The following is a 56667-nucleotide window of genomic DNA, read 5'->3' on the forward strand; positions in this document are numbered from 1 at the left end:
TGTTCCCCCCCGAATGGGTCCCCACCGCCCCCTACCTGGCCCTCCCCAGCCTGACCGCGGTCCTGCGTCAGCAGGGTCACGAGGTCGTTCAAAAGGACGTCAACATCGAGATGTACGACCTCTTCTTCAGCGACTCGTTTCTCGTGTGGGTGAAAGCCCGCATGGGCATGCAGCTTCGGGATCTGGAGGCCAAGGAGAAGTGCGGCTGGCTGACGGAGCAGGAAGCGGGGCAGAAGGCCCTCCTGACGGCCAAGCTCGCGGAGGACCTGTTCGACCTGATCGAACGGGCCGAGTCCGCCAAGCGCATCGTGCGCAGCGAGGACTTCTACGACGCCGACAAGCTGGACTGGGCGCTGAACACCTTCCGGCTGGTCATGCAGTATATCTCGGCCGCCTACTATCCGGCCTCGCTGGTCTTCTACCCGATGGAGAGCAACCTCGGCTACCGGCCCGGCGTCTCGCGCGAAGTCCTCGCCTGTCTGGACGACGACCAGGTCAACGTCTACCGGGACGTGTGCCGCCAGCTCGTGCTCCCCTCGGTCGGCAAGGAAAGGCCCGACGTGGTCGGGGTGTCCATCGGCACCCAGATGCAGCTCCTGGCCGGCCTGACCTTCTGCAAGATGATCAAGGAAGCCTTCCCCGACGTCCACGTCACGGTGGGCGGGAACGTCATCACGCGGCTGCAGGAGGAGCTGCCCAGGCACGGACGCTTCTTCACGGAGGTCTTCGACTCCGCGATCATGTACGAGGGAGAGCACGCCCTGCTCTGGCTCCTGGAAGCCCTGGCCGGGGAGCGGGCGATCGAGACGGTCCCCAACCTGATGTACCGGGACGGGGCCAGGGTCCACGTCAACAAGGAGATTTACACGGAGAAGATGACGGCGCTGCCGCTGCCGGACTTCGAGGGCATGCCGCTGGACCGCTACTTCGTGCCGGTGCGGATCCTCCCGTACCTGGCGACCAGGGGGTGCTACTGGGGCCGGTGCACCTTCTGCGACCACGGACAGGGCTACTTCGACCAGTACCGTGGCCTGCCGGCCCACGAGGTGGTCAAACAGGTCAAGGCCCTGAAGGAGCAGTACGGGGCGACGCACTTTCTCTTCGCGGACGAGTCCTACCCGCCGGCCCTCTTCAAGAAGGTGACGCAACTGCTGGTCGAGCAGGAGGTCGGCGTCAAGTGGACGACGCTGATCCGGTTCGAGGAGTCGCTGCACGAGCAGGACCTCGTTCTGGCCGCCAAGGCCGGCTGCTGCACGCTCTACTACGGGATGGAGTCGGCCAACGAGCGGGTGTTGGAATTGATGGACAAGCACGTGAAGAAGTCCGTCATCGCGCGCAACCTGCAGGACGCCGCGAAGGCCGGCATCTGGAACCACGTGATGGCTTTCTACGGATTTCCGGGCGAGACGCGGGCGGAGGCTGAGGAGACCAGGCAGTTCGTCCTGGACAACCGGCCGCACATCCATTCGGTCGAGCTGTTCTACTTCGTGGCCTACCGGCATACGCCGATGGTGCGGAACCCGGAGAAGTTCGGGATCACGATCCACAAGCAGGAGGAGTACGACCTGCCGCTGGACTACTACTACACGCTCAACGAGCCGGTGGGGCTGACCTGTCTGGAGGCGATGCAGCTCTGCGAGGAGTTTTACCAGCGCGACTTCGAGCCCTGGGCCGTCCGCGTGAACGCGCGCGAGCACGTGTTTCTCTACATCTCCAAGTTCGGCACGAACCAGTTGCCGCAGATCTATGCCAAGCGGAAGGCCGCTGCGGAGGGCGTCTCCGGCCTGGTAACCTGGCCGGTGCGGGAAGGGGAGGCGGGGAAGGAGGGGGAGCCGTCGCTGGCTCGCGTGGTCAGCCACGCGGTCTCTTGAAGAGCGGCAAGAGCTTATAGCGGGAGACAATCAGTTCCTACATGGTCATATGCCATACGCTATAAGCGATTAGCTCTTGGTTTTTTTTCAAGCCAGGCGGCCAGCAGGTCATGGGCGGCGCGGATCTCCCTGGTCATGGCTTCGCCCTTCTTGTACATCTCCATGTACTTCCGCGGGTTGTTGGTGAGGTTGGCATAGCGGGGCGGATGCCAGGTCGCCAGCAGTTCCCGGCACGTCCGCTCCAACTGCTCGCGGGTCAAGGGCTCCGTCAGCCCCAACGTCTTGAGGGCCCGTTCGATGTCTTCCGGCTCGGGGGTCGTCATCTTGCGGTCAATCCAGTCTGACAAACGGCTTCAACCCCTGTCAATGCGCCTTCCATGACCAGGACGTTGCCCATCCTCCAGCCTGCCAAGATCTTCACGGAGCGGGACTACCGGCAGGTGCTGATCCGGGAGATGGACGCGGGCAAGATTCCGCTCAGCCTGGGGAAGAGCTGTCCGGTCCAGTGCGAGTTCTGCTACGAGACCGACCATTCCTACCGGGAGACCCTGGAGCCGCCCAAGACGACCGACGAGGACTGGGCCTTCATCCTCGACTACATCAACAAGAAGCCGACGGATCCGCTGCAGTTCTGGTGTCTGGGCGGGAACGAGTACATGGAGTGGACCGACCTGTTCCTCCACCCCAAGGCGATGGAGTGGGTCGAGGATTTCCTCACGTACACGGACAAGAGCATCCAGTTCTTCACGGTCGGGTTCGTCCACGTGCCCAAGATCCACCAGTTGGCGGCCCGGTATCCGGGCCGGATCAACTTCGAGCTGTCGGTCATCACGCTGAGCGACTATCGCCAGCGGCTGATGCCGCACGCGCCCTCCGTCAAGCACCTGCTGAAGGTGCTGGACGGTCCCGCGGTCTCTTCGGCCAACTTCTACAGCTTCGATGCCCACACGATGTCCAAGGACGCGGTCACGATCTCCGGGGTCAACCGCAAGTGCGTGCTCTGGATGGGCTGCCTGACGCCGGTCCGCGGCATCAAGCCGGACACGGCCGATCTGATGCGGCAGGGGCGGAAGCACCTGCCGGACGAGGCGCGGCGGGCCTACGACGCCGGGCTCCCGAACATGACCACGATCCACACGGAGGCGCCCATCACGGCCTTCCTGAACCGCAAGCGGATCGTGAGCCTCTTCGACTCGCTGGAGCTGGAGAAGAAGGACACGGTCGTCACGGCCGGGAGCGTCCACAAGATCCTGACCCTCTACCGGAAGAACCGGGCGCGGTTCCTCTACGTGCCGAACGCCACGCTCGGCGGGGATTCCGACTGCACCGTGCTCCTGACCTTCGACGACATCGCCCGGCGGCTGTCCGGCCAGAAGGTCGTGCACGTGCCCAAGTGCGTCATGCAGTCGGGCCGGGGGCCGCTCACCGACATCGCAGGCGTGACGGTCGAGGAGTTCATCCGCAAGACCGGCGTCACGGTGAAGGTCCTCCACAAGATCAATACCAACTTCGCGAACCGCCAGCTTTACCGGAACGGTTTCCTCAAGAATTACGTCGAGGACTACCTGACGCACCCGCTGACCCAATCCTACGAAGCCCTCCCGCTGCCGGCCTGATCGTCGCGTTGACAAAGGGCCGTGCCTGACCTAGAGTAGCCCACCGCCTATGGGCTCCGAACGACGCACCCTCCGCTTCTACCAAGCCGACGTCTTCACCGACCTGCCCTTCAGCGGCAATCCGGTCGCGGTCGTGCCGGACGCGAGCGGCCTCGCTGACCTGGAGCTCCAGCGCATCGCGCGCGAGATGAACCTGTCCGAGACGGTCTTCGTGCTGGCCCCGACCGATCCGGCCGCGGCGGCCAAGATCCGGATCTTCACGCCGACCCGCGAGATCCCCTTCGCCGGCCATCCGGTGCTCGGCACCTTTTTCGTGCTCGGCAAGATCGGGCGTCTGACGTGCCGGGAGCCGGTGACCCGGCTCATGTACGAGTGCAACATCGGGGTGTTCCCGGTCGAGCTGCACGCGGGGGACGGGGAGATCCTGCGGGTCGTTATGACCCAGCCCAAGCCGCAGTTCCTGGGCTCGGTCGAGCCAGTGAAGGACCTGTTCGAGGTCGCCAACGCGCTGGGCCTGTCCAAGAAAGTCATCACCGGCACCAAGCTGCCGGTGGAGGTGGTCTCCACGGGCCTGCCGGTGATGATCGTGCCGATCCGGACCCTCACCGCGGTCCGGTCCATCGAGCCGGACTTCGCCGCGATCAACGAGATCTGCGCCCGCTACGGGGCCAACGGCATCATGGTCTTCACGACGGTGACGGTGGAGGAGCCGTCCACGGTGCACACCAGGATGTTCGCCTCACCGATCGGGGTCACGGAAGATCCGGCCACCGGCAGCGCCAGCGGGGCCCTGGGCGCCTACCTGGTTCACAACGGGGTGGTGGAAGTGGGACCGACGACCGAGATCATCGCCGAGCAGGGGTACGAGCTGGAGCGGCCTTCGCGTATCCTGATCCAGGTCCGGTCGGACGACGACGCGATCCAGGAAGTGAAGGTCGGTGGCCAGGCGGTGATGGTCATCGAAGGGGCGGTGACGTTCTAACACAGCGCAGGCGCGAGGTTCGGGGCGCGAGGCGAGAGGCGGTGTCGTCGACGAAGCGACGCGAGGAGCGATGAAAGCGGTCGTCTTCCACGAGCACGGGGGGCCGGAGCAGCTCCGGTACGAGGAAGTGGCCGATCCCCGGATCGCCCCGCGGGAGGTCCTGGTGCGGGTCAAAGCCTGCGCCCTGAACCACCTGGACATCTGGATCAGGCAGGGGATTCCGGCCTATCAGATTCCGCTCCCGCACATCTCCGGCTGCGACGTGGCCGGCGTCGTGGCGCAGGTCGGCGCGGAGGTGCCGGGGCTCTCGGTCGGCGACCGGGTGTTCGTCTCGCCGGGGCTGAGCTGCTGGCGCTGCGAATGGTGTCTGGCCGGCCGCGACAACCAGTGCCCGTCGTTCACGGTGCTGGGGGCGCAGGTGGACGGGGGCTATGCCGAGCTCGTCAAGGTCCCTGGCGTGAACGTGCTCCCGATCCCGGGAGATCTGCCCTTCGAGCAGGCCGCCGCCTTTCCGCTCGTCTCGGTGACGGCCTGGCACATGCTCTTCACCCTGGCCGGGCTGCGGCCCGGCGAGACCGTCCTGGTCATGGGCGCGGGCAGCGGGGTCGGCAGCATCGCGGTCCAGATGGCCCGGCTGGCCGGGGCCCGCGTGATCACCACGGTCGGCAAGGAGGAGAAAATCGCCAAGGCGAGGGCAATCGGGGCGGACGAGGTCATCGTCCACTCGCGGGAGAACGTGGCCAAGCGGGTCAAGGCCGTCACGGATGGCCGGGGCGTCGAGGTAGTGCTCGAGCACATCGGGCCGGCAGTCTGGGACCAGTGCCTCGCCTCCCTCGCCAGGGGAGGGCGGCTGGTCACCTGCGGGGCCACCACCGGAGGCGAGGTCAAGCTGGACTTGCGCCACGTCTTCTCCCGACAGCTGACGATCGAGGGCTCCTACATGGGGACCAGGGCGGAGCTGTTGAAGGCGGCGGCGCTGGTCGGGCGAGGGCAGCTCAAGCCGGTCGTGGACCGGACGTTTCCCTTGCGCGAGGCCCGGGCCGCGCAGGAGCATCTGTTGAGCCGGAACTTTTTCGGGAAGGTCGTCCTGACCGCACCGTAGCATAAGGACGAAGGATCAATCCAAGGGAGGAAGCAGTGTCTACGATCAATCAGATGATGCAGAGGAAGCTGAAGCAGATCGCCCATACCGCCTCCATTCGCGAGGCCGCCATGCGCATGTCGAGCGAGCGGGTCGGCTCGCTGATGGTCGAACGGAAGGGGCAGCTCGTCGGCATCGTGACGGACACCGACATCGTGCGGAAAGCCGCCGCGGCCGGGAAGAGCCTCGACAAGGAGACGGTCGAGAGCATCATGAGCAGCCCGATCGCGACGATCGAAGGGAATCGCTCCGTTCAGGACGCCCACGACATGATGGGGGATCTGGGGATCCGGCATCTGGGGGTGACCGAGAAGGGGAACCTGGTCGGGCTCGTGTCCGTCCGGGATCTGCTGGTCTACTTCAAGCGGGTATCAGAACCGAAGATCGCCCAAGATTGAGTTGAGGACGGCTCGGGGCTAGAGGCAAGGGGCTAGGGGTTGCAGAAACCTGCAACGGAGTACGGGCCTCTCGCCACTTGCCTCGTGCCGCTTGCCCGGTTATTTCGTGATCTCCCGGACGATGTGGCCGAGCTCGGGCAGGATCAGCTTTTCCATGGCCAGTCGGACGGCCCCTTCGGAGCCGGGGGTGGAGAAGACGATCCGGCCCCGGTACAGGCCGGCGGTCGCGCGGGTCATGATCGCCGGGGAGCCGATGTCCTCGTAGGTCAGGTGGCGGAAGACCTCGCCGAATCCGTCCAGCCGCTTCTCCAGCAGGGCGTCCACCGCTTCGAACGTGGAGTCCCGGCGGGAGATGCCGGTCCCCCCGTTGATGATGATCGCCTGCACCGCGTCGTTCCTGACGCCCGCCTCGATCGTGGCCCGGATCTGCACCGGCTCGTCCTTCACGAGGTGGTAAGCCGCCACCGAGTGGCCGTGTTTCTCCAGCAGCGTGCGGATCAGCTTGCCGCTCGTGTCCGTGTCCGGCGTGCGGGTGTCGCTGCAGGTGATGACCATGCAGCCGATCCGGAGGGGCGCCTGGGCCTTGTGTTCCTGGTGCGAATGGAGGGACCGGGCCGCGCGCCTCGCGGGCCCGGTCCCGTGCTTGGGTTTTCTGGCTGCTTGTGCGCGGGCCATACCGGTTCGTGGAAGGGCGTCAGCCCCAGACGGAGTTGGGCTTCAGCCGCTCGACCGGCTTGCCCTTGCCGATGTGTTCGTCCAGGATTGCGGCGACGTCCGCCTCCTTGACCTGGGAATACCAGGTGGCGTCCGGATACACGACCACGGTGGGTCCCTGCTCGCAGGGCCCCAGGCAGCCGGAGGGGGTCACGAGGACTTCGCCCGGCTGATAGCCGCGTTCCATGATACCCATGTTGAAGGCCATAAGGACGCCGGGCGACCCGGCCGCGCCGCAGGAGGGCTTGGGGTGGCCGGGCGGACGGGAGTTGGTGCAGACGATGATGTGATATTTCGGCTTGGGCATCGAAGCTCCTTTCAATTCCGGTTCGGGGCTAGAGGCGAAGGGCTAGGGGGCAAGGGAAACGGAGATTCCTCTCGCCTCGCGCCTCGCACCTGTGCGAAGCGTTCACTTCGGCAGATACGACCGCCACTTCTCGATCCACTCGTCCGGCAATTTCCAATGTCTGGCGCCCTTGATGACCCAGTCCAGGTAATGTTCCTTGGGTTTGAACTTTCCGATCGGGATCGCCGCGTGGGTCGTGACCAGCAGCTTCTCTCCTTCGTCCGTCACCACCGTCACCGGCACGTGGCGGAAGGCCCCTTCCGGCACCTCCCCTTCGAACTCGTCCAGGAGCTTCAGGTCCTCCTCCGTGATCTCGAGGACGATGCCCCAGACCTGTTCGCCGGGCGTCGGGGTGATGCTGGCCAGGCCGCCCCGCCACTGGGACGACCAGCGGCAAAAATGGATCGCGTGGTCGGGCAGGTAGGCCTTGCAGACGAACTGATGCTCCGGGGCCCGCCGCTTCAACTGGGTCGGGTTCAAATTGTCGGCGTACACGAAAAACTTCATGGGATGTCCTGTTCAGAACCCTGCGGGATTGCGAAGGGCGGGCTAGTTGTACCACAGCGGCTTCCGGTATTGTCAAGGTTGGTCCGGGCGTTCCGTTGACTTTCATTTCGGGCAGAGATTAAGCTTTCACCATGAGCGGGCGCGGGCCTGGCGTCGGCATGACCGCCTGGTTGGGGCTGGCTCTCTGGGGCTGGTATGGGGGGTTTTTGACGCCGGCGCTTGCCGCGGATTATTACAGTTGGATTGATACATCCGGCACGATCGTGCTGACCGACGACCTGACTCACCTCCCGCCGGCGACGAAGCGCAGCCAGGTCTCCGTCCATCGTTTCCCCGACCGGCCTCCTGCTCCCGCCGAGTCCGAGGAAACTGCGGCGCAGCCGCCGGCTCCTCCTGGGGGCAAGCAGGAGACGGAGGCCCGGTCGGCTCCGGACGGTCGGGAAGCGGGGCAGGATCTGCCGAACGTGACGTTGGACCAGCCAGAGGAAGGGGCGCGGACCCAGTATGTCTGGGTTCCGCTGGCATCGCCGGTCTACCTCACGGGACGGCCGGTCCAGGGATTCTGGTCCCGCCGCTCCGTCCAGTCTCCCGAGGAGGCGTTGCGCGCCCATCTGGTCCAGCAGCGTCAATGGAGCTTGCTGGAGATGCTGACGAAGGCCGGGCTTTTGCCGCAAGGACGCCAGGGCCGCCGTCCGCACGCGCCAATGGTCGCCGAGGCCGGCGGGGGCCAGAAACATCCTCACGTGATACCTCAGCAATCGGCTTTAACCAACTCTCGGATCGTGGCTGCCTCGCGCAGCTCGACGGGCCGTTCGATCGGGCGGCAGAGATAGCCGTGCCGGAAGGGACTCCTCCGACCCAGGCCGTTCCGGCCGGAGCCGCTCGTCAAACCCAATCCTTCTCCTGGGCCAAGCTCATCCATTTTGGCGGGGCCGGGCTGTTGATCGCCGCAGGCCTGGCCTACTGGCTCTGGAAGCCTCCCTCGCTGAACCCGATGGCGGACCCCCAGGCAGCCGAGGCCATGGCCCTGGTGCAAACCCACCGGGCTCGGCAGGCTCCCACCCTGCGGCAGGCGGTCACGGATCGGGTCCGGGCCATGGAGCAGCGCGGGCAGGGAGTGCGGGTGGGGGAATGGCGGGTCGAGAAGCAGCAGGGCCCGAGGGGCGAGTTCTACCTGGTCACGATCAACATCCGGGAGGAGGGGGCCAAACAGTGGTTTGAGCGGGAGTACGTCTGGCAGGTGGATCTCGCCAACCGTTCGATTGTGCCCCTCTCCATGCCGGCCGAAGATCTGATGCCTCTGGGCGAGGGAGGGCCGATGTCGCGCGGGGGCACTCTCTTCGGCCCGTGACTCAGGCCGGGCCGGTTCCCCACTCGGGCGGCAGCCAGATCCGGATGTCGTCCCCCTGCACCTCCACCCGGTGCCGCTCCACCGTGAACGCCGCGTTCTCCGGCCTCCGGCCGGTCCGCACGTTGAACTTCCACCCGTGCCAGGGGCATTTCACGACCTCTCCGTACAACTGGCCCTCGCCCAAGGGGCCGCCCGCGTGCGGGCAGCAGTTGTCCAGCGCGTAGATCGTCCCATCCACGTTGAAGAGCGCGATCATGAACCCTTCGGCTTCGACCGAGCGGCACTGGCCCGGCTTCAACTCGCTCACGCGCGCGACGGTCACGAATTTTCCCATCCGGAACGCTCCACTGGGCGGGTCAAGGGGCGGTAGTCTACTTGGATCGCCGGCTGGCTTCAAGGGCGAGCGGCGGGCCCGCCCGTCCGGCCGTCGGTGGCGAACGGCTTGATTTCACGGGAAAACTGTGGCATAGGGTAACGGCATCGGTTGTGCGAGTCTGTGGCTGATCCCATGTAGGGCCTTGATTCAGAGGAGCTTATGGAACTGACGCTCTTGTTGAATGCGACCTACGAGCCGCTCCGAGTCGTCCATTGGAAGAAGGCCATCACGCTCCTGTGGCAGGGGAAGGTGGAGGTCCTCGAGGTGTACGACCGGGAGATCCAGGGCATCTCGATCTCGATCAAGCTGCCGGCGGTCATGCGGCTGCTCAAGCTGGTCAAGCTGAAGGACAGCCACCGGGCGGTGAAGTTCTCGCGGATCAACATCTTCACGCGGGACGGCTACACCTGCCAGTACTGCAACCACCGGTTCCGGACCGAGGAGCTGACCTTCGACCACGTGACGCCGATCGCCAAGGGTGGCCGGAAGACCTGGGAGAACATCGTGACCGCCTGCTGGCGCTGCAACAACCGGAAGAGCGGGCGCACCCCGGAGGAGGCCGGCATGAGGCTGGTCCGCAGGCCCGTGAAGCCCCGATGGAACCCGGTCATCACGATCACGATCGGCATCCGGAACGCGCCGGAGAGCTGGCGGGACTACCTGTACTGGAACATGGAGCTGGAAACGGACCTGCCGGAGAGTTGAGCCGGTCGGCGGTCAGTAGGCCTTGTCGATCACGATCTCCACTTCCCGCGACCCCACCAGCATCGGGTTCTTGGGCGACTGACCCTCCAGATCGCCGGGCTGGGGAGGGCCGGCCTTTCCGTCCCGGTCGATCCGGGCCAGCACGTCCACCATCCCCCGCAATTCCGAGCCCTCGACCATCACGTCCTGATCGGTGATCTCGAACGGGACCGGAAACTGCGGACCCTCCACGCGCTTCACCGCCAGCGGTCGCGGCACGCCCTGCGGGCGGCGTACGATGATGAACAGCACGTCCGACGGGCCGACCTTCCCGGCCAGGTCCGGAGCGATCTTCACGACCCCCGCGACCACGCCCTTGCCCGCCGACTGCTCGCACCCGTGCGCGAGACCCATCCAGGCGGCAATCCCCGCCAGGAGGATGATGCCTCCCGCCATGCCGATGACTCTGAGCGTCTCCTGCTTCACCGTGACTCCTTCGTCTTCGTGTTCGCCCGATCAGGGCCGATGCGCGGGGGATTATACACCACTTTTTCCTGCGACGACGCTGGTGTATCATACGCGCCGTTTAGGAACGGTCACGAGCGGCACACTGACTGTCCGCCCGCCTATCCGAAGCGGGCGGCTGAAGCAAGCCTGGTAGGGAGGAGCCATGCCTGCGAATCCCGGGTTTCAACTGTCACTCGACGTCAAGGGCCGGAGTTGCGTGGTGGTGGGCGGGGACGACGAGGCGGCCGAGAAGGTCCAGCGGCTGCTGGACGCAGGGGCCAAGGTCACGGTGGTCAGCCCGACGCTGAACGAGACGCTCAAGAAGCTCACGGCCTCGGCCAAGATTCTCCACCGCGTGCGCCGCTTCCGCGAGACGGACGCTCAGGGGGCGGTCCTGGTCGTCAACACGCTGCGGGACGATCCGGACTTCTCCCGCTCGCTCCTGGAGCTGGCCCGGAAGGAGCGGTTCCTGCTCTGCTCGGTGGACCAGCCGGAGGCCTCGAACGCCTTCCTGCCGGCCGTGGCGCAACGCGGGCACCTGCGGATGGCGGTGAGCACGAGCGGCGTCTCGCCGGCCCTGGCCAGCCGCCTGCGGCAGAATCTGGAGCTGCTGTTCGACGAGGAGTTCCAGTCGTTCCTTGACTGGCTGGCGGCGATCCGCGACGAGACGAAGGAGGCGGAGCCGGACGCGGAGCTGCGGCGCGCGAAGCTGCGGGAGGCGGTCGAGGGGTTCAAGCTGACCGGCAAGCTCGACTATCCCCAGGCGTATTTGGAGGAGAAGCAGCGGAAGCCTTGACGGATTGACGATAGACCGATTGGGGGGGAGGAGAATGGTTCTGTTGGAATTCAGCATGTCCCCGTTGGGGAAGGGGGAGAGCGTCGGGCGGTACGTGGCCCGCTCGCTGGACATCATAGACAGAAGCGGCGTGGACTACCGGCTCAACCCGATGGGCACGGTCCTGGAAGGGGAGTGGGACGCCGTCTTCGGCGTGGTGCGGCAGTGCTTCGAGCGGATGAGGAAGGACTGCAACCGCATCTCCTGCACGATCAAGGTGGATTACCGCAAAGGCTACGAAGGGCGCCTCTCCGGCAAAGTCGCCAGCGTCGAGAAGAAGCTGAAGCGGAAACTCAGGACCTGAAAGACTGCAAGCCCGGCCTCGCTGACGAGGGGCGAAGGTCGGGGTGGCATGGCCGTTCGCTCCCGCACCTCCCGTCGCGACCTTTCCGGGCTTCAGCGAGCGGCAGCCTTCTGGAATTCCCGTCGCCGTGGTCAGCGACCACGGTGCGGTGGTCAGTTCCAGTTTTCCTACTCGCCGAAGCCTCGCCCTGTGCCTGCTACGCACAAAGACAGCTGACCTGACTTGCTCGGTTGACTTGGTGTACAGATGTGCATATAGTCAATGCCGTGGATGTGGAGTATGAATGGGATGACAGAAAGGCTAGGGCAAACCGTCGAAGACACGGCATTGATTTCGCGGATGCGGTGGCGGTATTCAGCGACGACCATGCTCTGACCATTCAGGATGAGCATGCGGGCGAAGAGCGATTCATCACGATCGGTGCGGATGCCCTTGGGTGCGTGCTCCTCGTGGTCTATACCTGGCGAGGAGATCGGATTCGGGTTATTTCAGCCCGAAAAGCGACGGGGTATGAACGGGCGCAGTATGAGGGGTAGAGGATGAGAAAACAATACGACTTCGGCCGGGGAAAGCGGGGAGCGGTGGTTCCGACCCCTCCGGGCAAGACGCGGATTACCATCAGGCTGGACGACGATGTGCTTGACTGGTTCCGCGGGCAGGTCCATGCGGCCGGCGGCGGAAATTACCAGACGCTGATCAACGTGGCGTTGCGCGAATACATCGCCCATCGGCACGAGCCGCTCGAAGACACGCTCCGGCGGGTCTTGCGGGAGGAACTGCCGAAAAAGAAGGCGGCCTCATAAATTAGGTGGGGCAGTACAGGACAGGCTTGCAAGCGCCTGTTCCCCGCTTCGCTTTCTCTCTTGCTCGGGTGGAAGGGATGGGCACGGAGGCGGGCGGCCTGGCGGGCGCGTGACGTCGGAAAGCCGAGAGGGTGCCGGGCGCCGCTCTGCCATTCCGATGAGGCGGCCGGCCAACAGTAAGGCGTGGAGTCGCTGAAAGAGATCAACGCATCAGGCCGGCGCCGGAGCTGCCCGCCCTTCGTCACCCGAGCAATCTTTCCGAGCGGAAAAAGAGCGGCTCAGAATACGGAGAACTTGAAGTACTTGGTGGGGTTCTTCTTGACGTCGGCCACGAATTCTTCGACTTCGGTCAGCAGCTTGTCCGCCCGCTGATACAGCTCGTCCTGCGTGACGAGCTTCCCCATCGTCCCTTGGCCGTTCTCCACCTTCGCCAGCAACTGCTCCCCCTTGGTCGTCAGGTGGTCCAGCCGCTGGTAGAGGGTCGGGTCGGCCAGCTTCATCAAGGTGCCGTTCTGATTGTTCAGCCGGTCGGCGAGCAGCGTCAGCTCCTGCACGGCCTCGTTGGCCCGCGCGTACAGCTCCTTGTCCGCCATGAGCCTCCCGATCGTGCCCTGGCCCTTCTCGACCTTCTCCAGCAGCGCGACGGTCTTCTCGGAGGCCACCTCCAGGTTGCTCAGGACCCGCTTGGACTGGTCGTAGAGGGCCGGGTCCGAGAGCAGCTTGCTGGCCGTGCCCTGTCCCTGGGTGAGGCTGGCCAGGAGCCGCTGGAGCTCGTGGATCGCGGCGTTCACGTTCTCCATCGTCGCGGTGGCGCCGGCCGTGACGTTCGTGAGGTCGCTCTCCGCCTCGCCGATCAACAGGCTGCCGGGGGGCAGGGACGGTTTCGACGCGGTGCCGGGCAGGATCTCCAGGAATTTGTCGCCCAGCAGGCCCATGGGCCGGATGACGACCGAGGCGTCCTGGCGGATGTGCGGGGCCACGTCCTTCTTGACCGTGAACAGGATCTCGACCGTGGGCGCGTCCTTGGAGATCCCGATCCGGTGCACGTTCCCGATGTCCACGCCGTTCATCCGGACCGGCCCGCCGACCTTCAGCCCCTGGGTGTGAGCCACGACCGCGCGGAACGTCGTCTGCCTGGCGAAGAGCCCCATGCCTTCTTCCAGGTTCAGGATCATGGCCATCAGGACGGCCAGGGCCAGGACGATCACCAGGCCCACCTTCACCTGAGACCAATGGAGCTGGCTCTGGCGAGTCACGGCGCATCCTCCAACGTCGGCTGCCTGTCCGCATTCGGGGCCGGCGTCCATTCCTGCGGCAGGCTGCTCGGGTCCAGGAACTCCCGGACGGCCCGCTCGTCGCTGCTCCGGAGTTGCTCGGACGTGCCGTCGAAGACCGAACGTCCCTTCTGGACCATGACGATCCGGTCCGCAACCTCGTAGGCGGTGGGGAGGTCGTGGGTGACCACCACCTGGGTCACGCCCTTCTCCTTGAGCCGGGCGATCAGGCGGTTGACCATGCAGGTGTTGACCGGATCCAGCCCCGCGGTCGGCTCGTCGTAGAGCAGGACCTTGGCGCCGCTGGCCAGGGCCCGGGCGATCCCGACCCGTTTGCGCATCCCGCCGCTGAGCTCGGCCGGCATCTTGTCGAGGGTGTCCTCCAGCCCCACGAACCGGAGGCTCTCCTGCACGATCTGCTCGATCTCCTCGTCCGACAGGAGGCGCCGCTCCCAGAGACGATAGCCGACGTTTTCCCGCACGGTCAAGGAGTCGAAGAGGGCGGCGCCCTGGAAGACCATCGCCATCTCCTGCCGGACCTCGAACAGGTCCAGCTCGCTCAGGCGGGTGATGTCCCGGCCGCCCACGAGGATGGAGCCTTTGTCCGGTCGGTAGAGGCCGAGGATCAGCCGGAGGATCGTGGTCTTGCCCGAGCCGCTGCCGCCCAGGATGACCCGGGTCTCGCCCGACTGGACGTCGAGCGAGATGTCCCGGAGAACCATCCGATCCCCCAACTGCAGCCAGACGTTTTCAAGAGCTATCATGTCAACCAACAAGTCAGAAGTAGGAAGTATGAAGGATGAAGTGGGAAAACTTCCGCGTTCATACTTCTGACTTCATCCTTCCTACTTCATCCTTGCCTTTAAGAGAACGCCATGAACAGCTTGGTGATGAAGAAGTCGCTGGCCAGGATCAGGATCGAGGCCGAGACCATGGACTGGGTCGTGGAGACGCCCACCCCGACCGTGCCGCCCCTCGTGTTGAACCCGACGTAACAGCCCACCATCGCGATGATGAAGGCGAAGAAGACGGGCTTCACCAGCCCCATCACGATGTCCCGCTGGTGCAGGGCTTCGAAGGCCCAGGTCCAGTAGAAGTAGGAATCGATGGCCAGGTAGAAGCGGGCGATCAACCAGCCGCCCAGGATCGCGATCGCGTTCGTGATGATCGTCAGGACCGGGATCATGACCAGGCAGGCCGCGAGCCTGGTCGCGGCCAGCTTCTGGATCGGGTCTGTCCCTTCGGCCCGCAGCGCGTCGATCTGTTCCGTGACCGTCATCGAAGCCAACTCGGAGGCGATGCCCGTGCCCACCCGGCCCGCGATCATCAGGGCGGCCAAGACCGGCCCCAGCTCGCGGACGACCGAGGTGCTGATCAACCGGGAGACGTACATCGTGGCCCCGTAGGGCTCGAGCTGGACCGCGCCCTGGAGCGCCAGCACCATGCCGGTGAAGAGGCCGGTGAGGACGACGATGAAGAGCGAGCCGGCTCCGATCCGGTCCAGTTGCAGGACGAGGTCGCGGACGTACCAGGGAGGGCGCAGGAGCCCGGAGACGGTCCTGGCGCAGAGGAAGGTGAACTCCTGGATGACCAGGACGTAGCCGAACGTCTTCGAGAGGAGATTCACGGAACCTGTCTGCACGGGAGCCTCGCCGCCGAGATCCGCCTCGGCCCGCCATTATACGTCCGGAGCGCTGGGCGGACAAATTGGCGGGCGAGTGCGTCTCACCGGTAAACCCGCGTGACGCGGGTGCCGATCGCGCAGAGCACTTCGTAGGGGATGGTGCCGCGCCAGGCGGCCACGTCGGCGGCCGAGACCTCCGCCGTCCCCTGCCGGCCGATCAGGACGGCTTCGTCACCGGGTCGGACCGAAGGGATCTGCGTCACGTCCACCGTGGTCATGTCCATGCAGATGCGGCCGGCGACGGGGGCGGGGGCGCCGTGGATCAGGACGTGCCCCTGCTCCGACAGGGCCCGGCTGTACCCGTCCGCGTAGCCGATCGGGAGGACGGCGATGCGCGTGGGCCGCCTGGCGACGTAAGCGCGGTTGTACCCGACGCTCTCGCCCTCGGCCAGGGAGCGGACCTGCACGACCCGAGTGACGAGCGAGAGGACCGGCTTGAGGCTCGGCGCCCGGCCGGTAATCGTACCGGTCAGGTAGCCGTAGAGCATGATGCCGGGCCGGACGAGGTTGAACCGGGCCTCCGGGTAGCTGATGAGTCCGGCGCTGTTCGCCGCGTGGACCAGCGGAACCGACAGGCCGGCCGCAAGGAGTTGACTGAGCAGGGACCGGAAGCGGTCAATCTGGCGCCTGGTGTAAGCCGGTTCCGGACCGTCCGCGTCGGCCAGGTGGGTCATGAGCCCCTCGACCCGCAACGGGCCCTTGAAGAAAGGGGACTGGAGCAGGGCCGGCACCTGCTCCGGCTGGATGCCCAGACGGCCCATGCCCGTGTCCACCTTCACGTGGACCGGATAGGGCTCGAGTCTGGACCGAGCTTCCTTCACCAGCGCGTCGGCGACGTCCGGACTGTACAGGACCGGCGTGAGCCGGTGGGGAAAGAGCTGCGGGAACTGATGCGGCAGCAGCGCGCCCATCACGAGGATCGTGCCCTCGATCCCGGCGTCCCGGAGCGCGGCCCCTTCCTGAACGGTCGCGACGCCGAAACGGGTGACGCCCAGTTTGGCCAGGGTTCTGGAAACGGGCACGGCCCCGTGTCCGTAGGCGTCGGCCTTGACCACGGCGAGCACGTCGCAGCCGGCCGGCAGGTACCGGCGCACCTGGCCGAGGTTGTGGGCGAGGGCGGACAGGTCAATGACGGCGCTGGTCGGAGAGTGAGGGGGCGGGGAGGGGATGTCGGGCAAGGCCACGCGGGCTCCTAGATTTCGAGGATCTCCTCCTCCTTCTTCTTGAGGATCTGGTCTACGTGCTGGACGAACTGGTCGGTCAGCTTCTGGATCTCGGCCTCCGACTTCCGCAGGTCGTCTTCGGAGATCTTATGGTCCTTGTGCATGTGCTTGAGCTCGTCGTTCGCGTCCCGGCGGGCGTTCCGGATGTGGATCTTGGTGTCTTCCCCGTGCTTCTTGCACAGCTTGATCAAGTCCTTGCGCCGCTCCTCGGTCAGGGGCGGGATGGGGAGCCGGATCAGCTTCCCGTCGTTGGACGGCGTCAGGCCGAGCCCGGAGGCCTGGATCGCCTTCTCGATCTCCCGGATCAGGGCCGGCTCCCAGGGCTGGACCGTGATCAGCTTGGGGTCGGGCACCGACAGGTTCGCGACCTGCTTGAGCGGGGTCTGGGTCCCGTAGTAATCCACCTTGATCCCGTCCAGCAGGGCCAGCGAGGCCCGGCCGGTCCTGAGGCTCCCGAGCTCGCGCTTGAGATGCTCGATCGCGGCTTCCATCCGTTGCTGGACCTTCTGTTTTGTCGCGCCTGGCATGGCCCGCTCCTTCCGGGTTGACCCTTACCGGCTCGTGGCGGTCACGAGGGTGCCGATCCGGTCCCCGCAGACCACCCGCGACAGGTTGCCCCGCTCCTTCAGGTTGAAGACGATCAGGGGCAGGTTGTTGTCCATGCAGAGGGTGATCGCGGTCGAGTCCATGACTTTGAGGTTCTGGTTGATGATCGAGAGGAAGGGGAGCTCGGAGAACTTCTTGGCCTCGGGGTGGGTCACGGGGTCCGCTTCGTAGACCCCGTCCACCTTCGTGCCCTTCATGATCACGTCCGCGCCGATCTCCATGGCCCGGAGGACCGCGGCCGTGTCCGTGGAAAAGTAGGGGTTGCCGGTCCCGGCGGCGAAGATCACGACCCGCTTTTTCTCCAGGTGCCGGATCGCCCGGCGGCGGATGTAACCCTCCGCCAACTGCCGCATCTCGATCGCGGACTGGACGCGGGTCATGACGCCCTTCCGCTCCAGCGCGTTCTGGAGGGCGAGGGCGTTCAGCACCGTGGCCAGCATGCCCATGTAGTCGGCGGAGGCCCGCTCCATCCCGCTGGCGGTCGCCGCGATCCCGCGGAAGATGTTGCCGCCCCCGATGACGATGGCGATTTCCACGTCCATCAGGACGACCGCGCGAACCTCGTCCGCGAGGCTCTCCAGCACCGACGGCTGGATGCCGTAGCCCTGATCGCCGGCCAGGATCTCCCCGCTGATCTTGAGGACGATCCGCCGGTACTTGGGGACGTTCATTCGAGCCCCAATTGGTAGCGGGTGAACCGCCGGATCGAGATGTTCTCGCCGATCTTGGCGATCTTCTGCGCGAGCAGATCCTTGATCGTGAGGGTCGGGTCCTTGATGAAGACCTGCTCGAGGAGGCAGCTCTCCTGATAGAACTTCTCGAGCTTGCCCTCCACGATCTTGCCCCAGGCCGGCTCCGGCTTGCCCATCTCCTTGGCCTGCGCGAGGTAGATCTGCTTCTCCTTCTCGACCACGCTGGCCGGGATGTCCTCCCGCTTGACGTGCGAGGGGCTGGAGGCGGCGATCTGCAGGGCGACGTCCTTGACGAAGGCCTGGAACTCCTCGTTCCTGGCCACGAAGTCGGTCTCGCAGTTGACTTCCACGAGCACCCCGATGCGGCTGCCCGGGTGGATGTAGGCGGCGACGAGTCCCTCGTTGGTCTCCCGGCCGGCCTTCTTCTGGGCGGCGGCCAGTCCCTTCTGCCGGAGGTGCTCGATGGCCTTTTCGATGTCGTTGCCCGATTCCGCCAACGCCTTCTGGCAATCCAGGATGCCGGCGCCGGTCTTTTCGCGAAGCTCCTTCACGAGGACGGTGTTGGCTGCCATGCTGCGTGCGTGCTCCTCTCCGTTTGGGTTCAGGTCGTGGTGGTCCGGTGATGATCCCGCCGTGGCGCCTCAGGACGCCGGGGCGCTCTCCGCGCCCACCGTGACCGGCTGGGGAGCACGCATCTCGGCCGCGGGGATGGCCTCGGGCTTCCCCGCCTCGTCGCGCTGGGCGCGCAGGTGGGCGCCCTCGATGCAGGCGTCGGCGACGCGGGAGGCGATGAGCTTGATCGACCGGATGGCGTCGTCGTTGCCCGGGATCGGGTAGGCGATGCCGTCGGGATCGCAGTTGGTGTCCACGATCGCGACCACCGGGATGCTCAGCCGGTTGGCCTCCTGGACCGCGATGCGCTCCACGCGGGTGTCCAGCACGAAGACGCAGGCGGGCAGCGTGACCATGTTCTTGATGCCGCTGAGGTACTTCTCCAGCTTCTGCCGCTCCTTCTCCATCTGGCTGAGTTCCTTCTTCGTCAGCCGGTGTTGCGTGCCTTCCGCCAGCGTCGCCTCGAACTTCTTCAGCTTCTCGATGCTGCGCCGGATGGTCTGGAAGTTGGTCAGCATCCCCCCGAGCCAGCGCTTGTTGACGAAGAACATGTTGCTGCGCTTGGCCTCTTCCTCGAGGATGTCGACCGCCTGCCGTTTGGTCCCGACGAAGAGCACGGATTCTCCGGCCGCCACGGTGTCCCGAACGAAGGCGTAGGCCGTCTCGAATCGTTGCACAGTCTGCTGCAGGTCTATGATGTAAATGCCGTTCCGCTCGCCGAAAATGAACTTCTTCATCTTCGGATTCCAGCGGTTGGTCTGGTGGCCGAAGTGGACCCCGGCCTCCAGCAGTTCCTTGATCGTGATCGCGCTCATGCCTTCACCTCCTTCCTCATGCTTGCGGAGCACCCGCCTTGGCTCACACGGTCGATCTTCGAGCGCGACGGGCGAGAGGTCTTGCTCCCCTTATTCCCAAGCTGAGCAGCGTGCGTACACGCCAATGCGGATTTGGGTCAACGAGCCCCAGTTTTTCCCCGTTCGCCGCCCCCGGCTCGTGAGAGTCGGCGAACCACACAAAGGGTCAGAAAACTAACACGATTCTCGGTTCATTGCAAGCCGCCAGGTCCCGCTCAGGAGCGGTACGAGGCGTTGATCTTGACGTACTCGTACGAGAGATCCGTCGTCCACAGGCGCGCCGTCGCGGCGCCCCGGCCGAGGTCGATCGCGATCGTGAATTCCTTGCGCCGGATCACCCGCTCGATCCGCCGCTCCGCCGCCTGGCCGAGCCCGACCCCCTGCTTGACGATCGGGACGCCGGCGAACGCCAGGGCGATCCGGTCCGGATCGATCGGCGCGCCGGACCGGCCGACCGCGGCCATGATCCGGCCCCAGTTCGCGTCCTCCCCGAAGAGCGCCGTCTTGACCAGGCTGGAGGTGGCGACCGTCCGGGCCACCTGCTTGGCCTCCGCTTCGCGCTTGGCCCCGGTGACCAGGATCTCCACGACCTTGGTCACCCCTTCGCCGTCCCGGACCACTTGGAGCGCGAGCGAAAGGCAGGCCTCGTCCAGCAGGCGCTGGAACTCGGCGAACCCCGGCGAGCCCTCGCGCAGCGTCCCGTTGCCGGCCAGGCCGTTGGCCAGGCAGAGGACCGTGTCGTTCGTGCTCGTGTCGCCGTCCACGGAGATGCAGTTGAAGGACCGGGCGACGGAGCGTCGCAAGGCGCGTTGCAACGCCGGCTGGGCGACGGCCGCGTCGGTCGTCAGGTACGCGAGCATCGTGGCCATGTCCGGGTGGATCATGCCGGAGCCCTTGGCCATGCCGCCGACGGTGACCGTGCGGCCGGCGATGCTGGCCTGCAGCGCGATCTCCTTGGGCTTGAGGTCTGTCGTGAGGATGGCGCGGGCCGCCGCGCTCCCGCCGCCACGGCTGAGCCGCCGCACCAGGAGCGGGACGCCCCGGCGGATGCGTGCCATCGGGAGGGGCTGGCCGATGACGCCGGTCGAACCGACGAACACGGTGCGCGGGTCCGCCTCGATCCGCACGGCGACGAGACGCGCCATCTCCTCGGCGTCGGCCAGCCCCCTGGCGCCGGTGCAGGCGTTGGCGTTCCCGCTGTTGACGAGGATGGCGCGGCCGACCCCGCGCTTGAGGCGCAGCCGGTCCGCGATCACCGGCGCGGCCGCGACGCGGTTCGTCGTGAAGACGCCGGCGATCGGTCCCGCCTCCTGCGAGACGATGAGGGCCAGGTCCGGGATCGGCGGCTTCTTGATGCCGGCGTGGATGCCGGCCGCCAGGAAGCCAAGCGGAGCGGTGACGCCCCCGCCGGTCTTCTTGAAGCCGGACCGGGTCATGCCGGGCGGGACGGGCGGAGCCTCGGATCGGCAGGCCCGAGCGTTGCGGATGGGTTCACGGATAGACTCCGGGGGCGGTGAGGCCGGTCTCTTCGGGAAAACCCAGCATCAGGTTCATCGCCTGGATGGCTTGGCCGGCCGCTCCCTTGACCAGGTTGTCCAGCGCGGCCACCGTAACGACCCAGTTGCTGCGGGGATCGACGAACACCGACAGGTCGCAGAAGTTCGACCCCCGCACGTGCCGCGGATTGGCCGACGCGTCACCGTCCTGCAGTCGGACGAATCGCTCGCCCTTGTAGAAGTCCCGGTAGAGGGCCCGCAGCCGGTCCCGGTCCATGGGCTCACGCAGCCGGCTGTAGGCGGTGCTGAGAATGCCGCGGTTCATGGGAACCAGGTGGGGCGTGAAGGCCACCCGGATCGGTGCGTGACGTTCCTTCCCGTGGGCGGATCGCCCGCGCGCAGCCTTGGCGGCGAGCCGGTTCAACTCCTGCTCGATCTCCGGGATGTGCCGGTGCAGACCGATCTTGTAGGCTTCGAGGGCCTCGTGGGCCTCGGGAAAATGGTAGGGGAGCGAGGGGCTGCGGCCGGCGCCAGAGACGCCCGATTTCGCGTCGATGACGAGCGTGTCCGGCCGGATCAGCCCGTTGGCCGCGAGCGGGGCCAATTGGAGGACGGCGGCCGTCGGGTAGCAGCCTGGCGAGGCCACCAGCTTGGCGGTCCGGATCTCCTCCCGATGCAGCTCGGGCAGGCCGTACACGGCCTCCTTCAGCAGATCCCGGCTGGTGTGGGGGGTCTGATACCAGGTTTCATACTCGGCCGGGTCTTTCAGGCGATAGTCGGCGCTGAGGTCCACCACCAGCTTGCCTGCATTCAGGCACGCAGCGGCCGGAGCCAGAGACTTGGTGTGGGGCAGGGCGAGGAACACCAAGTCGGCTCGCGCCGCGATGGCCTCCGGGGCCAGCGCCTCGAAGGACAGGGGCAGGACTGAGGCCAGGGACGGGAAGACGGAGGAAACCGGGCTGCCGGCGGACTTCTCCGAGGTGACCACCGTGATCGTCACGCGTGGGTGGCCGACGAGCAGGCGCAGGAGTTCCCCGCCCGTGTAGCCACTGGCCCCCGCCACCGCCACCTTGACCGGCTCCGTCCGTTTCGCCATCCGGTTCACCTTCGGACATAAAAAAGGGAAGGCCGGAGGCCTTCCCTTTTCGCGTTCGTGGAACAGCCCCGCGCCTTAGCGCTTCGAATACTGGAAGCGTTTCCTCGCGCCCTTCTGTCCGTACTTCTTCCGCTCCTTCACGCGGGAGTCCCGCGTCAGGAATCCCTCCTTCTTGAGCGGCTCCCTGAGAGAGGGGGTCAGGGCCACCAGCGCCCTGGCGATGGCGTGCCGGAGCGCGCCGGCCTGGCCGGTCGCCCCGCCGCCGCAGAGCGTCGCGCTCACGTCGTACTTGCCCGCGAGGCCGGTCACGTCGAACGGGGACTGCACCAGGGTTCTCAGAGACGGCCGCGGGAAGTAGTTCTCGAAGGAACGGTCGTTGATGGTGATCTCGCCGCTGCCCGGAGAAAGCCACGCCCGGGCGATGGCGTATTTGCGCTTGCCGGTTGCGTACTGAGTCGCGACTGCCATGCTGGTCTGCCTCCTTCTCTCACGCTCACAGGGTCAGGGGTTCCGGACGCTGGGCTTGATGCGGGTGGTCCGATCCCGCGTAGACTTTCAGCTTTCTGGCCATCTGCTTGCCCAGCGGGGTCTTGGGCAGCATCCCCTTGATCGCCCGCTCCACCAGTTCGGTCGGCTTCTTGGCGTGGAGGTGCTCGGCGGTGACGGACTTGAGGCCGCCCGGATACCCCGTATGGTGGGTGTAGGTCTTGGTCTTGAACTTGGGGCCCGTCAGGGTGATCTTGCTGGCGTTGATCACCACGACGTGGTCGCCCGTGTCCACGTGCGGCGTGAAGATCGGCTTGTGCTTGCCGCGCAGCAGGAGCGCCACGCGCGCAGCCAGCCGGCCCAGGGTCTTGCCGTCCGCGTCCACGAGGTACCACTTTCTGACGATGTCGGTCGGTTTCGCGAGATACGTGCTCATCGGTCGAATGCCTACCTTTCTCCGTTCCCGTTGATCAGGCTTCGTGCTGTTCCGAGTTTTTGGCTTCAAACTTGTCCAGCCACGCGTCCAGGTTTCCCCCGCCCCGCTGCTTCAGGACTTCCCGGGTCGCGAAAATGGGGCTGCGCATCCGCAGCGCCAGCGCGATCGCGTCGCTGGGCCGGGCGTCAACGGCCCGCTCCACCCCGCGGGCGTCGAGGTACAGGGTCGCGAAGTACGTGTTGCTCTTGACGTCGGTCACGACCGCCCGGGTGACCTTGATGTTCAGATGGCCGGCAACGCTGCGCATGAGGTCGTGGCTCATGGGCCGCTGGGGCTCGTTCCCGTCCAGAGCGAACTTGATCGCGGTGCCCTCCGCGGCTCCCACCCAGATCGGCAGAATCTCGGCGTTCTGCTCGTCCCGCAGGATGACGATCTGCGTGTCCGTGTTGGGGTCCGGCACGACGCCGTGCACTTTCAACTGGACCAGGCCGGCGTGGGCCATTTGATCTTCACCCATGCACTCGCTCCGCCTCGAAGTTCGCTTCGGACGATCCCCGCTCCCGTGCTCGACTCCGGAGGGCGGGGAACGTGGGGACGGGACCTGTCAACGGGAAGAGCTACAGGATTGCAGTTTCGACCCACCCTCGGTCTGCGGACCGGCCCGGCCGCCGCGGCCGGCTGCGTCACGCGTCATACTTGCCGAAGTCTTCCGGCTTGAGGTTCTCCAGCCACTGTCCCAGTTCTTCCGACGCCTGCTTCCGGATCACTTCCTCCTTGGCGAAGATCGGGGCGTTGGCCCGCAGCGCCAGCGCGATCGCGTCGCTGGGCCGGGAATCGATCGCGAACTCCGAATCCTCGCACATGAGGTGGATGCGCGCGTAATAGGTGTTGTCCTTCAAGTCCGTGACCACGACGCTGATCACCTTCGCGTCCACGGTGTCGAGCAGCGCCTTCATCAGGTCGTGGGTCATCGGCCGTGGAGGCGCGACGTTCTCCAGGGCGAAGCTGATCGCGCTCGCCTCCGATTTGCCGACCCAGATCGGCAGCATGTCGTTGGTTTCTTCGTCGCGGAGCAGCACGATGAACGCGTTGTTGTAGGGGTCGAACATCAGACCCCGTACTTTCATCTGCGTGAGCATGGAACCCGTCTCTCGCGCCTGCCTCGCAACGGTTTTCACCAGCGTTGACGAGCCAATCTACCATTGATCTTCGCGGGTTGTCAACGAAACCGGAGCCGCGTCCGACGCGCCGGAGCCTACGGAAGATTGGTGCGATCGAAGGCTTGGCCGGAGATCGCCGGAGAGGCCAGGCAGGCCAGGCGCAGCAGCGCGGCGGCGGGCACCGACGGGTCCTGCAGTCGCGCCGGCTCCTCCTCGGGGTAGGCCTCTGCGCGCATCGCGGTGCGGGTCCCGCCAGGGTTGAAGGTCATCGCGACGACTCCGAACGGCGCCAGCTCTTCGGCCAGCACCTGGGTGAGGCCTTCGACCCCGAATTTCGCGACTGCGTAGGCGCCCCAGTTCGCCCGGCCCTTCCGGCCGACCGAAGAGGAGAGCGAGATGATGCAGCCGCTCCGCTGCCGCGCCATGATCCTGGCCGCCTCCCGGCACAGGTAGAAGGTGCCGCTGAGGTTGGTGCGGAGCACGGTCGCCCAGCCCCGGAGCGGGTAGTTGGCGACCGGCATGCGGGGCCCCAGGACGCCCGCGTTGTTGATCAGAAAATCCAGGCGACCGTGACGCCGCACCGTGAACCGGACGAGGGCCCGCGCCTGGCTGGCCGAGCCGATGTCGGCGACGCGGCCGGCCGCGTCGCCGCCGAACCGCCTGATGGCGGAGACCGTTGCGTCGAGCTCCCGTCTGGTCCTGGAGCAGAGCACCACGCGGGCGCCCTCTCTCGCAAACAGCTCGACCGTGGCCCGTCCGATGCCGCGGCCGGCCCCGGTGACGAGCGCGACCTTGCCGGCCAGGCGGGCGCTGCCCGCCTGTCGGCTCACGGCCGGGCGAGGCCGGGACGGTCTGGCTGGCGAAGAGGTGACGGGCGGTTGGGCGGGACGGCGAGACAAGGCGAAGGCGATGATGGGGAGGACGACGCGACGGGTTACTGGACGGGCCTGTAGTTCTCCTGCACCTTCGTCGTGTCCACCGCTTCTCCGAGCTTCAGGAAAGACCGCATGTGCTTCTTGACCAGCTCGCGGCCGTTCTCGTCGCCCAGGTTGATCTGGTATTCGTTGATCACCATGACCCGCATATTTTCCCATTCTTTCCAGCAGGGCCTGCACACCTTGGCTTTGATCTCCGCCTCGAGCTTGCCCATGAAGATCGGGTCGGTGATGGCCTCCGCTGTCTTTCCGCACTTCACGCACTGGATTGTGGCCATTGACGGTGCCCTCCCGCTCTGATACGCATCAGGATGAAAACTGGCGCATTGTAGCACCGGCTTTTGCAGAAAGGGAAGGGGGTTATGACCCGTTGACGCTCCCTGAGGATCGTGCTAGTAAGGGGGCGCGGTCGCTGGCCCGGATGGCGGAACTGGCAGACGCGCCAGACTCAAAATCTGGTTCTCGCAAGAGAGTGGGAGTTCGATTCTCCCTCCGGGCACCAACAGGCGGTCTAACCCGGCCAGGGACCTCCGGGAAATGGTCTTGACAGGGTCGGGGCAATTGGCCTATAGTTCGGCCTGTTCACGTCGAATATCGGCACTCGTTCAGGAGCTACCACGGTTTCGTCGTTCATTATCCATACTCTCACTCACAAGGAGGCAGCACATGCGTAAGGCATTTTTGTTCGGAGCAGTGATCCTGCTTGCGGGCTCCCTCGGTGTGGCGGTGGCCCAGGAGCGTCTGCCCCAGAACTCCGGGTTCGGAACCGGCGTCGGCGAGAGCTCCAGCGTCGGCTCGCGCTCCCAGATTTGGGACAAGAACGCGCTGTTGGAGCGGCTGTCGCAGCCTGAGACGGTCTATGGCCGCGTGCTCGCCATTGACCTCCCCGGCAAGAAGCTGCACCTCGAGACCGGCGGCAGTTCGCACGATGAAGGGCGGACGGGAACCGGTGCGCTGTCGTCGCTTACGCTCTATCTGGATTCGGAATCCAACATGGACCAGCTCCGGGTGGTCAATGCCGGCGACGACGTGACCCTCCAGGTCCGCGAGGAGACGACCCAGTCCCAGCCCTACGGGACCGGGCGGAAGCTGGTGCGTGAGATCACCGTGCTGCGCGGCAACGAGAAGCTGGCCGGCTTCGGCGGTCTCGGCCAGCGGCCGAACCCGACGACCGAGCGTGGGATCGAGACCAACTCCGGCGGGGTGACCGGCGGGACCTATGGCGCGCTCCTGCCTGGCGAAGTGAACCAGGCTCTGGGCTTCACCAGCACGATCGGCGAGGTCACCGGCGCGGCTCCTTGCTGGAACTGCGATCCGCAGCCGGGATGGGGCGACAACGGCAAGGGGAACCGGTCGGACTACGGTTCTTCCGAGAAGCCGTCCCTGGTGAAGGGAATGGGAGGGACGAAGTAAGTCCCTTCTTCAAGCCCCTCTTTACATCGATTCAGCAACGCGGTGGCGGCTTCGGCCGCCACCGTCGTTTCTGGCCCCATCCGCCTTCCTTGCACGCTCCCGTCTCGGTCTGTTAGAGTCCTGCCCGTGGAAACGAAACTCAACAGGTCCGCCCCTCCCCGCGAGTCCGGGGAGCTGCAGCCGGATGCGGAATTGGATCTGCGGGGCGTGATCTGTCCCTACAATTTCGTCAAGACGAAGCTCAGGCTGGAGACGATGGAGCCGGGGCAAATCCTGGCCGTGATCCTGGACGACGGGGATCCGATCCGGAACGTGCCCAGGAGCGTCAGCGACGACGGTCACACCGTGCTCCGACAGGAGCCGTTCGCCAGCGCCTTCCGTGTCATGATCAGGAAACGGACCGGCGCTTGACCGCCCGCCTCGCCCGCCGGGCCGGCTTGGTCTTTCGAGCCGGCCGCTTCCCTTCGACGACGATCGTGACCTCACCCGTGAAGGGCCGGTCGGTCGCCTGCGCCAGCAGGTCCTGGGCCGTGCCCCGCAGGAACGTCTCGTGCGGGGTCGTCAGATCCTTCGCGAGCGCGAGCCGGCGGGGTCCGAAAAGGGCGCGGACCGCCTCGAGCGTCCCCCGCAGCCGGTCCGCAGATTCGAACAACACGAGCGTGCGAGGCTCCCCGCGGAGCGAGCGCAGCAGCCTGCGTCTGGCCGAGCGGGATTTCGGCATGGCTGCGTGGAACAGGAAGGCGTCGCAGGGGAGTCCGGAGGCGGAGAGGGCGGCCAGGAGCGCGGAGGGACCGGGGATGGGAACCACGCGGATGCCGGCGTCGAGCGCGAGCCCGACCAGGAAGGAGCCGGGATCGGCCACCAGGGGCGTGCCCGCGTCCGAAACCAGGGCCACGCTCCGGCCCTCTCGCAGCGAAGCGATCAGGACCGGGGCCTTCGTTTCCTTGTTGAGGTTGTGATAGCTGGTGACCGACGCCTCGATACCGTACCGATCCAGCAGCAATCTGGTCTGCTGCGGATCCTCGGCGGCGATGATGGCCGCCTCCCTCAGGACCCGCAAGGCCCGGAGCGTCACGTCTTCCACGTTGCCGATGGGGGTGCTGACGAGATAAAGGGTGCCGGCCATGCCGCAGAAAGACGTTCACCGGTGCAGAAGCCAGGTGCGGTCGGCATCCTACTGCCAAGGGCAGGGAAAGTCCAACCGGCTGGGCCTCTGAAGCCCGGGGGACGGACCGTGCGCGCCTTCGGAACCCCTTGGAATTCCTTGACGCCCTCGATTTCTTCTCGCTATAATTCCGCACTTCGGCGATTTTTTTCCGTTGGAAAGTTGCGAGGATAGGAGCGCATGCCGGCCCTGTTCTTCCTGACCACGATCGTCCTCTACCTGGCGGGAACCGCCTTCTTCCTCGCGTACCTGTTGCGCCGGTCGGAAGCCCTGTCCAAAGTCTCGCTGGGCGTGACCGGGGTCGGGTTCGTCTCGCACACGTTCGCGCTGCTCGCGCGGATGATGGAGCGCGGGCACGTCCCGCTCTCCAGTTTCCACGAGGCCATGTCGTTCTTCTCCTGGGCGCTGGTGCTCGTTTTCCTGCTCGTCGAGTTTCGCCACCGCATCCACGTCCTGGGGTCTTTCATCCTCCCGCTCGCCTCGATTTCGCTGTTGTCCGCCGCAGCCCTGCCCCAGGAGGTCCCGACCCTGCAGCCCATGCTGAGCACGGTCTGGGTCCACGTGACGCTCAGCATGCTGGGCACGGTCGGTTTCGCGGTCGCGTTCGTGGCCGGCATCATGTACCTGATTCAGGACGGGTTGCTGAAGTCGAAGCGGTTCAACGTGCTGTACGCCAAACTGCCGCCCCTGGACTTTCTGGATCGCTTGAACCAGCAATCCATCGTGATGGGGTTCCCGCTCTTGACGCTGGGGATCATCACCGGCGCGATCTCCGCGGAGTTTGCCCGGGGATCCTACCTCAATTGGAATCCCGAGCAGCTGTGGGCGCTGGTGACCTGGGTGTTTTATTTCGTGGTGCTGCTGGGACGGCTGACGGTGGGCTGGCGTGCCAAGCGGGCCGCCTATCTGACCATCATCGGGTTCGCCGGAGTGGTCCTGACCTTCATCGGCGTGGTGCTCAAGGGCCACGGGCCGGTGGTTTGACGCCTAGTTATGAACATCATCGCGGTCGGGCTCAGCCACAAGACGGCACCGGTCGAGGTGCGCGAGATGCTGGCCGTCCCGGAGAGCCGGCTGGGTGAAGCCCTGCACCGGCTCTGCGGCTATGCCGGCATCGAAGAGGGGCTCGTGCTCTCCACCTGCAATCGGGTCGAGGTGTACGCGGTGGTGGAGGACGTCGAGACCGGGTACGCGCGCGTGCTGGAGTTCCTGGCGGACACCCACCTGTCCCTCTCCTCCGAGCAGTTGACGCCGCACCTCTACTGGCACACGGACGACCGGGCGGTCCGGCACCTGTTCCGGGTCGCGTCGAGCCTGGACTCGATGATCGTCGGGGAGCCCCAGATTCTGGGCCAGCTCAAGGACGCCTTCGAGGCCGCGCTGACCCACAAAGCCAGCGGCGTCATCCTGAACAAGCTGGTGAAGAAGGCCATCTCGGTTGCCAAGCGGGTCCGTACCGAGACCAAGATCGCCGAGGCGGCCGTGTCGGTCAGCTACGCGGCGGTCGAACTGGCCAAGAAGATTTTCTCGAATCTCGGCGAGAAGACCGTGCTGCTGGTGGGTGCGGGAGAGATGGCCAAGCTGGCGGCCCGGCGCCTGGTCAGTCACGGCGTCCGGCGCGTGATGATCACGACGCGCAACCCGCACAGCGCCCTCGATCTGGCCAAGCGGTTCGACGGGGTGTCGATCCCGTTCGAGGAGTTCCGGCGGGAGATGGCGGAGGCGGACATCGTCCTCTGCTCGACCGGCGCGTCCCAGTACCTGATCCGGGCCGAGGACGTCCAGCAGGCCGTGCGCCGGCGGATGAACCGGCCGATCTTCCTGATCGACATCTCGGTGCCGCGCAACATCGAGCCGTCGGTCAAGGACATCGACAACGCCTTTCTGTTCGACATCGATGACTTGGAGCTGCACGTCGAGCAGAACCGGGAGGAACGGCGGCGGGAGGCCGGGAAGGCCGAGCGGATGATCGAGGAAGAAGTCGACGTGATGCTCCAGTGGCTCAAGTCTCTAGAGGTCACCCCGACGATCGTGGCCCTGCGCAAGCGGGCGGAGGAGATCAAGCAGGCGGAGGTCGAGAAGGCCATGGGGCGCCTGACGGGTCTGTCGCCGCAGGAGCGGACCACCGTCGAGAGCCTGGCGTCGGCTATCGTGAACAAGCTGCTGCACGGCTCGCTGGTGACCCTAAAGGCGGAAGCCCAATCCGACAACAGGGCCCTCTTCATAGAGGCGGCCAAACGGTTCTTTAATCTGGACCAGGCCCCGTCGTCCAGGGGCGCGGAGGACGTCGCGGCTTCCGATCTGTCCGTGGATTCCGGCCGGGCCGCCGATCCGGTCCCGCTGTCCGACTATTCTGCCGGCGAGTCGGAACCGGAGCAAAAAACTTCCCGCCGCGCAGGTGGACCGTGAAGGGTCCGAAATATTTTACCTGTCCCAAGTGCCGGCACCGGTACCTGGGCCATGATCCGGTTCCCGACTGTCCCCAGTGCGGATACGACTACCGGGAGCAGGAGGGGTTCCGCTGGGACGTGCTGGTGTACCTGCTGGTCATCATCAGCCTGGTGAGCTTCACGTTGGTGGCCTCCTACTACCGCGGGGTGATCGGCGGGCCGCCGCGCCCGGCGGCTTCGGCGCAGGACGGCGGGGAGAAGCTGCCCGGATCGGGCCCCGCCCCGTTTCAAAGCCCCTATCACGAGCGGGGACGCTGACAGCCGTGGCCGCCGTGACGACGAGACGCTCTTCGCTGGTGATCGGCACCAGGGGCAGCCGCTTGGCCCTGTGGCAGGCGGAGTGGATCCAGGCGCAGCTCAAGACCCTGGCTCCCGACCTGGCGGTGACGTTGCGGACGATCAAGACCTCCGGAGACAATATCCTGGACGTGCCGCTGGCCAAGATCGGCGGCAAGGGGTTGTTCGTCAAGGAGATCGAGGAGGCGCTCCTGCGTGAAGAGATCGACCTGGCGGTGCACAGCATGAAGGACGTGCCGACCCAGCTCCCCGAAGGCCTCGCGATCGTGTGCGTGCCGGCTCGCGAGGACCCGCGCGACGCGCTGATCGGACGGAACGGGCTGCCGCTCGCCGGCCTGCCGGAGGGGGCGCGGGTGGGGACCAGCAGCCTGCGGCGGCAGGCGCAACTACTGCATCACCGGCCGGATCTGACCATTCAGATGCTCCGGGGCAACCTGGACACGAGGCTGCGCAAGCTGGGGGAGGGAGAGTACGACGGCATCATCCTGGCCGCGGCCGGCCTCCGGCGCATGGGCTGGCTCGACCAGGTCACCGACTATTTGCCCTTCGACATCTGCCTCCCGGCGATCGGCCAGGGGGCCCTGGGCCTGGAGGCTCGGAGCGGCGACCCGTTCGTGGGCGAGCTGGTCGGTCGGCTGGAGCACGGACCGACCCGCACGGCCGTCACGGCCGAGCGGGCCCTGCTGGAGCGGCTGGAGGGAGGCTGCCAGGTGCCCATCGCCGCCCATGCGACGGTGGACGGTGGGACGCTGGTTCTGGACGGGCTCATTGCCAGCGTGGACGGCAAACGGGTGATCCGGGACCAGGTGCGGGGCGTGGTCTCAGAAGCCCGGAGCCTGGGACTCGGGCTGGGGGAGCGGCTGCTGGCCAGCGGGGGCGATCGAATCTTGAACGAGATCTACGGCAGGGCGTGAACGTATGACGAGGGCATCGGGAAAGGTCTATCTGGTCGGCGCCGGCCCCGGCGATCCGAAACTGCTGACCCTGCGCGGGCGCGAGTGTCTCGAGCAGGCGGACGTGGTGCTCTACGACTATCTCGCAAACCCGGCGCTGCTGGACTACGCACCGGCGCAGGCGGAGCGGATCTACGTCGGCCGGCGCGGGCGTGGACGGTATCAGGATCAGCGGGACATCAACCGGCTCATGATCGAGAAGGCCGGGCAGGGGAAGGTCGTCGTCCGTCTCAAGGGTGGGGACCCGTTCGTGTTCGGGCGGGGCGGGGAGGAGGCCGAGGCCGTGGCGGCGGCGGGAGTCCCCTTCGAGGTCGTCCCCGGAGTCACGTCGGCGGTGGCGGCGCCGGCCTATGCGGGCATTCCGGTCACGCATCGGACGCTGGCCTCCACCGTCACCTTCGTGACTGGGCACGAAGACCCGGCCAAGGGAGAGGAGACGCTGGAATGGCCCAGGTTGGCCTCATCGCGGGGGACCCTGGTTTTTTTGATGGGGATGAAGAATCTGCCGGCGATCGTGGAGCGGCTTCTGGCGGAGGGACGACCGGGGGGGACGCCGGTGGCCTTGATCCGGTGGGGAACCAGAACCGGCCAGCGAACAGTCGTCGGGACCCTGCACGACATCGTCGGGAGGGCCAGGGCCGCGGCGCTGGAGCCGCCGACCGTGATCGTCGTGGGGGAGGTGGTCCGGCTCCGCGAGCAGTTGAACTGGTTCGAGACGCGGCCGCTGTTCGGCAAAAGGGTGCTGGTCACGCGGGCGAGGGAGCAGGCGGGGGAACTCTCCGACCTGCTGCGCGCCTATGGAGCGGAGCCGGTGGAATGTCCGACCATCCAGATCGTCCCGCCGGAGGACTGGCGCGAGCTGGACCGGGCCGTCGAGGAACTGGCCGACTATCACTGGCTCGTCTTCACGAGCGTCAATGGCATCAAACCGTTCATGGACCGGCTGCACGAGCTCGGCCGGGACGCCCGTGCCCTGGCGGGGTTGAAGCTCTGCTGCATCGGTCCCCGGACGGCCCAGGAACTGGCCCGATACGGGCTGCGGACCGATCTGGTGCCGGCGGAGTTCCAGGCCGAGGGGCTGATCCAGGCGCTCGCGGCGGCCGGGGTCGCCGGCCGGCGGGTCCTGATTCCGCGCGCGGCCGTGGCGCGCGAAATCCTGCCGGAGCAACTGAAGGCCGCCGGGGCGGAGGTGCGCGTGGTGACCGCCTATCGAACGGTCCTGCCGACGGTGGACGTTGCGCGGGTCAAAGATCTGCTGAACCGGCAGGAGCTGCACGTGCTGACCTTCGCCAGCTCCTCGACCGTGCGCAACTTCTGCCGGTTGTTCGACGGGCGCGGGGAGATCAAAAAGCTGACGGCCCAGTCCGTGGTGGCCTGCATCGGGCCGGTCACGGCCGGGACCGCCGAGGAGGAAGGATTGACGGTCGCGGTCACGGGGGCGGAGAGCACGATTCCCGCCCTGGTCGAGGCCGTCGTCCGGCATTGTTCCCGGCAGGGGGAGGCGGTCCGCGTCGGCTGAGCGGTCGTCAGACGTATGCAGATGCGCAGGAGCGGCAAGCGACGTCATCGAACTGTTGATTGCTGAACGGAGGAGAGCATGGTTCCAGTGAAATCGTTCATGGTGCCGGCGGAGAAGTTCGTGAAGGTCGATCGGGATACGGACGTGAAGAAGGCGGCCCAGATCATGCGCGACCGGGACATCGGCAGCCTGTTCGTCACGCGCAACGACGCGATCATCGGAATCCTGACGGACACGGACATGGTCCGGCGGGCGGTGGCCGCCGGCGTGGACACGACCAAGACGACGGTGGAGCAGATCATGTCGGCGCCGATCGTGACGATCGAGGAGAACAAGACGCTGCTGGACGCCAACGACCTGATGGCGCGCGAGCATCTGCGGCACCTGGGCGTCACGAAAGACGGAAAGCTGGTGGGGATGATCTCGGTTCGGGACTTGGTGGTCTTTTTGACGAATTTGCCCAGAAAGTAGGCGTGGGGCGAGAGACGAGGGGCCGCTCTGACCACTGGCCTCTTGCCCCTTGCCCCGCGCCACCTGAGAGAACGCATGGCCTTTCCCCGACACAGGCTCCGCCGGTTGCGGCAGAGCGAGCCCCTGAGGCGGATGGTCCGCGAGACGAAGCTCTCGCGAGCGGACCTGATCTACCCGCTCTTCGTCGCCGAAGGGCGGGACCGGCGGCAGGAGATCGGCTCCATGCCGGGCCAGTTCCGCCTGTCCACGGACCTCCTGGTCAAGGAGGCGGCGGAGGTCAAGCTGCTGGGCATCCCGGCCGTGATCCTGTTCGGCGTCCCGGACCGGAAGGACGAGCGGGGAACCGCGGCCTACGATCCCGACGGGGTGGTCCAGCGGGCGGTGCGGGCTTTGAAAGACCAGGTGCCGGGGCTCGTGGTCGTCACGGACGTCTGCATCGACGAGTACACGACGCACGGCCACTGCGGCCTCGTGCAGGACGGCAAGATTCTCAACGACGCGACACTCGACTGTCTGCGGGCCATGGCGTGCACCCATGCGGAGGCGGGAGCCGACATGGTCGCCCCGTCCGACATGATGGACGGGCGGGTGGGGGCCATCCGCGACGAGCTGGACCAGGCCGGGTTCACCGACCTGCCGATCATGGCCTATTCCGCCAAGTTCGCGTCCTGTTTCTACGCGCCGTTCCGGGAAGCGGCCGACTCGAGCCCGAAGTTCGGGGATCGCCAGTCCTATCAAATGGACCCGGCCAATCTGCGGGAGGCGCTGCGCGAGATCGAGCTGGACGTGGAGGAGGGGGCGGACATCGTCATGGTCAAGCCGGCCCTGCCGTTCCTCGACGTCATCGCGGCGGCCCGGGCCCGCACGACCTGCCCGATCGCGGCCTATCAGGTCAGCGGCGAGTACAGCATGATCAAGGCGGCCGCCCGCGCCGGGTGGCTGGACGAGGGCCGGGCGATGATGGAATCCCTGCTGTCGATCAAGCGGGCGGGGGCGGATCTGATCCTGACCTATTTCGCGAAAGAGGCGGCCCGGCTCCTCGATGAGTAGCGCATGAAGGTCACTCGCGGGCTCGCCGACCACAAGCGGGTTCCCTATCCGGTCCTGACCATCGGCAATTTCGACGGGCAGCATCGCGGGCACCGGGCGCTGCTCGAGGCCGTCGTGCGCACGGCCGCAGCGGCCGGCGGAACCCCGATGGCCCTCACGTTCGATCCGCATCCGGTCAGGGTGCTCGCCCCGGCCGTCGAACTCCGTCTCCTGACCACGGTGGAGGAGAAGCTGGCCCGGTTCCAAGAAGCCGGGATCGAAGAGGTGCTGTTCCTCGAGTTCACACAGGAACTGGCCGCCCTGGAACCGGACGAATTCGTCTCGCAAGTGCTCAAAGACGGAATCGGCGTGCGGGAGCTGTTCGTCGGGGAGCATTTCGCTTTCGGGCGCGGCCGGGTCGGACGGGCGGCCGACCTCGTCCGCCTCGGGGAACGGAACGGCTTCCGCGTCCACGCGGTGCCGCCCTTCCGGATCGACGGCGAAGTGGTGAGCTCGACCCGCATCCGCACGCTGATCCAGACCGGGGAGGTGCGGGCGGCCGCGGCACGCCTCGGGCGGTTCTACGAGCTGGAGGGGACGGTCGTAGAGGGAGCGCGACGGGGACAGAAGATGGGGTGGCCGACGGCCAACCTCCGGCTCCCGCCGGGCCGGGTGATTCCGGCCGACGGCGTCTATGCGACCGTGACGGTGTGGAACAGGCAGACCTTCGACTCGGTGTCTTATATCGGCACGAGGCCGACGTTCGGCGCAGGCGAGCGGCTGTTGGAAGCCTATCTGCTTGATCAACGGGTGGACCTGTACGGGCAGGGCATCCGCGTGCAGTTCGTCGAGCGTTTGCGTGGCGACCAGACCTTCCAAAACGCGGACGAGCTGTCGGCCCGGGTCGACCTCGACGTGGCCTTGGCCCGGGAGGCGCTGGGGGCCAGAGCCCGCTTGACGGCGGAAGGGTGAGAGAACCTTGTGAGCAGCTCCGTGGGCATGAAAACCGGTCTAGCCTCCTTGGAGCGTCGCGTGGCCGAGACGATCCGGACGAAGCGCCTGTTCGAGCCGGGCGCCCGGCTCCTCGTCGCCGTCTCCGGCGGCCCCGATTCGGTCGCGCTCCTGTCCATCCTGGTGAGCCTGGCTGAGTTCTGGGATCTCCGGCTCCAGGCCATCCACGTCAACCACGGCCTGCGGGGCGCGGAATCCGAGGAAGACGCTCGATTCGTCCAAACCCAGTGCGAGCGACTGAAGGTCCCCGTCCTCTGCGAGCGGATTCTGCTGAACCGGGCGAAGCGCCGTTCCCTTCAAGAACTGGCACGCGAAGCCCGATACGGAGCCATGGAACGGGCGGCAAGGGACTTGGCCGTCGATCGGATCGTCCTGGGGCACACGGCCGATGACCAGGCGGAGACCGTGCTGCTCTGGATGATCCGCGGCGCCGGCACCACGGGGCTGGCCGGAATTCCTCCGGTGCGGGACGGGCTATTCGTGCGTCCGCTCCTGGACGTCACCCGCGCCGAGATTCTCGCGTATCTTGGGGAACAAGGACTGGCCTTCAGGACCGACAGCAGCAACTTCAAGCCGGTCTATCTGCGGAACCGAGTCCGCCATGAACTGTTGCCGGTCCTGAAGCGGTTGAATCCGGCCATCGTCGAGGTCCTCACGAGGCAGGCCGAGATCCTGCGGGAGGAGGATCTCTGTCTGGAGCGGTGGGCGGCCGATTCTTCCAGACAGGTGAGCCGGCGAGAGGGCGCGGGGGTCACCCTCGATCGATCTTCCCTCCTCTCCTTGCCAGTGGCGCTGCAGCGTCGGATCGTGCGGGCCGTCATGCGCGAGGTCGGCGGAGCCAGGCGGGGGCCGAGCTTTTCTTCCGTCTCGGCGGTGCTCGATCGGATTGCGGCGGGACGATCCGGGAACCGCCTCATCCTGTCCGGGGTTCACGTCACGCGCGTCCATGACCGGATCCGGTTCGAACCGGCCGCACGCGAGGCGGAAACAATCCGGATTTCGGGGAAACCCGACGGGGGCGTGGTGCTGTCCCTGCCAGTCCCTTCCAGCCTTTGCTGGCCCCCGACCGGCCAGCGGGTCGCGGCATTCCTGCGGGATGCGGGAGAGCCGGAGCCGGGCGGAACAGGGGCCGGACCGGGGAGCAGAGCGCTGCTCGACGCGGATCGGCTCTCCCTGCCGCTGACGGTCAGATCGTGGATTCATGGCGACGCGTTTTGTCCTTCAGGGATGGGAGGAAAGAAGAAAAAGCTTCAGGATTACTTTACGGATATGAAGCTGTCCCGCCGCGACCGGGCGACGGTGCCCCTGATCACGGCGCCGGAGGGCATCCTGTGGGTGGGCGGCTACCGGGCGGATCACCGATTCCGCCTCACGCCCGGCACGAAGCGGGTGCTGGTTCTGGAGCTGGGGGGCTCATCAGGGGGAAGGAGCGAGTGACGATGGAGCGAATCTTCGGACGTCCGATCGTGACCCAGGAGGAGATGCGCGCGCGCATCAAGGAGCTCGGCCGGCAGATCACCGCCGACTATGCGGACAGGGACCTGATCCTGGTGGGGGTTCTCAAAGGGGCCTTCGCCTTCTATGCGGACCTGGCCCGGGCGATCCGGGTCCCGCTGCGGGTGGACTTTCTCGTGGTCACCAGCTACGCCGGGACGAAGCCGACGGGCAAGGTCAAGATGGTGACCGACCTGACGGAGGACATCGCGGGGAGGGATGTCCTGTTGGTGGAGGACATCGTGGATTCGGGCCTGACGGTCCAGTACCTGGTGAAGACCCTGTCCAAACGAAAGCCCAAGTCGATCAAGGTCTGCGCCCTCCTGAGCAAGCCGGCGCGGCGGCAGGTGGACGTGAAGGTGGACTATGTCGGGTTCCAGATCCCCAACAAGTACGTCGTCGGGTACGGGCTCGACTATCAACAGAAATACCGCAACCTCCCGTATTTGGCCGTGCTGGACACGGTGGACGACGAGGGACAGGGGTTCTGAACTTTATTGTCAGGCTCTCGATGTCTGTGTTAGAATTCAGCGGCTTATTCGATTTTCCCGACTTGGCGGGCGCTGAGGAGGCGTGCGGATGAATTCTCGGGCCAAGAATCTCCTGTTCTGGGTGGTGGTGGGATTGTTCATGATCCTGCTGTTCAACCTGTTCAGCGTGCCCACCCATACTCCCGAAGAGGAAGTCATCTTCAGCGAGTTCATGGCGCAGCTCGACAAGGGCGAGGTCACCAAGGTCACGATCAAGGCGAACCACATCAGCGCGATCCTCAAGGACGGCACCCGCATCCGCACCTACTCGGCCGACTATCCGGACATGGTGAAGGTCCTGCGGGAGCGGAACGTCCAGATCGAAGCCAAGCCGCCGGACGAGAATCCCTGGTACATCACGTTCCTGGTCACCTGGGGGCCCTTCATCCTGTTCCTGGGGCTCTGGTTCTTCCTGATGCGGCAGATGCAGATCGGGGGCAACAAGGCCCTCTCCTTCGGCAAGAGCCGTGCACGCATGCTGACCGAGGAGCGGAAGAAGGTCACCTTCTCCGACGTGGCCGGCATCGACGAGGCCAAGGAGGAAGTGGCCGAGATCATCGAATTCCTGAAGGACCCGCGCAAGTTCCAGAAGCTCGGCGGCCGGATTCCCAAGGGCGTCCTGATCGTCGGGCCTCCGGGGACCGGCAAAACCCTGTTGGCCAAGGCGATCGCGGGGGAGGCCGGCGTGCCGTTTTTCAGCATCAGCGGGTCGGACTTCGTGGAGATGTTCGTCGGGGTCGGAGCTTCGCGCGTCCGCGACCTCTTCGAGCAGGGGAAAAAGCACGCGCCCTGCATCATCTTCATCGACGAGATCGACGCCGTGGGGCGGCTGCGCGGGGCCGGGCTCGGCGGCGGCCACGACGAGCGGGAGCAGACGCTCAACCAGTTGCTGGTGGAGATGGACGGGTTCGACACGACCGAGGGCGTCATCTTGATCGCGGCGACCAACCGGCCTGACGTCCTGGATCCGGCGCTGCTCCGGCCGGGGCGGTTCGATCGCCAGATCGTGGTCAACCGTCCGGACTTGAGGGGCCGAACCGAGATCCTCAAGGTCCACACCAAAAAGGTGCCGATCGCGGAGAACGTGGAACTGGAGAAAATCGCGCGCGGCACGCCCGGCTTCTCCGGAGCAGACCTGGAGAACCTCGTGAACGAGGCGGCCCTCTGGGCGGCCCGGCAGAACAAGAAGGCCGTGGAACCGACGGACTTCGAAATGGCCAAGGACAAGGTGCTGATGGGCGCCGAGCGCAAGAGCATGGTCCTCAGCGACGAGGAGAAGCGGATCACGGCCTACCACGAGGCCGGCCATGCCTTGATGGCGAAGCTGCTACCCGGTACCGACCCGGTCCACAAGGTCACGATCATCCCGCGAGGCCGTGCCTTGGGCGTGACCATGCAGTTGCCGGTCGACGATCGCCACAACTACTCGAAGGAGTTCCTCTACAATACGCTGGCGATCCTGCTGGGCGGCCGGGTGGCCGAAGAGCTGGTCCTGAAGCACATCACGACCGGAGCGGGCAACGACATCGAGCGGGCCACCGACTTGGCCCGGAAGATGGTGTGCGAGTGGGGGATGAGCGAAAAGCTCGGTCCCCTGACCTTCGGCAAAAAGGAAGAGGAGATCTTCCTCGGGCGCGAGATCGCGACGCGGCGCGATTTCAGCGAGCAAGTCGCCATCGAGATCGACCACGAGGTCAAACGTCTGGTGACCGAGAACTACGACCGCACCACGCGCATGCTGACCGAGCACATGGCGACGCTCAAGGCCCTGGCGGAGGCCCTGCTCGAGAAGGAAGTGCTCGAGGGGCACGAGATCGATCAGATCATCCAGCAGACATCGGTCCCGCAAACCGTTCCAGCCTAGCCGGCGGCTCTGCGCGTGAGCCGGCGCCGACCAGAGAGCCCGTCTCGCGCGGTCCGGCCGGTGCCGGCCTCCACGGTCGGCGGTCGTCATGAGTGAGTCCACGATCTCTCCTTCCGCTTCCGGCCCTCGGTTCCGTGCCAGAGGGCGGTTCCTTCCGCTTGAATCCCCCCTGATCATGGGAATTCTGAACGTGACGCCGGACTCGTTCTCCGACGGGGGCCTGTACCAGGACCCAGCCGCGGCGGTCGAGCGGGCCTGCGCCATGGTCGAGGAGGGGGCCGACCTAGTCGACATCGGAGCCGAGTCCTCCAGGCCAGGATCCGATCCGATCGGGGAAGACGAAGAGATCCGTCGTCTCCTCCCGGTCGTCAGGGAGGTCTGTCGCCGGATTTCGGTGCCGGTCTCGATCGATACGACCAAATCCCGCGTGGCCCAACTGGCGCTCGACGCGGGGGTGTCCATCATCAACGACATCAGCGCGCTCCGGTTCGATCCTCGGATGGGGCCGGTCGTGGCCGAGTCGGGAGCGGGGCTCGTGCTCATGCACATGCAGGGGACGCCCAAAACGATGCAGCGGGCGCCGGAGTATGCGGATGTGGTTGGAGAGGTCCGCACGTTCCTCCTCGATCGAACGAAGGCTGCTCAGCAGGCCGGCGTCGAGCCGGAGCAAATCCTGCTTGACCCGGGAATCGGATTTGGCAAAAATCGGGAGCACAATCTCGCGCTGTTGGCGAGACTCGACGACCTCGTGTCCGTCGGTCGCCCGATTCTCGTCGGAGTTTCCCGCAAGGCTTTCATCGGGCAGGTGCTGAACCGTCCGATCGAAGAGCGACTGATGGGGACGGCGGCGGCGGCGGCGGTGGCAATCGTGCGCGGAGCGAAAGTCGTGCGAGTGCACGACGTCCGGCAGATGCGGGACGTGGTCACGATGGTGGAGGCCATACGAGCCGTCAGCCACCAGCTTCCGGCGCTCAACTGAACGCCGGCGGTTGGATCCTGATTGATGCGCAAGGAGAACGATGAGGAATCTGTTCGGCACTGACGGGGTCCGCGGCGTCGCCAATCTCGAACCCATGACCAGCGAGACCGCGATGAAGTTGGGTCGGGCGGCGGCCTATCTCTTCAAGCGGCGCTCGGGCCGGCACCAGATCGTGATCGGCAAGGACACGCGGCTCTCCGGGTACATGCTGGAGTCGGCGCTCACGTCCGGCATCTGCTCGATGGGCGTGGACGTGCTGCTGGTCGGGCCGATGCCGACCCCCGCGATCGCGTTTCTGACCAGAAGCCTCCGAGCCGACGCCGGGGTCGTGATCTCCGCCTCCCACAATCCCTATCAGGACAACGGCATCAAGTTCTTTTCGAGCGACGGGTTCAAGTTGCCGGACGAGTTGGAAGTCCGGATGGAGCAGTTGATCACCTCCGGCGAGATCGAGCACCTGCGTCCGACGGCGGACGAGATCGGCAAGGCTTACCGGATCGACGATGCGGAGGGACGGTACATCGAGTTCGTCAAGCGGTCCCTGCCCCGGGACATGGATTTCCAGGGCCTCAAGGTCGTGATCGATTGCGCGAACGGGGCCGCGTACAAAGTTTCGCCCAAGGTGTTCCGGGAACTGGGCGCGACCGTGTGGGTGATCGGGGACGGGCCGGACGGGACCAACATCAACGCCGACTGCGGCGCCGTGCATCCTGAACGTCTGCAACAGTCGGTGCGGGACCATCAGACCGACCTTGGCATCGCTCACGACGGTGATGCGGACCGGGCGGTTTTCGTGTGCGAGCAGGGCCGGGTCGTGGACGGCGACCACGCGATGGCCATGCTGGCCCTGGACCTGCACGCAAGGGGTCTCCTCAAGCGCGCCACCGTGGTCGGCACGGTCATGAGCAATTTCGGCCTTGAACTGGCCCTCGGAAAGGCGGGGATCAGGCTCGTGCGCACGGCGGTCGGCGACCGGTATTTGCTGGAGCGGATGGTGGCGGAGGGCTACAACTTCGGAGGCGAGCAGTCGGGGCACCTGATCTTCCTGGACCACAATACGACGGGGGACGGGCTGATCACGGGCCTGCAGATCCTGGCCTTGATGAAGCGCACCGGCCGATCCCTGTCGGACCTGGCTCGCTGCATGAGCGCCGTGCCTCAGGTCCTCCTCAACGTGCGGGTCAGGGAGAAGCCGGACCTTGCCGGCCTGCCAGACCTGCAGCAGGCGATTCGGGAGGGCGAGTCCAGGCTGAACGGCGCCGGGCGCGTCCTCGTCCGGTACTCGGGCACCGAGCCGTTGCTGCGGATCATGGTCGAAGGAGAGGAAGAGGGGTTGATCCGTTCGGTCGCCGACGACCTGGCTGCCGCCGTCCAGAAGCGGCTCGGCTGAACTCCGGTTCGATGTTCCTCCCCTCAATCGCGGCTTTTCTCGTCGGGCTGGTTCTCGGCGCCTTCCTTCCGTACCTTCCGCTCCTGATCCTCAGTCTGGCCATCCTCGCGTCGGGCGCCTCGACGATCCTCGAACGGGTCGGGCGCCTCACGGTCCGCCTGGGCGTCCTTCTCTGCGCCAGCCTGGCCGCCGGAGTCCTGTACTGGACGGTCTTTGCCTGGGCGACGGCCGGTTCTCCTCTCGCGGAGGTGGCCGGGCCTGACCCGGTGCTGGTCGTCGGTCAGGTGGTTGAGCCGGTCCGGTACGCGCCGGACCGCGCCATCGTGGTCCTGGACGTGCGCGGGCTGCGGAAGGCTGGCCAAGGGGAGGCTGCCGGCGGGGGGCAGCAGGCTCGGGGGCGGGTCCGTTTGACCTGGCGGGAGCCGGACCTGACGCTGAAGCCGGGAGATTCGGTCTCGTTCACGACCCGCCTTCGTCCGCCGTCCGGCACGGTGAATCCGGGCGGCTTTGACTACGGGGCGTACCTGCGGCGGCAGGGCGTCGACGCGGTCGCGTTTCTCGCCGGTCCGGGCCAGATCGTGCGACGGCCCGAAGATCCTGCCTCGCTCAGATGGGGGCTCTGGCGGACGAGCGAGGGGTGGAGGGCGCAAATCCGCCGGGCCGCCATCGCAACGCTCCAGGGGCCGGCCCTCGGCATCTATCTGGGGATCATCGTCGGAGACTCGGGATACCTGACCCAGACGGTGCGCGATGCCTTCATGGCCACGGGCACCGTTCACATCCTCTCGATCTCCGGATCTCACCTGGGATTGATCGCGTTTCTGTCCTTCTGGATCGTCAAGGGTGCGTGCCGGTTGCTCCCTGCCTCGTGGTTTCTGGCCTTGACCCGCCGGGTGACGCCGACCAGGTTGGCCGCTGCGCTCACGGCCCTGCCGGTCTCGTTTTACACGCTCTTGGCCGGGGCGGAGGTCGCCACGGTCCGCTCCCTGATCATGATTCTGCTGTTCCTGCTCGCTGTCTGGCTCGGCCGCGAAGAGCAACTCGTCCTGACCCTGGCCTTTGCCGCGCTGATCATCCTGCTCCACGATCCTCGCGCGCTCTTCGACATCTCCTTCCAATTGTCCTACTGCTCCGTGCTCGCCCTGGCGCTCGTGTTGCGCTGGCGGGTGCGGCGGGACGAGGCCCCGGCTGCCGACTCCTCGGGGACCAGCCGCATGGCCAGGTGGCTGCGCGGATATGGCTGGATCACCGGCGGGGTGACGCTGGCTACGGCGCCGCTCGTGGCCTACCATTTTAATCAGGTTGCCTGGCTGGGGCTGGTGGCCAACCTGATCGTGGTGCCGCTGGCCGGGTTCCTGCTCGTTCCGCTGGGGTTGGGCTCCGCCGTGTGGATCCTGTTGTCGGGGCGGGAGTCGTTGGCGGCCGGATGGCTCAACCAGACGTGCCTGGATCTCCTCTCCCAGGTCGTCACTTGGATCGCGCGCGTGCCCGGCGCCGAATGGCACGTGGCCTCGCCGGCGATCCCGGCCGTGGCGGCCTTCTACGTGATGCTGGCTTTGGCTTTGCGAACGGCCGGCAGCCAGACGATCCGGGGGATCAGCACGCTGGGCCTGACTCTGTTGCTCGGTTGGTGGATTTGGTCGCCGCGCCCTGCGTCGGACGGCGACACGGTACGGGTGGCCTTTTTGGACGTCGGACAAGGGGACGCCTGCGTCCTGGAACTGCCCGACGGTCGGGTGATCCTGATCGACGGAGGCGCCGTCCACGAGACGCTGGACATGGGACGGGCTGTGGTCGCGCCATACTTGTGGGACCGCGGGATCAGGTCGCTGGACGCCGTCATCGGCACGCACCCGCAGCTCGACCATGTGGGAGGCCTCGCCGGGGTCTTGCGTAGCTTCCGGGTGAGCCGGTTCTGGAGCAACGGGGTCCAGCGGAACGAGCCGTTTTACCGGCGGCTGATGGAAGCGCTCCGCGATCGCGGAGTGTCCGAGCGGGTGGCGGAATCGGGACAGGAGTTCCTCGATGAAGGGCCCTGCCGGATTCTGGCACTGAACCCGCCGCCACGTTCCGGCGGGAACCTGGTCGTGGAGAGCGGCTCGGCGCTCAACAACCTTTCGATCGTGACGAGACTGGACTGCGGTCCTCACTCGTTTCTGTTTACCGCCGACGTGGAGGCGGAGGCGCTGGCTCGCTTGCTGGCCCGCCGGGATTCCAGTCGGGCCAGGGTCCTCAAAGTTCCGCATCACGGGGCCCGAAGCTCCCTGGACGAGCAGTGGATCGAACGGTCTGGAGCGGAGGTCGCAATCGTCTCGGTCGGAAGCCGCAACCCCTACGGACATCCTGCCCCAGAGGTGTTGACGGCGTATGAAAAACGGGGCATCCGGATGTATCGGACCGATCGAGATGGAGCGGTGACGGTCGTGGCGAGGCTTTCCTCCTCCCCGTTTGAGGTTCGTCGGGCCAGAGAGCTGGTTCCCCGGCCAGTACCGGTCAACCGCTCGATGTGGATCGCCGAACGTGAGAATCTGCGCCGGTTCTGGGAGCAATGGCGGGGAACTATCTGACTAGACAGGAGGTTGACGGCGAGGCTTGACATCCCTTGGATTCTCTCCCAGAATGGCCCCGGAGAAAGCCCATGCCCATGCCAAGGCGGCCAAGGGTCTCCGGCTCGATTCGCAGTAATTGGAAGTTCGCGCTTGGGCTCGTTGGGCTCTGCGCGGCCGTCGCGTTGGGGACCGCGATCGCGACTCAGGGGTTGGAGACGCTGACCAAGCGTTTCTCCCTGGCTGTCAAGGCGATGGGGAATCCGTCCGCGCTGAGCGCGGAGGAAAAGGCCGAAGTCAAAAAGATGATTAAGGACAAGCGTTCAGCCAAAGAGCTGTACGACAAAATGTCTCCTGCGGAGCGCGAGCGGGCCAAGCAACAGTTTGACAATCTGAGCGAGGAGCAGAAGAAACAGTACCGCGAGATGTTTGGCAAATAAGAGATCTCCCGTACATCTTCACCGGCTGCTCTTGGTTTTCCCGCCTCCTTCCCAGCACATTTCGATGGCCTTGCCGGCGTGGGTGCCCCCGCCGTACCGCCGCGCTTGAAATTCGCGTTAGAAGTGTGGCGGCGGTTCTGAACGCGCAATTCTCGGCCGCCGATTGCCTTCAAAAAGATCCCTCCAACGACAGACGCCATCAATTGCTTCGGGGATGGCTCCCGAAAAGATGCGACCTTTGAGCAAGCGGGGGCATGACAATTCCGCATGCTTTTGGAGGGATTTTTGTTTGACGTTCCAGCAGGTTGCGTGTATGGTAAGGGTAATCCTTGCAATCGTGTGAGGTATTACCACGTGATCCCCTCGAATGCCAAACTGCTCCTGCGACACCCCCTCCCGAGGAGAACCCGCCCCCGGACTCTCTTTGAGAAATTACGTCACTGGAAACGAAAGAATCTCCGAATTATTTTCCTCGCCTTGTGCCTTTCCACCGTCGTAGCCGTCGGAATCCATTTTGCCAGTATTGTGGGGCGAATATACAGTGGGCTGCTGATTCTTCAGGCCCGGTATTATGTGCCCAAAGATCACGAGCGCCAGCGCTACAATCTGGAGAAGATTTTACGCCAGGGGCAGTAAATGGGTGCTTTGGCTGCGAGTGCCAGACCGAAGAACAGTTCTCGCAGGAGCCGTACGATGAGGCGGCACAACAGCTTTTCCAGGGTCGCGAAAGACAACTGGAAGTTCGCCCTTGGGCTCGTCGGGCTCTGCGCCGTGGTTGGTTTGGGTGTGTCAGTGGCCACGGGAGGGCTTGAGGGAGTCGTCAAGCGCGCCACCCTGGCACTCAGGGCGGTTGAGAATCCGAACCAGTTGTCGGCTGCCGAAAAGGCCGAAGTCAAGAAGATGGTCAAGGATAGACGCTCTGCAAAGGAAATGTACGACAAGTTGTCTCCCGAGGAAAAGGAGCGGGCCAAGAACACCTTCAACGCGCTCAGCGAGGAGCAGAAGAAGCAATATCGGGACATGTTTGGCAGATAGCGGGCACCCCAAGGGGCGCTTTCCTACCAGCGGCTAGATGGTGTCCGTTTTTCTTCTTCCTTCACGCCTTCCGGTTTTCCCCGTCCTGACCGGAGTTGACCCTTTACCTGAATCGAGAGTCTTTCGCAGGCGGGCTATCCACAACCGCCTGCGGAGCGAGGAGCCACCGAAACCGGATATCCTAGCCCAACGCCCGCAGAACAGCGGTCCGACCACACCCAACACGACGGGATCAGCAGCAGCGCCTTCAGAGCCCTCGGGCGGGATCAAGGGCTTGCCCACCAGCCCGGTTGAGCATCCGAGTGAAAATCTGCTCTCGCATCCTGGGCCGCTGCTTGCCAGAACGACGAGAAGATGATACGAACGTGCCCCAACGGCCCCCATGGGGCAGGCGAGAATCCCGCACCGGGCCGGGTCAGATCGCTATGCCTGACGTGATGCATTCTCAAGTTTCCGGTGTCTTCTGCGGCCGGGCCTCTGTCTGTCGTTGCGGCGGCGGCACGGGTGAGGGCCTGTGAGCAGACCGGTTCGCCCGGCGATCTTCTGCCTGCTCGGCATCCTGCTTCTCGGTCCGCACGACGGCTTGGCCCAGACGAAAGGGGCGGAGGCACCTAAGAAGAAGCCCTCGGCCCAGGCCAAGAAACTGCCTCCTTCGGCCTTGCTTGAGCGGGCGCGCGGATTCGAGTCCCAGCAACGGTACGATCAGGCCGTCGCCGCGTACCGCGACTATCTGGTCGTCCGTCCCCAGGACGACGAAGCCCGGACATCGCTGGCGGCCATCCTCACTCAACAAGGAAAACTCGACCAGGCCGCCACGGAGTACGAGACCGTCCTCTCCCGACATCCCGACTTGATTCCGCCGGCCCTGGCCCTGGCGGCGATCAGGATGCAGCAGCAGAAATTCGCGGCAGCGCAGCGGGCGTACGAGCAGGTCCTGCGCCTCGATCCGGCGAATGGGGGAGCACGGCGGGGGCTGGCGGACGCCCTGCGCGCCAGCGGCCGGTCCGCTGAAGCCCTTCTGCACTACGAACTCGTGTACCAGGCCACCAACGACCCGGTGATCGCGGATATCATCCGGCAGATCAACGACGAGCTGAAGCAGGCCTTGGGCCCAACTACCAGCCCCCAGCTCACTCCCGAACAAATCCTGGAGAAGGCGCATGCGGCCGAAGCGGCCCAACAGTATGCGGAAGCCGCGACCGCCTATCGTGAGTATCTGTTCGAACGGCCGAACGACGACACGGCCCGTCAGGCTTTCGCGCAAATCCTCGCCTCGGAAGGCTTCTTCACGGAGGCGGTCAAGAACTATGAACGGCTTCTGGCCAACCATCCCAACGATGTCGAGTTGCTCCTCGCCTTGGCCAGGCTCTCCATGTGGCAGAAGAAGGCGGGCGCGGCCCGCAGCTATTACGAAGAGGTGCTCCGTGTCGACCCCCGCAACCTAGAGGCCAAACGCGTGCTGGCGGAGGTCGCCTATTGGGCCCGGGAATACGGGGAGGCGCTGAGCTATTACGACGACATCTATGCGGCCACCAGGGACCCGGAGATCGAGAGGCGGATCCGGGAGATCCGCCGGGAATTGCTCCCCTCGCCCCAGGCGATGATCGGGCCCTCCGAACGGGCCCTCCAGCTCCCGTTTCGCAACTATGTCAAGCTCGGATACAGTCATTACGCCTACACCAATGGAGTGCCGGATGAAAAAAGCGGCCAGTTGGAGCTCGCTCACGCCTTCGGAGACCAGACTGCGGTCATCCGCACGGAGCTCATCAACCGCTTCCACCGCGAGGATCTGCTCACGTCTGCCAGTTTCTACAGTCCGCTCTGGAAGCGCGCCTGGGGCGCCTTCGACGGGTCGTTCGCCGCGAACCCCGCCTTTGTCTCGAATTTTTCCGTCGGCGGACAGTTCTCGCAGGGGCTGGGGCTCTTCCACGAGTCCCTCTCGTTTCTGGAGACCGGGATCGGCTACCGGCACATGACCTACAGCTACAAGTCCGCGAACACTCCGAATCTCTCCACACCCGCGATCGAGGTCGACGTCCTGACCCCGAACGTCACCCTGTACCTGCCCTTCGACTTGTGGCTGACCGAGAAGCTCACCTACGTTCCGCAGACGGGCGCCGCGACCTTGACCTCCCAGTTGACCTGGAGGCCGGGCGAGCGCGTGCAGGTCTACGCCTCCGGCGCGTTCGGCACCTCCGGCGAGCGGCTCGTCGCCTTCCAGGATTTCACTCGGGCGGAGACCCGGAGCTACCAGGGGGGCGTTATCTTTCCCATCTGGGGGCAGGTTTCAGGGGAGTTCAACGGCTTCTACGAGGACCGTGGATTCCTCTACATTCGGCGCGGCGGGTTCTTCAATCTGATTTGGCATTACTAGCCAGGTGGCTGAAAACCCCTTTTGCCGCCGGAGAGACAGCGGATGCGGGAGACCGTGGAGAGGGGATCAAGCAATCCACAGGATGTTCAAAAAGGATGCCAATGTTGTTACAGCATGCAAGGCGGGTGTAGGCGTTTCTCCGCCGGCCTGTTCGCCTCTAAGCGCCATCACGACCCTCTCGCCGTGCGGGCGTTTTCGGCTGGCCGACTGTCCCAATATCCTGGTCCCGCCTCAGGTTCGGTGAGCGCGTTAAACCGAACCGATCGCTTGAAGTGGTTGACAAATCATGACTTTGACGGCACAATGTGCCACAATTCGGCTCAGGCTATCCACAACGGGCACAGACGTGCATTACGAATCGTACTGGGGTCTGAAGCTTTCACCCTTTGAGAACGTTCCGGACCCAAAGTTTTATTTTCCTTCCCCGAAGCATGAGGAGGGGCTGCACCGGCTTCTCTACGGGGTCGAAGCCCGGAAGGGTGCCATTCTGCTGACCGGCGAGATCGGTTGCGGAAAGACCACACTCAGCCGCCAATTCATTCAGCACCTTGCGCAAGAACGGTATGACACGGCGTTGATCGCCAATCCCTCCATTGATGCGCAGGAGTTTCTCGGCGAGGTCCTGTATCAGCTTGGAATGGCCTCCAATGGCTCCAAGCTGGACCGGCTGCACCGGCTGAACGAGCACCTGCTCGACAATTTGAGGCAAGGGAAGGACACCATCATCATCGTGGATGAGGCCCAGGCGATCACCGACGACACGGTCTTTGAAGAACTCCGCCTGCTCCTGAATTTTCAGCTGAATGACCGGTTTCTTCTCACCCTGATTCTCCTCGGCCAGCCTGAGTTGAACGAGCGGCTCAATGCCCTTCCGCAGTTTGCCCAACGCGTGGCCATTCGTTTTCACCTGCCGGCATTCGATCTTCAGGAGACCACGCGATACATTGAGTTCCGACTCAAAACTGCCGGCGCCGACGCCCGGCCCATATTTTCCTCTGAGGCCGTTGACTTGATCTTCAAGCACTCCGGAGGCATTCCTCGGAACATCAACACCCTGTCGGATCTTTCTCTTCTCACCGGCTGTCTTGAGCGCAAAGCCCAAATCGATGTCACCATCGTCACCCGCGTCGTGGCGGATTTCCGGATAGGAGACCGGAGTGGTACGGCTCACTGATCTGATCAGAGGAACCAAGAGCCCTCCCGAGGAGGAGTCAGCGGAAAAGAAGGCCGCCGAAGAAGCGGCTCCCTCCAAACCCGCCCCTCCGCCGGAGCCGGAAGCTCCACCCGCGATCCAGCTCAAGGCACTCAGGGAGCAGGTCTTACGGGAAGCGGCTGAGGCCCCTCCGCCGCCGCCACCGCCTCCTCCGGCTGAAGTGCGGAGCGTGGAGTCCCGAACGGCCGCCTGGGCCTTGCCGCAATCAGCCGCGCCAGCACCGGCGCCGGTCGGGACGGTCTCCTACGAAAGGTCCGTTCCGCCCTCGAAGCCCGAGCCAGCGCCGGGAGTTGATTGGTATGCTCAAGCCGAATCGGTGCTTGAGGCGATCGCCAGGGCAGTTCGCCAAGGCCGGCCGTTTTCCCTCAGTGACCTCTCGCAAATCGCCAGCGGCCTGGTGACTTCCCTGGCGCAGGACGACCGCCTCCTGGTTCGGGCGATCTCCCACCAGAGCGGTTCCTCGCTGATCGGGAACATGGTGCATGTCGCGATCTACGCGGTCAAAATCGGCATGGGGATGGCGTATCGCCCGGACGAATTGGTCAGGTTGGCGCTGGCCGCGCTGGTGCACGACCTCGGCATGTTCCGTCTGCCCGCGCCCTTGCTGGAGCAACAGGGGCGGTGGTCGCCGGAGCAGATCGCGATCATGCAGCGGCATTCACTGCTCGGCGAAGAGCTGTTGAGACAGATGGCGCCGGACCAGCCGTGGCTGGCCGAGGTGGTCGGCCAGGAGCACGAGCGGGTCAACGGCACAGGCTATCCCCGGAGGCTCCAGGGTCATCAGATCCACGAGTTTGCGTTGGTGATCGGATTGGCGGACATCCTGGACGCCATGCTGCGATCCAGAGCCAACCGCCAAGCGTTGCTTCCGTACGAGGCGGTTCGGCTCCTCCTTTCCCGGGAAAAAGCCGGATTCCCAACCAAGATCTTTAAGAGCCTGCTCCAGCAGTTTTCCCTGTTCCCGGTGGGAACGTGGGTCAAATTGACGTCCGGGGAGATCGGCGAAGTCATCCGTTCGAATCCCCGGTTTCCGTTGCGGCCGGCTGTCCGGGTCATGGTGGACCAGAGCGGTCAGCGGCTGCGTGAGCCGCGTGAGCTCGATTTGAGCAGCTCGCCGCTTGTGCACGTGGCGGAGATCGTTGATCGGGTGCAAATGGCCTTCTGACCTCCGATTCTGGGAGGGCGAGATCAGACCACAAGCCGTTTCCAGAAGGTTCTTGTTGTGTTGAGAACCGCAGGAGACCATAGCTTTTCACCTCCTTCCTGGACAATCAGCACGGATTTCTCTCCTCGCCGGTCGGCTGGAGCCGGGGCCGATGCCGACCGCTTCGACAGCCGAATAGGTCATCCAAGACAGAGGCGCGGAGGACAGGGGATTCGCGTGCGTGTCACGGAACGTTCGAGGTTCTCCTAGGAAACATGCTTCGACCCCAGACACGAGGCTCTCACCGAGGTTTGCGCCGCTCCCTCGTGCGCGTGCTGCTGGCACTCGGGGCGGGTCTGTGGGGCGGGTGTTCGTCGCTGGCCATCACCCCGAACAGCCCTCCCGGAGAAGCCCCTCCCGTTTATGAGCTGTCTCCGAGCAATCTCCCGGGAGGGTTGCCGGTTGCCGCGATGCCAAAGACCAGACGGACGGTGGATCCCAACGACCTGATCGACGCCGGCGATACCTTGGAGGTGATCGTCCGGCGCGGGGCGGGAGAAGAGAAGTACGCCGCGACCGTGCGATCCAACGGCACGATCACGGTGGCGTTCACGGACGTGGATGTGAAGGGGCTCACCGAGGCCGAGTCGGAGGCCCGCTTGAACGAGAAACTGGCCGCCGTCATTCGCAACCCACGAGTCCAGGTGAGGATCGCGCAGAAGGGGATCACGAGGCCGAAGTTCTTCTACATTCTTGGCGAGGTAAAAAACCCGGGCAAGCTTCCTCTCGATCGAAACATGACGCTTCTGCAGGCGATCTCGGCCGGCGGTGGACACTCGGAGGTCGCGGATATGAGGAAAGTCGTCACGATCTCCCGTCGCGGCGAGGTGCCGGTCGTGCGCGTGGCGAACCTCCAGACCGTGCTGGTTTCAGGAGATCTGACCGCCGATATTCCGCTCGAGGACAATGACATCGTGTTTGTCCCGCGAAGCGCCATCGGCGACTGGAGCGTGTATTACAACAAGGCGCTCCTGCCGGTCTTGAACAGCTTGCTCACCGCGACCAACATCGTGTTCATCAACAAGGTGATGCAGGACCTGTTCGCCCAAACGACTGGGCCCGGGGTCGCCGTCGGAACCACCTGCTGGGTTGCACGTGTCCTGTACGGGGAACAGGCCTGGCAGACGAACCTGTTACGCTGGTACATCTGGGGACCGTTTGCCGAGCACTGGTATGGCCGGCTGTTCGGCGATCTCTATATGCGGTACGGACGGGAGGTGGCGGACTTCCTCAAGCGGCATCCGGGCGCTAAAATGTTAGTCAAACCGTTGTTCGATCGTCTGCTGCAAGAGGCGGTGGAAGCCGTGGGCCAGAAGCAAGCGTCACGCCTCGCGCCTCGCGCCTCGCGGTCTTGATATGGCCCAATACGATTTGAATCTTGTCGATTTCTGGCTGGTCGTCCGGCGACGGAAGGCGATCATCCTCTTCACGGTCGTGCTCGTGGCCGTCTTTACGGTGGTCATGCCCTACATGGTCGGGCCCCCGCCGATCTACAAGACATCCTCTCGCGTCAAGTACGAGCGATCCACGACCACGGCCGGCCTGTTGCAGGAGTCCGTGTCGGTTGGGGAAGGCAGCGATATCGGGACAGAGGCGGAGGTCATTCGCAGCTTTCCCGTGATGGAGCGTGTCGCGAAAGGGCTGGATCTCATAGACAAGGAGCTCGATTCCAAGGAGGTCCGCCAAAATCCGGAGTTTTTGGACATTATCTATGGGATTCAGGGGCACATCGAAGCCTCTCAGGAGGGCAGCACCAACATCCTGAAGATCACCGCCACGGCTTCCGACCCCAAGCTGGCCGAGCGGTACGCCAATCTGACGGCTGAAGCCTATCGCGAGGAGAACATCTACAACCGGAACCGGCAGGTGATCGAGGCCCGCCGTTTCGTCGAGAGCCAGCTCAAGACCCTCGAGGCCAGTCTCCATGAGTCCGAGCAGAAGCTCCGGGAGTTCAAGGAGCAGGAGGGCCAGGTCTTCGTGACAGAGGAGGCGAAGCAGGCCCTCGAGCAGCACCAGAAGCTGGAAGCGGAGCAGGAGCAACTGCTCCGAGTCAAGAAAGAGGTGGAGACCCAGCTTGCGCAGTTGAAAAAGGGAGGGCCCATCGAGACGGCCACCAACCGGGTCTATTCGGACGAGGTCGAGGCCCTCATCAGCACGCTCAACAAGCGGATGGTGGACCTGACGCAGGAGCGCGACAACCTGCTGATCAACTACACGCCGCAGCACGCGCTGGTGCGGGAGCTGGACCGCCGGATCCTCAACGTGAAGAACGAGATGATCCGGGAGCTGGAATCCAAGCTCCGCACGATCACGGAGCGGGAACAGGCGATCCGCGATTCCATCGGCCGATACAAGGAACGGTACCTGAACCTGCCGCAGGCCGCGATCCTGTTGTCCCGGCTGGAGCGGGATGTCATGGTCAACAGCAACCTGTACGCGGCCCTCAAGGCGAAGCATCAAGAGTTCCTGATCCGCGGGGCCGAGCAGATCGAGGAGGTGACGATCATCGAGCCGGCGGTTTCCTCGGTCAAGCCTACCAACGCCCCCAACCTGCCGCTGAACGCGTTTCTCGGCGTGCTGATGGGCACGATGGTCGGCCTCGTGGCCGCCTTCCTGAAGGAATCCTTCGATACCTCGATCGGGACGATCGAGGAGGTCGAATCTTACCTCAAGGTACCGGTCCTCGGCGTGATCCCGCGTGTGGACCGGAAAGAGATCGAACAGGAGATACAAGCCGCGTTCAAGGAGAAGTTGGACCGGGAAACGCTGGATCTTTACTGCCACCTGGTCGCCCTGTTCGACCCGCAATCTCCCCTGGCCGAGGGCTACCGGTCGTTGCGCACGAACATCCAGTTCGCCGGCGGCCTGGAGGGCAGCAAGGTCCTGGCCTTCGTCAGCGCGGGGGCTCAAGAAGGCAAGTCTACCAGCGCGGTCAACCTGGCCATCGCGCTGGCCCAGGACGGCAAGCGCGTGCTGCTGGTGGATGGCGATCTCCGGAAGCCGACGATCCACGAGCGCCTCGGGCTGGAACAGTCTCCGGGATTGAGCGAGGTCCTGCTCGGGACCGTGTCCTATCACGAGGCCATCCGGACCGTGACCGACCTCATGCTGGGCAAGCTCGGGGTGGATCAGGTGATCAACGCCCCGGGCATTGACAACCTGAACATCCTGCCCTCGGGCAAGAGACCGGACAACCCCGCGGAGTTCATGAATTCCCCCCGTTTGAGCGAGCTCATCCAGCAGGCGAGGAGCGAGTACGACATCACCATTTTCGACTGCCCGCCGATCTTGCCGGTGACCGACGGGGTGACGCTCGGATCGAAAGTGGACGGGGTCGTGATGGTCTACCAGGTCGGCCGGGTCGGGCGCAACGCGTTGCGACGAGCGAAGGCCCTCTTGGAGAACGCCAAGGCTACGCTCATCGGCATCGTCTTGAGCAACGTCAGCGCGGAGCTGACGCCCGACTACGAGATGTACCGCTACAGCTACCGGTAGTCGGGGCCGTATCGGACCAGAGCTTTGCGTATGGACACCATTCGCATTGGATTCTTGGAAATGCTGTTGCTCCTTCTCCTGGCCGTGGGGCTCGGCGTCGCCATTACCACCGGCAAGTCCGTGATGCTGCTCGGGATGGTCATAGGAGCGGCGATCCTGATCGCGGCCTTCCTCTCCACGCCCCTCGGTCTCTACCTGCTCGTCTATTCCATGCTCCTCGGTCCCGAGTTCATCTTCGGCGGCGAATTGGCCGGTGCGGCGGTCGGCGGGAAGAAGGCGGGCACCGTCGGGCACGGGATGACCCTGCGCATGGACGACTTCCTGCTCGTGATCGTCGGCCTGATCTGGCTCGTCAAGGCGGCCATCCACAAAGAGGAAGCCCCGTTCAAGCACACGAGACTCAACGGGCCGATCTTCCTCTACGTGGCGGTCTGCGGCGTGGCCACGGCGATCGGCGTCCTGGTGGGGCGGGTCCGACCCCTGCCGGGCTTCTTCTTCAACCTGAAATACTTCGAATACTTTTTCCTCTATTTCATGGTGGTCAACGTCGTCAACTCCTGGAAGATGACGAGGGGGCTGGTCAACGCGAGCCTGATCACCTGCTTCTTCGTCTGCCTGTTTGCGCTGGCCCAGGTGCCCACCGGCGAGCGGGCCTCGGCTCCCTTCGAGGGGGAGGAGGGGGAGCCCAACACCCTGGGCGGCTATCTGGTCTTCATCATGGCGATCGTGACGGGTCTCCTGTTGACTCCCGAAGCGGTGAAGAAACGGTGGCCGTACGTGACACTGCTGGTCTTTGGACTGTTCGCGTTGCTGGCTACCCTGTCCCGCTCGTCCTATCTGGCCGCGATCGTCGTCCTGCTCGTGCTCGTCTTCAAGACCAGCTACAAGCGGCCGCTGCTCTTTTCCCTCGTCCTTCTCATCATCGCCGCCTCACCTTGGTGGATCCCCGATGTGGTGAAGGAGCGGGTCTTTTTCACCTTTACCCAGTCGCCCAAGGAAGTCGGGCAGGTCAGGATCGGGGGCGTGCGCGTTGACACTTCGACCTCCGACCGTCTGCGGTCCTGGCAGCAGACGATGAACAACGTCATGGAATCGCCTCTGTTTGGAGCAGGGGTGACCGGCTCTCGATACTTCATGGACGCCATGCTCCCGCGCATCCTCACCGAGACGGGGATTTTCGGCTTCGTGGCCTTCAATCTGGTCTTGTGGAACGTCTTCCGGGTCGGGTGGACGAGCTACCAAGGATCGAAGAACCCGTACATGCGTGGAGTGGCGTTCGGGTTCCTCCTGGGATTGCTCGGGCTCATGGTCCATTCGCTCGGCTCGAACACCTTCATCATCGTCCGGATCATGGAGCCGTTCTGGTTGTTTGCGGGGCTCATTATGAAGGCGCAGATGCTTGAAGAGACCCAGCCCGAGGAGGTCGAGGAGCGGGAGGCACTCACCCATGAGGCGCCGGGGCTCAGGGTGGGCTTGGGAATGGGGCGAAGCCTGCGCTGACTCGGACGCTCTGGTTGCGCCCATCGTCGTTGACGCATTGCACCGCAAGGGCTCTCGCCTGACAGGCATGCTGCCGATTCCGGACGAATATTGGTTCTTCCTTCCCGGACCAATCCAGCCCGGCGAGAGTCGTCCTCCCACACCATCCCCGTCGCCCGCGTGAATCTGCGGCGAACCGATCGAGTAGATGTGACGGGTGATCGTTCAGAGGGAGCGTCCTCTGAGGGATACGACCGGGCCCGGTACAACCCCTCGCTGCGGAAGATCTGGCCCTGGCCGACGGCTCTGCTCGAGCGGGCGGCTGGTTGGATTCGCGGGTTGCCGGGACAGGTCTGGCTCGACGCAGCCTGCGGAGAGGGGCACCTGGGAGCTTTGCTGGGGGGGGAGAGGACTCTCATCGGGCTGGACCTGGACCCCATTCGGCTCAGGAGAGCGCAGCCCAGATCCTACCGGCTGCTCCTGCAAGGGTCCGTCTCGTCCATTCCGGTGCGGGATGAGGCAGTGGCCGGCATCGCCAGCGTCGAGACGCTCGAGCACGTGGCGGACCTGGATCGGGCGATCCGGGAGTTCGCCCGCTGCCTCGGCCCCAACGGCCACGTGGTCGTGACGGTTCCTTCCGTCACGCTCCGGAGCTGGTGGGAGATGCGGCGGACCGGCCGCCCGGTCTATTGCGACGCGCAGGAGCACGTCCGGGAGTTTTCCTCGGTCCCCATCACCGGGTTTCCCCACAAGTTCGAGACATGGGAGGAGTTCGAGGGCCGGTGGCGGCGCCACGGATTGGCCGTGATCCGAACGGACGGGGTGGGAATCCTCTTTCCCATGTGTCACGGGCCGCTTTCGTGGGCCGAGCGGTTGATGAACCAGTTCTATCGTGAGTCGTGGAACCGCTGGCTGGGGAGGCTCCCCTTCCTGCGACGGTTTCCTTACTACCGGATGTACCTGTTGCAGAAGCGTGGGAGTTCCTGATGCCGGCCCTCCTGCGACGGTTCTTCACGCTCTTGTTGTACGCCGCCTGGTGGCTCCCGCGACCGCGTCTGGGATTTTTTCTGGACCGTCGCCGGTCGCCGACCCACTTGACCAGGTTTGCCATGTACCGGAGGCTGGGCGAGGTGCTGGCCCGACACCCCTGCCGGGGCCGCGTGCTCTCCGTCAGCGGGCGAGGTCCCATCATTGACATGCTCGGCGGCGAACGGTTGGAGGTCGTGCAGACCGACTATCCGGAGGTGGACATCCATGCCTTGCCTTATGCCGACGGGACGTTCGACGCCGTGGTCTCCGATCAGGTGCTGGAGCACGTGCGGGACCC

At 65.2% G+C, this 56667-nt stretch carries 61 protein-coding genes and 1 tRNA gene (1 of these 62 only partly in view); 39 read left to right on the forward strand and 23 right to left on the reverse strand.

The window, feature by feature from the left end:
• Window positions 1-1871: radical SAM protein (locus AB1411_10955; protein ID MEW6544117.1), on the forward strand; the 1871-nt coding region annotated here is incomplete at its 5' end.
• 59 nt (window positions 1872-1930) lie between these two features.
• On the opposite strand, the gene AB1411_10960 is transcribed toward AB1411_10955, so the two are convergent.
• Window positions 1931-2218, reverse strand: a complete 288-nt coding sequence (locus AB1411_10960) for a hypothetical protein (protein MEW6544118.1) — start codon at window positions 2216-2218, stop codon at window positions 1931-1933.
• 30 nt (window positions 2219-2248) lie between these two features.
• On the opposite strand from AB1411_10960, the gene AB1411_10965 reads away from it, so the two are divergent.
• The 4 genes from AB1411_10965 (at window position 2249) to AB1411_10980 (ending at window position 6008) form a co-directional block, all read left to right on the forward strand.
• On the forward strand, window positions 2249-3487 hold the full coding sequence (locus AB1411_10965; protein MEW6544119.1) for a hypothetical protein: 1239 nt from the start codon (window positions 2249-2251) through the stop codon (window positions 3485-3487).
• Between the two features lie 49 nt (window positions 3488-3536).
• On the forward strand, window positions 3537-4469 hold the full coding sequence (locus tag AB1411_10970) for a PhzF family phenazine biosynthesis protein (GenBank protein MEW6544120.1): 933 nt from the start codon (window positions 3537-3539) through the stop codon (window positions 4467-4469).
• A 70-nt stretch (window positions 4470-4539) separates the two neighbouring features.
• Window positions 4540-5571: a zinc-binding dehydrogenase gene (locus tag AB1411_10975; protein ID MEW6544121.1), complete on the forward strand. Its 1032-nt coding sequence runs from the start codon at window positions 4540-4542 to the stop codon at window positions 5569-5571.
• Window positions 5572-5606: 35 nt separating this feature from the next.
• Window positions 5607-6008, forward strand: coding sequence for a CBS domain-containing protein (locus tag AB1411_10980; protein MEW6544122.1), 402 nt, complete (start codon window positions 5607-5609; stop codon window positions 6006-6008).
• Between the two features lie 99 nt (window positions 6009-6107).
• Here AB1411_10980 and AB1411_10985 read toward each other — a convergent pair whose 3' ends face one another.
• From AB1411_10985 to AB1411_10995, 3 genes are all read right to left on the reverse strand, one after another.
• Window positions 6108-6563 carry a MogA/MoaB family molybdenum cofactor biosynthesis protein gene (locus AB1411_10985; protein MEW6544123.1) on the reverse strand — a complete coding sequence of 152 codons (456 nt, stop codon included), beginning with the start codon at window positions 6561-6563 and terminating at the stop codon, window positions 6108-6110.
• Window positions 6564-6702: 139 nt separating this feature from the next.
• Window positions 6703-7029: a (2Fe-2S) ferredoxin domain-containing protein gene (locus tag AB1411_10990; GenBank protein ID MEW6544124.1), complete on the reverse strand. Its 327-nt coding sequence runs from the start codon at window positions 7027-7029 to the stop codon at window positions 6703-6705.
• Window positions 7030-7131: 102 nt separating this feature from the next.
• Window positions 7132-7575: a gamma-glutamylcyclotransferase family protein gene (locus AB1411_10995; protein ID MEW6544125.1), complete on the reverse strand. Its 444-nt coding sequence runs from the start codon at window positions 7573-7575 to the stop codon at window positions 7132-7134.
• Between the two features lie 158 nt (window positions 7576-7733).
• Here AB1411_10995 and AB1411_11000 point away from each other — a divergent pair, with 158 nt between their 5' ends.
• The gene (locus tag AB1411_11000) at window positions 7734-8408 is read left to right on the forward strand and encodes a DUF4124 domain-containing protein (protein ID MEW6544126.1); all 675 of its coding nucleotides are present in this window, start codon (window positions 7734-7736) and stop codon (window positions 8406-8408) included.
• Between the two features lie 2 nt (window positions 8409-8410).
• On the forward strand, window positions 8411-8926 hold the full coding sequence (locus tag AB1411_11005) for a hypothetical protein (GenBank protein MEW6544127.1): 516 nt from the start codon (window positions 8411-8413) through the stop codon (window positions 8924-8926).
• A 1-nt stretch (window position 8927) separates the two neighbouring features.
• On the opposite strand, the gene AB1411_11010 is transcribed toward AB1411_11005, so the two are convergent.
• Window positions 8928-9260 carry a Rieske 2Fe-2S domain-containing protein gene (locus AB1411_11010; protein MEW6544128.1) on the reverse strand — a complete coding sequence of 111 codons (333 nt, stop codon included), beginning with the start codon at window positions 9258-9260 and terminating at the stop codon, window positions 8928-8930.
• Window positions 9261-9461: 201 nt separating this feature from the next.
• On the opposite strand from AB1411_11010, the gene AB1411_11015 reads away from it, so the two are divergent.
• Window positions 9462-10007 (forward strand): HNH endonuclease, encoded by a 546-nt coding sequence (locus tag AB1411_11015; protein MEW6544129.1) that lies wholly within the window; start codon window positions 9462-9464, stop codon window positions 10005-10007.
• Window positions 10008-10019: 12 nt separating this feature from the next.
• Here AB1411_11015 and AB1411_11020 read toward each other — a convergent pair whose 3' ends face one another.
• The gene (locus AB1411_11020) at window positions 10020-10472 is read right to left on the reverse strand and encodes a hypothetical protein (protein ID MEW6544130.1); all 453 of its coding nucleotides are present in this window, start codon (window positions 10470-10472) and stop codon (window positions 10020-10022) included.
• Window positions 10473-10656: 184 nt separating this feature from the next.
• Between AB1411_11020 and AB1411_11025 the strand changes: the two genes are divergently transcribed.
• The 4 genes from AB1411_11025 to AB1411_11040 all read left to right on the forward strand — a co-directional run bounded on the left by AB1411_11025 (window position 10657) and on the right by AB1411_11040 (window position 12435).
• Entirely contained in the window at window positions 10657-11289 is a 633-nt protein-coding gene (locus AB1411_11025) for a bifunctional precorrin-2 dehydrogenase/sirohydrochlorin ferrochelatase (GenBank protein ID MEW6544131.1), read from the forward strand.
• A 34-nt stretch (window positions 11290-11323) separates the two neighbouring features.
• The gene (locus AB1411_11030) at window positions 11324-11632 is read left to right on the forward strand and encodes an MTH1187 family thiamine-binding protein (GenBank protein MEW6544132.1); all 309 of its coding nucleotides are present in this window, start codon (window positions 11324-11326) and stop codon (window positions 11630-11632) included.
• Window positions 11633-11904: 272 nt separating this feature from the next.
• Window positions 11905-12168: a BrnT family toxin gene (locus AB1411_11035; GenBank protein ID MEW6544133.1), complete on the forward strand. Its 264-nt coding sequence runs from the start codon at window positions 11905-11907 to the stop codon at window positions 12166-12168.
• Window positions 12169-12171: 3 nt separating this feature from the next.
• On the forward strand, window positions 12172-12435 hold the full coding sequence (locus AB1411_11040; protein ID MEW6544134.1) for a BrnA antitoxin family protein: 264 nt from the start codon (window positions 12172-12174) through the stop codon (window positions 12433-12435).
• Window positions 12436-12713: 278 nt separating this feature from the next.
• On the opposite strand, the gene AB1411_11045 is transcribed toward AB1411_11040, so the two are convergent.
• The 16 genes from AB1411_11045 to AB1411_11120 form a co-directional block, all read right to left on the reverse strand.
• Window positions 12714-13691, reverse strand: a complete 978-nt coding sequence (locus tag AB1411_11045) for an MlaD family protein (GenBank protein ID MEW6544135.1) — start codon at window positions 13689-13691, stop codon at window positions 12714-12716.
• Entirely contained in the window at window positions 13688-14473 is a 786-nt protein-coding gene (locus AB1411_11050; protein ID MEW6544136.1) for an ATP-binding cassette domain-containing protein, read from the reverse strand. Before AB1411_11050 ends, AB1411_11045 begins: the two co-directional genes overlap by 4 nt.
• A gap of 98 nt (window positions 14474-14571) precedes the next feature.
• Window positions 14572-15351: an ABC transporter permease gene (locus AB1411_11055; protein MEW6544137.1), complete on the reverse strand. Its 780-nt coding sequence runs from the start codon at window positions 15349-15351 to the stop codon at window positions 14572-14574.
• Window positions 15352-15434: 83 nt separating this feature from the next.
• Window positions 15435-16577: an alanine racemase gene (gene alr, locus AB1411_11060; protein ID MEW6544138.1), complete on the reverse strand. Its 1143-nt coding sequence runs from the start codon at window positions 16575-16577 to the stop codon at window positions 15435-15437.
• Window positions 16578-16585: 8 nt separating this feature from the next.
• Window positions 16586-17143: a ribosome recycling factor gene (gene frr / locus AB1411_11065; protein ID MEW6544139.1), complete on the reverse strand. Its 558-nt coding sequence runs from the start codon at window positions 17141-17143 to the stop codon at window positions 16586-16588.
• A 24-nt stretch (window positions 17144-17167) separates the two neighbouring features.
• Window positions 17168-17893: a UMP kinase gene (gene pyrH / locus AB1411_11070; GenBank protein MEW6544140.1), complete on the reverse strand. Its 726-nt coding sequence runs from the start codon at window positions 17891-17893 to the stop codon at window positions 17168-17170.
• Window positions 17890-18486: a translation elongation factor Ts gene (gene tsf, locus AB1411_11075; protein ID MEW6544141.1), complete on the reverse strand. Its 597-nt coding sequence runs from the start codon at window positions 18484-18486 to the stop codon at window positions 17890-17892. Before tsf ends, pyrH begins: the two co-directional genes overlap by 4 nt.
• Before the next feature lie 69 nt (window positions 18487-18555).
• Entirely contained in the window at window positions 18556-19341 is a 786-nt protein-coding gene (rpsB, locus tag AB1411_11080; GenBank protein MEW6544142.1) for a 30S ribosomal protein S2, read from the reverse strand.
• A gap of 254 nt (window positions 19342-19595) precedes the next feature.
• Entirely contained in the window at window positions 19596-20816 is a 1221-nt protein-coding gene (gene argJ / locus AB1411_11085) for a bifunctional glutamate N-acetyltransferase/amino-acid acetyltransferase ArgJ (protein ID MEW6544143.1), read from the reverse strand.
• A gap of 55 nt (window positions 20817-20871) precedes the next feature.
• Entirely contained in the window at window positions 20872-21972 is a 1101-nt protein-coding gene (gene argC, locus AB1411_11090; protein MEW6544144.1) for an N-acetyl-gamma-glutamyl-phosphate reductase, read from the reverse strand.
• Window positions 21973-22047: 75 nt separating this feature from the next.
• The gene (gene rpsI, locus AB1411_11095) at window positions 22048-22440 is read right to left on the reverse strand and encodes a 30S ribosomal protein S9 (GenBank protein ID MEW6544145.1); all 393 of its coding nucleotides are present in this window, start codon (window positions 22438-22440) and stop codon (window positions 22048-22050) included.
• 25 nt (window positions 22441-22465) lie between these two features.
• The gene (gene rplM / locus AB1411_11100; protein ID MEW6544146.1) at window positions 22466-22894 is read right to left on the reverse strand and encodes a 50S ribosomal protein L13; all 429 of its coding nucleotides are present in this window, start codon (window positions 22892-22894) and stop codon (window positions 22466-22468) included.
• Window positions 22895-22928: 34 nt separating this feature from the next.
• Window positions 22929-23411 (reverse strand): bifunctional nuclease family protein, encoded by a 483-nt coding sequence (locus AB1411_11105; GenBank protein ID MEW6544147.1) that lies wholly within the window; start codon window positions 23409-23411, stop codon window positions 22929-22931.
• 166 nt (window positions 23412-23577) lie between these two features.
• Window positions 23578-24021 (reverse strand): bifunctional nuclease family protein, encoded by a 444-nt coding sequence (locus AB1411_11110; GenBank protein ID MEW6544148.1) that lies wholly within the window; start codon window positions 24019-24021, stop codon window positions 23578-23580.
• Window positions 24022-24149: 128 nt separating this feature from the next.
• A complete protein-coding gene (locus AB1411_11115; GenBank protein ID MEW6544149.1) occupies window positions 24150-24884 on the reverse strand; it encodes an SDR family oxidoreductase in 735 nt (244 codons plus the stop codon).
• A gap of 104 nt (window positions 24885-24988) precedes the next feature.
• Window positions 24989-25267 (reverse strand): Fe(2+)-trafficking protein, encoded by a 279-nt coding sequence (locus AB1411_11120; GenBank protein ID MEW6544150.1) that lies wholly within the window; start codon window positions 25265-25267, stop codon window positions 24989-24991.
• A 137-nt stretch (window positions 25268-25404) separates the two neighbouring features.
• Between AB1411_11120 and AB1411_11125 the strand changes: the two genes are divergently transcribed.
• From AB1411_11125 to AB1411_11135, 3 genes are all read left to right on the forward strand, one after another.
• Window positions 25405-25491, forward strand: a tRNA-Leu gene (locus AB1411_11125).
• A gap of 164 nt (window positions 25492-25655) precedes the next feature.
• Complete coding sequence (locus AB1411_11130; GenBank protein MEW6544151.1) at window positions 25656-26402, forward strand: hypothetical protein; 747 nt, start codon at window positions 25656-25658, stop codon at window positions 26400-26402.
• A 126-nt stretch (window positions 26403-26528) separates the two neighbouring features.
• On the forward strand, window positions 26529-26813 hold the full coding sequence (locus tag AB1411_11135; GenBank protein ID MEW6544152.1) for a sulfurtransferase TusA family protein: 285 nt from the start codon (window positions 26529-26531) through the stop codon (window positions 26811-26813).
• Here AB1411_11135 and rsmI read toward each other — a convergent pair.
• On the reverse strand, window positions 26791-27528 hold the full coding sequence (rsmI, locus tag AB1411_11140; GenBank protein MEW6544153.1) for a 16S rRNA (cytidine(1402)-2'-O)-methyltransferase: 738 nt from the start codon (window positions 27526-27528) through the stop codon (window positions 26791-26793). The genes AB1411_11135 and rsmI overlap by 23 nt on opposite strands.
• A gap of 219 nt (window positions 27529-27747) precedes the next feature.
• On the opposite strand from rsmI, the gene ccsA reads away from it, so the two are divergent.
• The 24 genes from ccsA to AB1411_11260 all read left to right on the forward strand — a co-directional run.
• Window positions 27748-28551 carry a cytochrome c biogenesis protein CcsA gene (gene ccsA / locus AB1411_11145; protein ID MEW6544154.1) on the forward strand — a complete coding sequence of 268 codons (804 nt, stop codon included), beginning with the start codon at window positions 27748-27750 and terminating at the stop codon, window positions 28549-28551.
• Window positions 28552-28560: 9 nt separating this feature from the next.
• On the forward strand, window positions 28561-29976 hold the full coding sequence (gene hemA / locus AB1411_11150) for a glutamyl-tRNA reductase (GenBank protein MEW6544155.1): 1416 nt from the start codon (window positions 28561-28563) through the stop codon (window positions 29974-29976).
• On the forward strand, window positions 29973-30275 hold the full coding sequence (locus tag AB1411_11155) for a hypothetical protein (GenBank protein MEW6544156.1): 303 nt from the start codon (window positions 29973-29975) through the stop codon (window positions 30273-30275). The genes hemA and AB1411_11155 overlap by 4 nt, the downstream gene beginning before the upstream one ends.
• Window positions 30276-30289: 14 nt before the next feature.
• On the forward strand, window positions 30290-31228 hold the full coding sequence (hemC, locus tag AB1411_11160) for a hydroxymethylbilane synthase (protein MEW6544157.1): 939 nt from the start codon (window positions 30290-30292) through the stop codon (window positions 31226-31228).
• 4 nt (window positions 31229-31232) lie between these two features.
• A complete protein-coding gene (gene cobA / locus AB1411_11165; protein ID MEW6544158.1) occupies window positions 31233-32786 on the forward strand; it encodes a uroporphyrinogen-III C-methyltransferase in 1554 nt (517 codons plus the stop codon).
• 78 nt (window positions 32787-32864) lie between these two features.
• Window positions 32865-33257, forward strand: a complete 393-nt coding sequence (locus AB1411_11170; protein MEW6544159.1) for a CBS domain-containing protein — start codon at window positions 32865-32867, stop codon at window positions 33255-33257.
• A 75-nt stretch (window positions 33258-33332) separates the two neighbouring features.
• Window positions 33333-34307, forward strand: a complete 975-nt coding sequence (gene hemB, locus AB1411_11175) for a porphobilinogen synthase (protein MEW6544160.1) — start codon at window positions 33333-33335, stop codon at window positions 34305-34307.
• 3 nt (window positions 34308-34310) lie between these two features.
• Window positions 34311-35258, forward strand: a complete 948-nt coding sequence (locus AB1411_11180) for a bifunctional riboflavin kinase/FAD synthetase (protein MEW6544161.1) — start codon at window positions 34311-34313, stop codon at window positions 35256-35258.
• Window positions 35259-35318: 60 nt separating this feature from the next.
• Window positions 35319-36734, forward strand: coding sequence for a tRNA lysidine(34) synthetase TilS (tilS, locus tag AB1411_11185; GenBank protein MEW6544162.1), 1416 nt, complete (start codon window positions 35319-35321; stop codon window positions 36732-36734).
• 2 nt (window positions 36735-36736) lie between these two features.
• Window positions 36737-37282, forward strand: a complete 546-nt coding sequence (gene hpt, locus AB1411_11190) for a hypoxanthine phosphoribosyltransferase (protein MEW6544163.1) — start codon at window positions 36737-36739, stop codon at window positions 37280-37282.
• A gap of 88 nt (window positions 37283-37370) precedes the next feature.
• Window positions 37371-39185: an ATP-dependent zinc metalloprotease FtsH gene (ftsH, locus tag AB1411_11195; GenBank protein ID MEW6544164.1), complete on the forward strand. Its 1815-nt coding sequence runs from the start codon at window positions 37371-37373 to the stop codon at window positions 39183-39185.
• 175 nt (window positions 39186-39360) lie between these two features.
• Window positions 39361-40164 carry a dihydropteroate synthase gene (gene folP / locus AB1411_11200; protein MEW6544165.1) on the forward strand — a complete coding sequence of 268 codons (804 nt, stop codon included), beginning with the start codon at window positions 39361-39363 and terminating at the stop codon, window positions 40162-40164.
• A 40-nt stretch (window positions 40165-40204) separates the two neighbouring features.
• Window positions 40205-41554, forward strand: coding sequence for a phosphoglucosamine mutase (gene glmM, locus AB1411_11205; protein MEW6544166.1), 1350 nt, complete (start codon window positions 40205-40207; stop codon window positions 41552-41554).
• Between the two features lie 11 nt (window positions 41555-41565).
• Window positions 41566-44121: a DNA internalization-related competence protein ComEC/Rec2 gene (locus AB1411_11210; protein ID MEW6544167.1), complete on the forward strand. Its 2556-nt coding sequence runs from the start codon at window positions 41566-41568 to the stop codon at window positions 44119-44121.
• A 191-nt stretch (window positions 44122-44312) separates the two neighbouring features.
• Entirely contained in the window at window positions 44313-44540 is a 228-nt protein-coding gene (locus tag AB1411_11215; GenBank protein ID MEW6544168.1) for a hypothetical protein, read from the forward strand.
• A gap of 693 nt (window positions 44541-45233) precedes the next feature.
• Window positions 45234-45575: a hypothetical protein gene (locus tag AB1411_11220; protein ID MEW6544169.1), complete on the forward strand. Its 342-nt coding sequence runs from the start codon at window positions 45234-45236 to the stop codon at window positions 45573-45575.
• Window positions 45576-46089: 514 nt separating this feature from the next.
• The gene (locus tag AB1411_11225; GenBank protein MEW6544170.1) at window positions 46090-47949 is read left to right on the forward strand and encodes a tetratricopeptide repeat protein; all 1860 of its coding nucleotides are present in this window, start codon (window positions 46090-46092) and stop codon (window positions 47947-47949) included.
• Between the two features lie 346 nt (window positions 47950-48295).
• Entirely contained in the window at window positions 48296-49123 is an 828-nt protein-coding gene (locus AB1411_11230; GenBank protein ID MEW6544171.1) for an AAA family ATPase, read from the forward strand.
• A gap of 436 nt (window positions 49124-49559) precedes the next feature.
• Window positions 49560-50327 (forward strand): HD domain-containing phosphohydrolase, encoded by a 768-nt coding sequence (locus AB1411_11235; protein MEW6544172.1) that lies wholly within the window; start codon window positions 49560-49562, stop codon window positions 50325-50327.
• Window positions 50328-50776: 449 nt separating this feature from the next.
• A complete protein-coding gene (locus tag AB1411_11240) occupies window positions 50777-51721 on the forward strand; it encodes a polysaccharide biosynthesis/export family protein (GenBank protein MEW6544173.1) in 945 nt (314 codons plus the stop codon).
• Window position 51722: 1 nt separating this feature from the next.
• Window positions 51723-53861: an AAA family ATPase gene (locus AB1411_11245; GenBank protein MEW6544174.1), complete on the forward strand. Its 2139-nt coding sequence runs from the start codon at window positions 51723-51725 to the stop codon at window positions 53859-53861.
• 60 nt (window positions 53862-53921) lie between these two features.
• Entirely contained in the window at window positions 53922-55361 is a 1440-nt protein-coding gene (locus AB1411_11250) for an O-antigen ligase family protein (protein MEW6544175.1), read from the forward strand.
• Between the two features lie 159 nt (window positions 55362-55520).
• On the forward strand, window positions 55521-56327 hold the full coding sequence (locus AB1411_11255) for a class I SAM-dependent methyltransferase (protein MEW6544176.1): 807 nt from the start codon (window positions 55521-55523) through the stop codon (window positions 56325-56327).
• Window positions 56327-56667 carry the 5' portion of a class I SAM-dependent methyltransferase gene (locus tag AB1411_11260; GenBank protein ID MEW6544177.1) on the forward strand. 316 nt of this gene lie beyond the right edge of the window, so only the first 341 of its 657 coding nucleotides appear in the window; the start codon lies at window positions 56327-56329; its stop codon lies beyond the right edge, outside the window. The genes AB1411_11255 and AB1411_11260 overlap by 1 nt, the downstream gene beginning before the upstream one ends.

Source organism: Nitrospirota bacterium (assembly GCA_040757595.1).
Taxonomy (GTDB): Bacteria; Nitrospirota; Nitrospiria; order Nitrospirales; family Nitrospiraceae; genus JBFLWP01.

Coding starts and splice junctions, on each gene's coding strand:
- AB1411_10965 (MEW6544119.1), top strand. CDS start 2,249: ATGACCAGGACGTTGCCCATCCTCCAGCCTGCCAAGATCTTCACGGAG.
- AB1411_10970 (MEW6544120.1), top strand. CDS start 3,537: ATGGGCTCCGAACGACGCACCCTCCGCTTCTACCAAGCCGACGTCTTC.
- AB1411_10975 (MEW6544121.1), top strand. CDS start 4,540: ATGAAAGCGGTCGTCTTCCACGAGCACGGGGGGCCGGAGCAGCTCCGG.
- AB1411_10985 (MEW6544123.1), bottom strand. CDS start 6,563: ATGGTCATCACCTGCAGCGACACCCGCACGCCGGACACGGACACGAGC.
- AB1411_10990 (MEW6544124.1), bottom strand. CDS start 7,029: ATGCCCAAGCCGAAATATCACATCATCGTCTGCACCAACTCCCGTCCG.
- AB1411_10995 (MEW6544125.1), bottom strand. CDS start 7,575: ATGAAGTTTTTCGTGTACGCCGACAATTTGAACCCGACCCAGTTGAAG.
- AB1411_11000 (MEW6544126.1), top strand. CDS start 7,734: ATGACCGCCTGGTTGGGGCTGGCTCTCTGGGGCTGGTATGGGGGGTTT.
- AB1411_11010 (MEW6544128.1), bottom strand. CDS start 9,260: ATGGGAAAATTCGTGACCGTCGCGCGCGTGAGCGAGTTGAAGCCGGGC.
- AB1411_11015 (MEW6544129.1), top strand. CDS start 9,462: ATGGAACTGACGCTCTTGTTGAATGCGACCTACGAGCCGCTCCGAGTC.
- AB1411_11025 (MEW6544131.1), top strand. CDS start 10,657: ATGCCTGCGAATCCCGGGTTTCAACTGTCACTCGACGTCAAGGGCCGG.
- AB1411_11030 (MEW6544132.1), top strand. CDS start 11,324: ATGGTTCTGTTGGAATTCAGCATGTCCCCGTTGGGGAAGGGGGAGAGC.
- AB1411_11040 (MEW6544134.1), top strand. CDS start 12,172: ATGAGAAAACAATACGACTTCGGCCGGGGAAAGCGGGGAGCGGTGGTT.
- AB1411_11050 (MEW6544136.1), bottom strand. CDS start 14,473: ATGATAGCTCTTGAAAACGTCTGGCTGCAGTTGGGGGATCGGATGGTT.
- frr (MEW6544139.1), bottom strand. CDS start 17,143: ATGCCAGGCGCGACAAAACAGAAGGTCCAGCAACGGATGGAAGCCGCG.
- pyrH (MEW6544140.1), bottom strand. CDS start 17,893: ATGAACGTCCCCAAGTACCGGCGGATCGTCCTCAAGATCAGCGGGGAG.
- tsf (MEW6544141.1), bottom strand. CDS start 18,486: ATGGCAGCCAACACCGTCCTCGTGAAGGAGCTTCGCGAAAAGACCGGC.
- rpsB (MEW6544142.1), bottom strand. CDS start 19,341: ATGAGCGCGATCACGATCAAGGAACTGCTGGAGGCCGGGGTCCACTTC.
- argJ (MEW6544143.1), bottom strand. CDS start 20,816: ATGACCCGGTCCGGCTTCAAGAAGACCGGCGGGGGCGTCACCGCTCCG.
- argC (MEW6544144.1), bottom strand. CDS start 21,972: ATGGCGAAACGGACGGAGCCGGTCAAGGTGGCGGTGGCGGGGGCCAGT.
- rpsI (MEW6544145.1), bottom strand. CDS start 22,440: ATGGCAGTCGCGACTCAGTACGCAACCGGCAAGCGCAAATACGCCATC.
- rplM (MEW6544146.1), bottom strand. CDS start 22,894: ATGAGCACGTATCTCGCGAAACCGACCGACATCGTCAGAAAGTGGTAC.
- AB1411_11105 (MEW6544147.1), bottom strand. CDS start 23,411: ATGGGTGAAGATCAAATGGCCCACGCCGGCCTGGTCCAGTTGAAAGTG.
- AB1411_11110 (MEW6544148.1), bottom strand. CDS start 24,021: ATGAAAGTACGGGGTCTGATGTTCGACCCCTACAACAACGCGTTCATC.
- AB1411_11120 (MEW6544150.1), bottom strand. CDS start 25,267: ATGGCCACAATCCAGTGCGTGAAGTGCGGAAAGACAGCGGAGGCCATC.
- AB1411_11130 (MEW6544151.1), top strand. CDS start 25,656: ATGCGTAAGGCATTTTTGTTCGGAGCAGTGATCCTGCTTGCGGGCTCC.
- rsmI (MEW6544153.1), bottom strand. CDS start 27,528: ATGGCCGGCACCCTTTATCTCGTCAGCACCCCCATCGGCAACGTGGAA.
- ccsA (MEW6544154.1), top strand. CDS start 27,748: ATGCCGGCCCTGTTCTTCCTGACCACGATCGTCCTCTACCTGGCGGGA.
- hemA (MEW6544155.1), top strand. CDS start 28,561: ATGAACATCATCGCGGTCGGGCTCAGCCACAAGACGGCACCGGTCGAG.
- cobA (MEW6544158.1), top strand. CDS start 31,233: ATGACGAGGGCATCGGGAAAGGTCTATCTGGTCGGCGCCGGCCCCGGC.
- AB1411_11170 (MEW6544159.1), top strand. CDS start 32,865: ATGGTTCCAGTGAAATCGTTCATGGTGCCGGCGGAGAAGTTCGTGAAG.
- hemB (MEW6544160.1), top strand. CDS start 33,333: ATGGCCTTTCCCCGACACAGGCTCCGCCGGTTGCGGCAGAGCGAGCCC.
- AB1411_11180 (MEW6544161.1), top strand. CDS start 34,311: ATGAAGGTCACTCGCGGGCTCGCCGACCACAAGCGGGTTCCCTATCCG.
- hpt (MEW6544163.1), top strand. CDS start 36,737: ATGGAGCGAATCTTCGGACGTCCGATCGTGACCCAGGAGGAGATGCGC.
- ftsH (MEW6544164.1), top strand. CDS start 37,371: ATGAATTCTCGGGCCAAGAATCTCCTGTTCTGGGTGGTGGTGGGATTG.
- folP (MEW6544165.1), top strand. CDS start 39,361: ATGGGAATTCTGAACGTGACGCCGGACTCGTTCTCCGACGGGGGCCTG.
- glmM (MEW6544166.1), top strand. CDS start 40,205: ATGAGGAATCTGTTCGGCACTGACGGGGTCCGCGGCGTCGCCAATCTC.
- AB1411_11210 (MEW6544167.1), top strand. CDS start 41,566: ATGTTCCTCCCCTCAATCGCGGCTTTTCTCGTCGGGCTGGTTCTCGGC.
- AB1411_11220 (MEW6544169.1), top strand. CDS start 45,234: ATGAGGCGGCACAACAGCTTTTCCAGGGTCGCGAAAGACAACTGGAAG.
- AB1411_11240 (MEW6544173.1), top strand. CDS start 50,777: ATGCCAAAGACCAGACGGACGGTGGATCCCAACGACCTGATCGACGCC.
- AB1411_11245 (MEW6544174.1), top strand. CDS start 51,723: ATGGCCCAATACGATTTGAATCTTGTCGATTTCTGGCTGGTCGTCCGG.
- AB1411_11250 (MEW6544175.1), top strand. CDS start 53,922: ATGCTGTTGCTCCTTCTCCTGGCCGTGGGGCTCGGCGTCGCCATTACC.